Origin of the sequence: Arthrobacter sp. B2a2-09 (assembly GCF_027587375.1) — a bacterium.
Classification (GTDB): Bacteria; Actinomycetota; Actinomycetes; order Actinomycetales; family Micrococcaceae; genus Arthrobacter.
This window is the reverse complement of the sequence record NZ_JAMXIC010000003.1, coordinates 115,344-173,014: the sequence shown is the minus strand read 5'-3', so window position 1 is coordinate 173,014 and position 57,671 is coordinate 115,344. Positions and strand designations below refer to the sequence as shown.

General features: G+C 64.4%; 49 protein-coding genes, 2 tRNA genes and 1 riboswitch (2 of these 52 cut by a window edge). Of the genes, 35 read left to right on the top strand and 16 right to left on the bottom strand.

Translation table 11 applies throughout. The annotated features are described in order from the left end of the window. Positions 1–915: the 5' portion of an aminopeptidase P family protein gene (locus tag NFJ07_RS04780; protein WP_269992873.1), read on the bottom strand. It extends 669 nt beyond the left edge of the window; 915 of the gene's 1,584 nt are visible here — the first part of the coding sequence; its start codon is at positions 913–915; the stop codon falls past the left edge of the window. Positions 916–995: 80 nt separating this feature from the next. Here NFJ07_RS04780 and NFJ07_RS04775 point away from each other — a divergent pair, with 80 nt between their 5' ends. Continuing rightward, positions 996–1,841, top strand: coding sequence for a PHP domain-containing protein (locus tag NFJ07_RS04775; RefSeq protein WP_269992871.1), 846 nt, complete (start codon positions 996–998; stop codon positions 1,839–1,841). Positions 1,842–1,914: 73 nt separating this feature from the next. Here NFJ07_RS04775 and NFJ07_RS04770 read toward each other — a convergent pair whose 3' ends face one another. The 3 genes from NFJ07_RS04770 to NFJ07_RS04760 all read right to left on the bottom strand — a co-directional run bounded on the left by NFJ07_RS04770 (position 1,915) and on the right by NFJ07_RS04760 (position 6,288). After that, complete coding sequence (locus tag NFJ07_RS04770) at positions 1,915–2,778, bottom strand: DNA-methyltransferase (RefSeq protein WP_269992870.1); 864 nt, start codon at positions 2,776–2,778, stop codon at positions 1,915–1,917. Positions 2,779–2,786: 8 nt separating this feature from the next. Beyond that, positions 2,787–4,481 carry a DEAD/DEAH box helicase gene (locus tag NFJ07_RS04765; RefSeq protein WP_269992869.1) on the bottom strand — a complete coding sequence of 565 codons (1,695 nt, stop codon included), beginning with the start codon at positions 4,479–4,481 and terminating at the stop codon, positions 2,787–2,789. Positions 4,482–4,773: 292 nt separating this feature from the next. Then, positions 4,774–6,288 (bottom strand): RNB domain-containing ribonuclease, encoded by a 1,515-nt coding sequence (locus tag NFJ07_RS04760; protein ID WP_269992867.1) that lies wholly within the window; start codon positions 6,286–6,288, stop codon positions 4,774–4,776. A gap of 214 nt (positions 6,289–6,502) precedes the next feature. Between NFJ07_RS04760 and NFJ07_RS04755 the strand changes: the two genes are divergently transcribed. Next, positions 6,503–7,021, top strand: coding sequence for a DUF805 domain-containing protein (locus tag NFJ07_RS04755; RefSeq protein ID WP_269992866.1), 519 nt, complete (start codon positions 6,503–6,505; stop codon positions 7,019–7,021). Between the two features lie 104 nt (positions 7,022–7,125). Here NFJ07_RS04755 and thiE read toward each other — a convergent pair whose 3' ends face one another. Then, on the bottom strand, positions 7,126–7,812 hold the full coding sequence (thiE, locus tag NFJ07_RS04750) for a thiamine phosphate synthase (protein ID WP_269992864.1): 687 nt from the start codon (positions 7,810–7,812) through the stop codon (positions 7,126–7,128). Positions 7,813–7,838: 26 nt separating this feature from the next. Further along, positions 7,839–7,958: riboswitch (TPP riboswitch) on the top strand. Between thiE and thiO the strand changes: the two genes are divergently transcribed. The 4 genes from thiO to NFJ07_RS04730 all read left to right on the top strand — a co-directional run bounded on the left by thiO (position 7,950) and on the right by NFJ07_RS04730 (position 11,031). Beyond that, on the top strand, positions 7,950–9,269 hold the full coding sequence (gene thiO / locus NFJ07_RS04745) for a glycine oxidase ThiO (RefSeq protein ID WP_269992863.1): 1,320 nt from the start codon (positions 7,950–7,952) through the stop codon (positions 9,267–9,269). It overlaps the preceding riboswitch by 9 nt. Next, positions 9,266–9,502: a sulfur carrier protein ThiS gene (gene thiS / locus NFJ07_RS04740; RefSeq protein ID WP_269992862.1), complete on the top strand. Its 237-nt coding sequence runs from the start codon at positions 9,266–9,268 to the stop codon at positions 9,500–9,502. The genes thiO and thiS overlap by 4 nt, the downstream gene beginning before the upstream one ends. Before the next feature lie 3 nt (positions 9,503–9,505). Then, positions 9,506–10,312, top strand: coding sequence for a thiazole synthase (locus NFJ07_RS04735; protein WP_269992861.1), 807 nt, complete (start codon positions 9,506–9,508; stop codon positions 10,310–10,312). 53 nt (positions 10,313–10,365) lie between these two features. Beyond that, complete coding sequence (locus NFJ07_RS04730) at positions 10,366–11,031, top strand: 4a-hydroxytetrahydrobiopterin dehydratase (protein ID WP_269992860.1); 666 nt, start codon at positions 10,366–10,368, stop codon at positions 11,029–11,031. An 18-nt stretch (positions 11,032–11,049) separates the two neighbouring features. On the opposite strand, the gene NFJ07_RS04725 is transcribed toward NFJ07_RS04730, so the two are convergent. The 3 genes from NFJ07_RS04725 to NFJ07_RS04715 are packed head-to-tail and all read right to left on the bottom strand — an operon-like array spanning position 11,050 to position 12,321. After that, a complete protein-coding gene (locus tag NFJ07_RS04725) occupies positions 11,050–11,352 on the bottom strand; it encodes a hypothetical protein (protein ID WP_269992859.1) in 303 nt (100 codons plus the stop codon). Between the two features lie 37 nt (positions 11,353–11,389). Continuing rightward, the gene (locus NFJ07_RS04720; protein ID WP_268021085.1) at positions 11,390–11,614 is read right to left on the bottom strand and encodes a DUF3107 domain-containing protein; all 225 of its coding nucleotides are present in this window, start codon (positions 11,612–11,614) and stop codon (positions 11,390–11,392) included. 50 nt (positions 11,615–11,664) lie between these two features. Next, on the bottom strand, positions 11,665–12,321 hold the full coding sequence (locus tag NFJ07_RS04715) for a TetR/AcrR family transcriptional regulator (RefSeq protein WP_442865286.1): 657 nt from the start codon (positions 12,319–12,321) through the stop codon (positions 11,665–11,667). An 86-nt stretch (positions 12,322–12,407) separates the two neighbouring features. Between NFJ07_RS04715 and moeB the strand changes: the two genes are divergently transcribed. Then, positions 12,408–13,619 (top strand): molybdopterin-synthase adenylyltransferase MoeB, encoded by a 1,212-nt coding sequence (gene moeB, locus NFJ07_RS04710; RefSeq protein WP_269992858.1) that lies wholly within the window; start codon positions 12,408–12,410, stop codon positions 13,617–13,619. Between the two features lie 34 nt (positions 13,620–13,653). After that, on the top strand, positions 13,654–14,646 hold the full coding sequence (locus NFJ07_RS04705; RefSeq protein ID WP_269992856.1) for an SDR family NAD(P)-dependent oxidoreductase: 993 nt from the start codon (positions 13,654–13,656) through the stop codon (positions 14,644–14,646). Between the two features lie 63 nt (positions 14,647–14,709). Here the strand turns inward: NFJ07_RS04705 and NFJ07_RS04700 are convergent, their stop codons facing one another. Then, a complete protein-coding gene (locus NFJ07_RS04700; RefSeq protein WP_269992854.1) occupies positions 14,710–16,035 on the bottom strand; it encodes a glutamyl-tRNA reductase in 1,326 nt (441 codons plus the stop codon). A 148-nt stretch (positions 16,036–16,183) separates the two neighbouring features. On the opposite strand from NFJ07_RS04700, the gene hemE reads away from it, so the two are divergent. From hemE to NFJ07_RS04650, 10 genes are all read left to right on the top strand, one after another. Continuing rightward, complete coding sequence (gene hemE / locus NFJ07_RS04695; protein WP_269992852.1) at positions 16,184–17,311, top strand: uroporphyrinogen decarboxylase; 1,128 nt, start codon at positions 16,184–16,186, stop codon at positions 17,309–17,311. 5 nt (positions 17,312–17,316) lie between these two features. Further along, on the top strand, positions 17,317–18,831 hold the full coding sequence (hemG, locus tag NFJ07_RS04690) for a protoporphyrinogen oxidase (protein WP_269992851.1): 1,515 nt from the start codon (positions 17,317–17,319) through the stop codon (positions 18,829–18,831). Between the two features lie 72 nt (positions 18,832–18,903). Next, on the top strand, positions 18,904–19,605 hold the full coding sequence (gene hemQ / locus NFJ07_RS04685; RefSeq protein WP_269992849.1) for a hydrogen peroxide-dependent heme synthase: 702 nt from the start codon (positions 18,904–18,906) through the stop codon (positions 19,603–19,605). A 65-nt stretch (positions 19,606–19,670) separates the two neighbouring features. Continuing rightward, positions 19,671–20,846, top strand: a complete 1,176-nt coding sequence (locus NFJ07_RS04680; protein WP_269993089.1) for a ferrochelatase — start codon at positions 19,671–19,673, stop codon at positions 20,844–20,846. Beyond that, the gene (hemC, locus tag NFJ07_RS04675) at positions 20,843–21,829 is read left to right on the top strand and encodes a hydroxymethylbilane synthase (RefSeq protein WP_269992836.1); all 987 of its coding nucleotides are present in this window, start codon (positions 20,843–20,845) and stop codon (positions 21,827–21,829) included. The genes NFJ07_RS04680 and hemC overlap by 4 nt, the downstream gene beginning before the upstream one ends. 19 nt (positions 21,830–21,848) lie before the next feature. Continuing rightward, on the top strand, positions 21,849–22,742 hold the full coding sequence (locus NFJ07_RS04670) for a uroporphyrinogen-III synthase (protein WP_269992834.1): 894 nt from the start codon (positions 21,849–21,851) through the stop codon (positions 22,740–22,742). Continuing rightward, a complete protein-coding gene (gene hemB, locus NFJ07_RS04665) occupies positions 22,739–23,719 on the top strand; it encodes a porphobilinogen synthase (RefSeq protein WP_269992833.1) in 981 nt (326 codons plus the stop codon). Before NFJ07_RS04670 ends, hemB begins: the two co-directional genes overlap by 4 nt. Then, entirely contained in the window at positions 23,719–24,795 is a 1,077-nt protein-coding gene (locus tag NFJ07_RS04660; protein WP_269992832.1) for an LLM class flavin-dependent oxidoreductase, read from the top strand. Before hemB ends, NFJ07_RS04660 begins: the two co-directional genes overlap by 1 nt. 59 nt (positions 24,796–24,854) lie before the next feature. Continuing rightward, entirely contained in the window at positions 24,855–26,177 is a 1,323-nt protein-coding gene (gene hemL / locus NFJ07_RS04655) for a glutamate-1-semialdehyde 2,1-aminomutase (RefSeq protein WP_269992831.1), read from the top strand. A 62-nt stretch (positions 26,178–26,239) separates the two neighbouring features. Beyond that, the gene (locus tag NFJ07_RS04650) at positions 26,240–27,550 is read left to right on the top strand and encodes a glycoside hydrolase family 3 N-terminal domain-containing protein (RefSeq protein ID WP_269992829.1); all 1,311 of its coding nucleotides are present in this window, start codon (positions 26,240–26,242) and stop codon (positions 27,548–27,550) included. A 117-nt stretch (positions 27,551–27,667) separates the two neighbouring features. Here the strand turns inward: NFJ07_RS04650 and NFJ07_RS04645 are convergent, their stop codons facing one another. The 4 genes from NFJ07_RS04645 to NFJ07_RS04630 form a co-directional block, all read right to left on the bottom strand. Next, the gene (locus tag NFJ07_RS04645; RefSeq protein ID WP_269992828.1) at positions 27,668–28,405 is read right to left on the bottom strand and encodes an amino acid ABC transporter ATP-binding protein; all 738 of its coding nucleotides are present in this window, start codon (positions 28,403–28,405) and stop codon (positions 27,668–27,670) included. Further along, positions 28,402–29,178 (bottom strand): amino acid ABC transporter permease, encoded by a 777-nt coding sequence (locus NFJ07_RS04640; protein ID WP_269992827.1) that lies wholly within the window; start codon positions 29,176–29,178, stop codon positions 28,402–28,404. The genes NFJ07_RS04645 and NFJ07_RS04640 overlap by 4 nt, the downstream gene beginning before the upstream one ends. 18 nt (positions 29,179–29,196) lie before the next feature. After that, the gene (locus NFJ07_RS04635) at positions 29,197–30,153 is read right to left on the bottom strand and encodes an ABC transporter substrate-binding protein (RefSeq protein ID WP_269992826.1); all 957 of its coding nucleotides are present in this window, start codon (positions 30,151–30,153) and stop codon (positions 29,197–29,199) included. 342 nt (positions 30,154–30,495) lie between these two features. Next, a complete protein-coding gene (locus NFJ07_RS04630) occupies positions 30,496–31,206 on the bottom strand; it encodes a 3'-5' exonuclease (RefSeq protein ID WP_269992825.1) in 711 nt (236 codons plus the stop codon). Positions 31,207–31,294: 88 nt separating this feature from the next. Between NFJ07_RS04630 and NFJ07_RS04625 the strand changes: the two genes are divergently transcribed. From NFJ07_RS04625 to NFJ07_RS04615, 3 genes are all read left to right on the top strand, one after another. Next, entirely contained in the window at positions 31,295–31,711 is a 417-nt protein-coding gene (locus NFJ07_RS04625; protein WP_269992823.1) for an MGMT family protein, read from the top strand. 86 nt (positions 31,712–31,797) lie between these two features. Beyond that, complete coding sequence (locus tag NFJ07_RS04620) at positions 31,798–35,103, top strand: ATP-dependent helicase (protein ID WP_269993088.1); 3,306 nt, start codon at positions 31,798–31,800, stop codon at positions 35,101–35,103. Next, on the top strand, positions 35,100–38,630 hold the full coding sequence (locus tag NFJ07_RS04615; protein ID WP_269992822.1) for an ATP-dependent helicase: 3,531 nt from the start codon (positions 35,100–35,102) through the stop codon (positions 38,628–38,630). The genes NFJ07_RS04620 and NFJ07_RS04615 overlap by 4 nt, the downstream gene beginning before the upstream one ends. A 51-nt stretch (positions 38,631–38,681) precedes the next feature. Here NFJ07_RS04615 and NFJ07_RS04610 read toward each other — a convergent pair whose 3' ends face one another. Further along, the gene (locus NFJ07_RS04610; RefSeq protein ID WP_269992821.1) at positions 38,682–39,980 is read right to left on the bottom strand and encodes a macrolide 2'-phosphotransferase; all 1,299 of its coding nucleotides are present in this window, start codon (positions 39,978–39,980) and stop codon (positions 38,682–38,684) included. Between the two features lie 143 nt (positions 39,981–40,123). Between NFJ07_RS04610 and nudC the strand changes: the two genes are divergently transcribed. Genes nudC through NFJ07_RS04595 form a run of 3 tightly spaced genes read left to right on the top strand, consistent with a single transcriptional unit; the run spans position 40,124 to position 43,868 of the window. Further along, a complete protein-coding gene (nudC, locus tag NFJ07_RS04605; RefSeq protein WP_269992820.1) occupies positions 40,124–41,110 on the top strand; it encodes an NAD(+) diphosphatase in 987 nt (328 codons plus the stop codon). After that, positions 41,107–43,239, top strand: a complete 2,133-nt coding sequence (locus NFJ07_RS04600; protein ID WP_269992819.1) for an ATP-dependent DNA helicase UvrD2 — start codon at positions 41,107–41,109, stop codon at positions 43,237–43,239. The genes nudC and NFJ07_RS04600 overlap by 4 nt, the downstream gene beginning before the upstream one ends. Further along, positions 43,239–43,868 (top strand): M48 metallopeptidase family protein, encoded by a 630-nt coding sequence (locus NFJ07_RS04595; protein WP_269992818.1) that lies wholly within the window; start codon positions 43,239–43,241, stop codon positions 43,866–43,868. The genes NFJ07_RS04600 and NFJ07_RS04595 overlap by 1 nt, the downstream gene beginning before the upstream one ends. Before the next feature lie 20 nt (positions 43,869–43,888). On the opposite strand, the gene NFJ07_RS04590 is transcribed toward NFJ07_RS04595, so the two are convergent. Next, positions 43,889–45,334, bottom strand: a complete 1,446-nt coding sequence (locus NFJ07_RS04590; protein ID WP_269992817.1) for a zinc-dependent metalloprotease — start codon at positions 45,332–45,334, stop codon at positions 43,889–43,891. Between the two features lie 405 nt (positions 45,335–45,739). On the opposite strand from NFJ07_RS04590, the gene NFJ07_RS04585 reads away from it, so the two are divergent. The 11 genes from NFJ07_RS04585 to NFJ07_RS04535 all read left to right on the top strand — a co-directional run bounded on the left by NFJ07_RS04585 (position 45,740) and on the right by NFJ07_RS04535 (position 56,895). Then, entirely contained in the window at positions 45,740–46,768 is a 1,029-nt protein-coding gene (locus NFJ07_RS04585) for a YlbL family protein (RefSeq protein WP_269993087.1), read from the top strand. Between the two features lie 133 nt (positions 46,769–46,901). After that, positions 46,902–49,916, top strand: coding sequence for a UPF0182 family membrane protein (locus NFJ07_RS04580; protein WP_269992816.1), 3,015 nt, complete (start codon positions 46,902–46,904; stop codon positions 49,914–49,916). Positions 49,917–50,123: 207 nt separating this feature from the next. Beyond that, positions 50,124–50,197 (top strand) — tRNA-Met (locus tag NFJ07_RS04575). A gap of 358 nt (positions 50,198–50,555) precedes the next feature. After that, positions 50,556–50,632: transfer RNA gene (locus tag NFJ07_RS04570), tRNA-Met, on the top strand. Positions 50,633–51,230: 598 nt separating this feature from the next. Next, a complete protein-coding gene (locus tag NFJ07_RS04565) occupies positions 51,231–51,524 on the top strand; it encodes a hypothetical protein (protein WP_269992814.1) in 294 nt (97 codons plus the stop codon). A 69-nt stretch (positions 51,525–51,593) separates the two neighbouring features. Continuing rightward, a complete protein-coding gene (locus tag NFJ07_RS04560) occupies positions 51,594–51,959 on the top strand; it encodes a hypothetical protein (RefSeq protein WP_269992813.1) in 366 nt (121 codons plus the stop codon). Positions 51,960–52,382: 423 nt separating this feature from the next. Next, on the top strand, positions 52,383–52,754 hold the full coding sequence (locus tag NFJ07_RS04555; protein WP_269992812.1) for a VOC family protein: 372 nt from the start codon (positions 52,383–52,385) through the stop codon (positions 52,752–52,754). A 177-nt stretch (positions 52,755–52,931) separates the two neighbouring features. After that, entirely contained in the window at positions 52,932–53,699 is a 768-nt protein-coding gene (locus NFJ07_RS04550; RefSeq protein WP_269992811.1) for an electron transfer flavoprotein subunit beta/FixA family protein, read from the top strand. Positions 53,700–53,712: 13 nt separating this feature from the next. Next, the gene (locus NFJ07_RS04545; RefSeq protein WP_269992809.1) at positions 53,713–54,684 is read left to right on the top strand and encodes an electron transfer flavoprotein subunit alpha/FixB family protein; all 972 of its coding nucleotides are present in this window, start codon (positions 53,713–53,715) and stop codon (positions 54,682–54,684) included. A 90-nt stretch (positions 54,685–54,774) separates the two neighbouring features. Continuing rightward, entirely contained in the window at positions 54,775–55,707 is a 933-nt protein-coding gene (locus NFJ07_RS04540) for a cytochrome b/b6 domain-containing protein (protein WP_269992807.1), read from the top strand. Positions 55,708–55,758: 51 nt separating this feature from the next. Further along, positions 55,759–56,895 carry an acyl-CoA dehydrogenase family protein gene (locus NFJ07_RS04535; RefSeq protein ID WP_269992805.1) on the top strand — a complete coding sequence of 379 codons (1,137 nt, stop codon included), beginning with the start codon at positions 55,759–55,761 and terminating at the stop codon, positions 56,893–56,895. A 108-nt stretch (positions 56,896–57,003) separates the two neighbouring features. Here NFJ07_RS04535 and NFJ07_RS04530 read toward each other — a convergent pair whose 3' ends face one another. Continuing rightward, on the bottom strand, positions 57,004–57,671 hold the 3' portion of the coding sequence (locus NFJ07_RS04530; protein WP_269992803.1) for a PspA/IM30 family protein. 121 nt of this gene lie beyond the right edge of the window; only the last 668 of its 789 coding nucleotides appear in the window; its start codon lies beyond the right edge, outside the window; its stop codon occupies positions 57,004–57,006.

Sequence of the window (57,671 nt, the reverse complement as noted above, 5' to 3'; positions counted from 1 at the left end):
GAGCTCGTTCCCTTCCTCGCGGGCACGTGCGAAGAAGGCGCCTTCGATGACGCGTTCGCCGCGGTGGTGGGTCATGGCGCGGGGGAGGGCACGGACGACGTCCGCGAAACCCTCCACCGTGGCGGCCACGGCGATCTTCATCTGCTCGATTTCCCAGGCGTCCTTGAGCAAGCGCAACTCGGAGAGCGCCTCGCTGAGCAGTTCGTCCAAGGCGTCGAGTTCGCCGAGGTCCAGGTTCTCCGGATCCTTGGCTGTGTTGTAGCGGGCGGTGTCAACGAGGGCATCGATGTTCTCGTCGACTTTGCGGACCAGACGGATGGAGATGCCACCGATTTCCGGGGCACCGACGTTCTTGGTGACGGCCATCTCGAGTTCGTCGAGATGCGCCGTCCTGAGCCCGAGGCGCGCTTCGAATTCGGCGAGCGTCGGACGCGCGCCGATCCAGAATTCACCGGAGCGCGAGTCGGCGTAGAACTGTTCCGTGTCCCGGCCGGCCAGCGGACGGAAGTAGAGAGTCGCGAGGTGGTTGCCGCCGTCGTCGCCGGTTCCTTCCTCTACGGGTTCCAGGACCAGCACGGCATCGGGCTCGTGGTCCAGGCCCAGGCCCGTGAGGTGGGCAAAGCCGGAGTGCGGGCGGAAGCGGTAGTCGGTATCGTTCGAGCGGACCTTGGGCGGGCCGGCCGGTACGACGAGCCGTAGGCCCGCGAACTTGTCGGAGATGGCCCGACGACGCGTGGCGGCGTGGTCTGCGACGGCGTCACGCGCAGGGGTCACCTGCGGCGCGGGCGCCCAATTGCTGGCCATGAACGCCTTGAAGGCATCGGATGTGGGCCGCTGGGAGCGGTTGTTGACGCGCTCCTCCAGAGGCTGGGAGGCTGTGGTTTCACCGTTTTGGGTGTTTTCTGCATCGTTCACCGTCCCATCGTCCCATCAAGGCCGACACTAGGCCAACGCCGCAACGGTCCAAGCCGCCTCTAATCAAATACGCTTGGAAAGTGAAGATCGACCTGCACGCGCACTCCAACGTTTCCGACGGGACCGAGGCTCCCGCGGGAGTGATCGCTTCCGCATCTGCTGCGGGTCTGGATGTGGTGGCCCTGACCGACCACGACTCCACTCTCGGATGGGACCAGGCCTCTGTCGCAGCCCTCGAATTCGGGGTGGCTTTCGTGCCGGGGATAGAGATCTCGTGCCGCACCCGGGAGGGGATCAGCGTCCATCTGCTGAGCTACCTCCACGATCCCGAACACCCTGGCCTGCTCGAAGAAATCACCAAAGCGAAAGACGCGAGGCTCACCCGCGCCAAACGCATGGTCACGCTTTTGGCCGAGGATTACCCCTTGAGCTGGGACGATGTCATCCATCATGTGGCTCCGGGTGCCACTGTGGGCCGGCCCCACATCGCCGACGCCCTCGTGGCGGCCGGTGCGGTGGCGAGCCGCTCAGAGGCGTTCACCGCGATCTTGACTTCGCACTCGCGCTATTTCGTGCAGCACTACGCACCGGCCCCGGCGCTCGCCGTCGAACTCGTCCGGGCGGCGGGCGGTGTCCCCGTCTTCGCGCATCCGGTGGCCTCGGCCCGCGGCCGCGTGGTTGGGGAACGGACTTACCGGGAAATGATCGACGCCGGCCTCCTCGGCCTGGAAGTGGAGCATCGCGACAATCCGGAGGAGGGCCGCGTGTTCCTGCGACGCCTGGCTGCCGAACACGGGTTGTTCATGACGGGTTCGTCCGACTACCACGGAACCGGCAAGCCCAATCTGCTTGGGGAGAACCTGACGTCCCCCGATGTCCTGGCCCGCATCGAGGAGCTGGGCACGGGAAGTTCCGTGGTCCGCTGAGGGAAGTCCGGCGAAGCCCAACTAGCTCGCAGTTGTTGTCGTTTAGAGGCGTGTAAACGACATCTAGTGCGAGTCAGGTGGGGTAGAAAGTGGCCTTGCCGTCCAAGCGCTTCCGCATCACTTCGATAGCCGGGGCGTTCTGGTCCACGCACACGAATTTGCGCTCCAGTTTCGCCGCGACAGACCCGAGCGTGCCTGAGCCGGCAAAGAAGTCGAGGCACCAATCTCCTGGCCGGCTCGATGCAGTGACGATCCGCCGGACCAGGCCTTCCGGCTTTTGCGTTGGGTAGCCGGTTTTTTCCTTGCCCGTGGGGGAAACGATGGTGTGCCACCAAACGTCCGTGGGAAGCTTCCCAAGTTCGCGTTTGGCTGGCGTCACGAGGCCCGGCGCCATGTAAGGCTCACGGTCAACCTCGGCGTTGTCGAAGTGGTACTTGGCGGGGTTCTTGACGTACACGAGGATGTTGTCGTGTTTGGTAGGCCAGCGGTTCTTGGCGCGTGCGCCGTAGTCGTAGGCCCAGATGATCTCGTTCAGGAAACACTCCCGCCCGAAGATCGAGTCCAGCATGACCTTGGCGTAATGGACCTCGCGGTAGTCCAGATGCAGGTACAACGTGCCGTCGTCGGCGAGCAGGCGCCAGGCCTCCACGAGCCGGGGTTCCAGGAAGGACCAGTAGTCGCTGAAAGCGTCGTCGTAGCGGTGCAGAGCGCCCTTGATGGTGTCATAGGAGCGGCCCTTGAACCCGACGCGGTCGCCGTCGCCGTCGGCATTGCGGACCATGCGCGTTTCCTGGCGGCTCTGGACGCGGCCCGTATTGAAGGGCGGGTCCACGTATATCAGTGTGAAGGCGCCGTCCGGCAGCGTCGGGAGGAAATCCGCGTTGTCCGCGTGAACCACCAAATTGCTGCCGTCCGGCGCCCAAACAATGTCAGTCATTGAGGCCGTTAAGCCTCGGTGCTCTCGCCGGATGCACCGGAAGCGGCCACCACTTCGCCGTTGCGGCGGCGGGTGCGGGACCGGCGTGCGCGGGCAGGCTTGTCCGCGCCCTCTCCGGACTGCGGCTCGGCAGACTGGGCCGAGGCTTCGGCGGGGGCTGCTTCGCCTTCGGAAGTACGACGGCGGCGGGTGCGGTTGCGTCCGCCCTCACCGTCGCCTTCTCGCGAGGGAGCATCGCTGGACTTGGTACCGCGGCGTGCACCTTCACGGCCGGAGTCGCGGCCGGAGCGTCCACGCCCGGAATCGCCGCCGGAACGGGAGTTCTTCTTGCCGGTCTCGCCCAGGTCTTCCAGGACCTCGGCGTCGACGCCCGCAAGGGTGCGCTGGTTGCGGGGCAGGCGGCCCTTGGTGCCTTCCGGAATATCCAGGTCGGCGAACAGGTGCGGGGAAGAAGAGTACGTCTCCACGGGCTCCGGAGAGCTCAAGCCCAGGGCCTTGTTGATGAGGGCCCAACGGGGGACGTCGTCCCAATCGACGAACGTGACCGCGGTGCCTTTATTGCCGGCACGGCCGGTGCGGCCAACGCGGTGCAGGTAGATCTTTTCGTCTTCGACACACTGGTAGTTGATGACGTGGGTGACGTCGTCGACGTCGATACCGCGGGCGGCGACGTCCGTGGCCACCAGGACATCAACCTTGTTGTTGCGGAAGGCGCGCAGGGCCTGCTCGCGGGCACCCTGGCCGAGGTCGCCGTGGATGGCCGCGGCAGCGAAGCCACGATCCACCAGTTCCTCGGCAACTTTGGCGGCGGTGCGCTTGGTCTTGGTGAAGATGATGGTCCGGCCGCGGCCGCGGGACTGCAGAATGCGTGCCACGACCTCGATCTTGTCCATGCTGTGGGCACGGTAGATCAGCTGGCGGATGTCGCGCTTGGTCAGGCCTTCGTCGTTCGGGTCTGCGGCACGGATGTGCGTGGGCTGCGTCATGTAGCGGCGGGCCATGGCAATGACCGGGCCGGGCATGGTGGCTGAGAAGAGAAGAGTCTGGCGGACGGCGGGTGTGCCGGCAATCAGGGTCTCGACGTCCGGAAGGAAGCCGAGGTCAAGCATCTCGTCTGCTTCGTCCAGAATCACCATGCGGACGTTCTTGAGGTTCAGGTGCTTCTGCTTGTAAAGGTCGATCAAACGGCCGGGCGTGCCGACAACAACCTCGACGCCTTTCTGCAGGGCTTCGATCTGGGGCTCGTAAGCGCGGCCGCCATAAATGGTGGCGATGCGGGCGTTGCGCTTCCGGGACGCCGTCTGGAGGTCGTTCGCCACCTGAACGGCGAGTTCACGGGTAGGAACGATCACCAGGGCCTGCGGTGCGCCCGGGACAGCGAGCTTGTCATGGCCGGCGTCGCCCGGTCCGACGACGCGCTGCAGCGCCGGAATGCCGAAGCCGAGGGTCTTTCCGGTACCGGTCTTGGCCTGGCCGATGATGTCGTGACCGCCCAGGGCTACCGGGAGGGTCATGGCCTGGATGGGGAAGGGGTGGGTGATTCCGGCGTCGGCGAGGGATTCAACGATGTCGGCGCGGACGTTGTAGTCGGCGAAGGACTTTTCTGCGATCTCGTGGGGTGTTTCATCCGAGGAAATGGTTTCCTCGGGTTCGATCGTTTCGGTTCCGTCTGTCAGAACTTCATGGGTGTGCAATTCACTCACAGTGGAGTTTTCCTTATTCATTTGGGCTCTGCGCTGCGTGCTCAACGGTTGTGGCAGGGCCGTTCCGGAGCACGAATGGGCGCGCAAGCAAATCCAGTGGAAGCCGATCGCGGGCTATCTAAATACTGGCACTGGGGACCAGCTGGTGTATCTCAAGATCGCGTAGGGGCGGGCTTGTTGATGTCAAAAAATTAACTGAATCAACGACCGGGCATCCATTACTACTCACACAGTCTAGCGTCTGCGGGCAACAAACCCCGGATCGCGGTCCCGGGACCGCGAACGGACTGCGCTACGGGAGCAGTTCGAGGGTGATTTCGCGCGTAGCGATGTCTGCGTGGAGCAACTTCACCCGGACCTTCGTCCCGGACTCCATTTCGCCGTCGCAGCGAGCGGTGACGGCCGGCTCGGCGATCTGGACCATGCCGTAGGGACCGTGCGGGGCCCCGTTCCCATTGCCATTGCCATTGTTGCCGTTGGTGCTGTTCCCGTTGCCGTTTCCGTTGTTCTTTGCAGGCTTCGATCCGGAAATCACTACGGCGTCGAATTCCTGTCCGATGTGGTTCACCAGGAGCGCTGCCTCCACGGTGTCCAAGGCCAGGTGCTCCATTTTGGCGGCAAGCTGGTCGGACGACGCCATGATCTCCGGCAGGCTCCGCAAAGCATCCCGGGCCCATGCTGGGATCTCTGTTCCGTTGCTCAGTGCTTCGCAGATGACCAGCACAAAACGATCGACCAGCCGGCGCAATGGCGCGGTGGCGTGGGCATACGGCGCGCCGATGGCGGACTGCATCACGCTGCCCGGTACCTCGCCGTCGAAAGGCGTGTAGCCGGCACCACGGAAAAGCAGCCCCGCGGAATGGAGGATGGCCAGTTGCCGGGGGTCCTTGGCATCGAGGGTCCGCAGGTACTCGCCATAGCTGGTCCCCTCGGTCCAGGGCTTGCCGAGTGCCCCCGTTTGCCTCTTGAAATGGAGCAGCGAGCGCTCGTCGGGGGCGGGCATGGTGCGCAGGATTCCCACTTTGCCGTCGAGCATCAGCTGGGCGGCGGCCATCCCGGTCATGAGCGAAATCTGGGCGTTCCAGTCCTCCACCGGCAGTGAGGGAGCCGCGACGATCCTGTACCCCTCACCGTCGGGCAGTTGGACGATTTCCTGCTCAGGCATGTTCAGGCTTGCTCCGCCGCGGCGGCGTTCGAGTTCCACCCGTTTGAGCCCGACTTCCTTGAGGAGCTTGAGGATGGGATCAGCCGTCCCGGAATCGATCTCTGCCTGGACGCCCTTGTAGTTGAGCTTGGCGCGGCTGCGTACGCTTGCCCGACGCACGGAGACGGTGCGGAACTCCGCCTCGGCATCGAGTTCGAAGTCCCACACGAACGCGCCGCAGGTCTGGCCGGCCAGCAGGCTTCCGGCTTGCTCGCTGATGATCTCGGGGTGCAGCGGAATGCGGCCGTCCGGGGCATAGTACGTTTGCCCGCGGTGGCGGGTCTCGGCGTCGAGCGCTCCTCCCGGGGGTACAAAGGAGGGCACATCGGAGATGGCGTAGAGAACCCTGTAACCATCGCCGGAGCGGTCAATGAAGAGGGCCTGGTCGAGATCCGTGGAAGAGGCCGGGTCGATCGTGATGAACGGTACGTCCGTGAAGTCGTGCGCTGGCAGGGTGTGTCCGGAAACCGCGGCTTCGGCGTCGCGCAGCGCTTCAGCGGGATAGCCTGCGGGCAGCTCGAGTTCAGTCCGAAGCGCCGCCAGCGCTTCCGCGAGCTGGTTCGACGTTTCACTGACATTCGGGGCTATCCGCTGATGTGACACGAAAGTCAGGGTAACTCCAAAATCTTCCGGCGTCTCGCTAGGCATTGGCGGCTGGATTTTGGCTACGGCGGGCAGGCCGTGAAACCAACCCAAGGTGTTTCGTTAATGGGGAGTGAAGGCTATTCTCCTCTGTTGCTGGTGGGCCTAATGTTGCCGATGGGGGAAAAGTACGCTCCCTCGCCAACATCACGTCCACATCAGAGGGAGTTCCTCCATGAGTTACGAGAACCAGGCGGGCCAGCCTTACGCAGGCCCGACTCCGCCGTCCTATTACGCCGCGCCGCAGGCATTCAGTCCCCGGCCTCGAGTCGGCTTCGTTGATGCCATCAAGCAGTTCTACAGCCGTTACGCCACTTTCACCGGCCGCTCGAACCGGAGCGAATATTGGTGGGTGGTGCTGTTCATCGCCATCGTGAATGCCATTCTGGTGATTCCGTACGCCATTGCCGTTGGTAGTTACGCCGCCTCGATTAGCGCGGCAGACACGTTGGAAGCGCAGCAGGCTGCCGCTGCGAACTACCCGGTCGCTGCTGGTCTCTTCGGCATTTTGTTGCTCGTATGGGGACTCGCCAACATTGTGCCCGGCTTGGCGGTGTCGGTTCGACGCCTGCACGACGGGGGGTTCAGCGGCTGGTTCATTCTGCTCGGTCTTATTCCGGCGGTGGGTGGGATCATCCTGATTTTCCTCTACGTGATGGAGTCAAAGCCGGATGGCGAGCGTTACGGCGCCTAGGCGCCGCGCGCTGAGAAGCTGACAATCAACGACGGCGGTCGTTGCCTGGGTGCCGCAAGCGCCCCGGCAACAGGCCGCCGTCGTCGTTCTCCCGGGAAGTGTTACTAAGCCGCTGCGTCGAGGGCAGCCAGGAGCGATTGGGCTGCCGCCGTCGGATCCTCCGCCTCGGTGATGGCCCGCACCACCACGATGCGGCTGGCACCCGCCCGTACTACCTCTTCCACGTTGCTGAGGTCGATGCCGCCGATCGCAAACCAGGGGAGTACAACGCCGCCAACTGTCTCTTCGTCTGCTTGCTTCACCGCGTTGGCGGCGTACTTCACCAGATCGAGTCCGACGGCGGAGCGTCCCGGCTTGGTGGGGGTGGCCCACACCGGCCCGACGCAGAAGTAGTCCAGGCCGCTGCGGCCAGGCGAAGCGGCGATGGCTGCGTCAATCTGTTCCGGTGTGTGCGTGGAGAGGCCGATGATGGTGGGGTCGTGGAGCAGCTTCCGGGCCGAGCGCAGCGGAATGTCCTTTTGGCCGATATGGAACACGGGTGCGCCGGAGAGGGATGCTACGTCCGCGCGGTCGTTGACTGCCCAGAGACGGCCGTGACGGTGCGCCACGGATTGCAGGATCTCCAGGAGCTCCAGTTCCTCGGCCGCTTCAATCGTCTTGTCACGCAGCTGGATGATGTCCACGCCGCCCTCGAATGCGGCATCGACAAACTGCTCAAAGTCACCCTGTTGCTTGCGGGCGTCGGTGCAGAGGTACAGGCGGGCGGTGGTGTGGACAGCGTGCTGGGTCATGGAAACAGAGTAGTTCCTCTAAACTGGGCTGGTACCGCGGGAGCCGCGGCGGCAGTCACAATCGCCGTGCGGCTGAGAGGGCTTCAGCGCCGACCGCTTGACCTGATCCGGCTAGTACCGGCGTAGGGAAGGACTCCATGGACGAAGTAAACACCCAGCACGAACCCCTGCAGGCGTCTCTGCTCGCGTCTCTCCACGCGGATGTGGCGGTGATCGGGGGCGGCGTCATTGGCCTAGGCATCGCGTGGGAAGCGCGCAGGTCCGGCCGCTCGGTTGCACTGATCGATCCCGCACCGGCCAGCGGCGCAACCTTCGCAGCGGCGGGCATGTTGGCGCCCGTCAGCGAACTGCACTACCAGGAAGAGGACCTCCTGGAACTCATGCTCGAATCGTCGGCATTGTGGCCGGACTTCGAACACAATGTGACCGGCTCAAGTACCGGACGCAGCACGGGTTACCGCACGACGCCGACCCTCGCCGTCGGCGCGGACGCTGCGGACCGCAGGGCGCTCGCCGACCTCCGGGACGTCCAGCTCGCCAATGGCCTGGTGGTGGAATCCGTGCCGTTGCGCGAGGCACGGGAGCGTGAGCCGCTGTTGAGCCCGCAAATTTCCTGTGCCTTCGACATCCCGGGCGACCACCAAGTGGATCCGCGCCGGCTTTCGGCCGCGGTTCTAGGCGCGCTGGCGGACCACCGGTCCGGCGATTCCAGCTGGATTGCGGGGGCCGAGGACGGTTTTGCGGTCCGCGACAGTGCGGCGAGCCTCCTGTGGGAGGACGGGCGCGTCGTCGGGGCGGTGCTCGGCTCAGGCATCAGAGTGCTTGCCACGGAAACCGTGGTTGCCAACGGACTGGGTGCCGCCCGCTTGAACGGCCTGCCGGATGGATTGTCGCTCCCATTGCGTCCCGTGTACGGCGACATACTGCGCCTGCGCGTTCCGGACCACCTGCAACCCCTGGTCACCGCCACGGTCCGGGGAATGGTGCGAGGAGTGCCCGTGTACATCGTCCCCCGCGACGACGGGACCGTGGTGATCGGCGCAACGCAACGTGAGGACGGTTTGTCGGCGTCCGGGGGAGCTGCCAACCCGGTGTCAGCCGGCGGCGTGTACCAGTTGCTCCGCGACGCCCAGGTACTGGTCCCGGCCGTGGCTGAACTGGAACTCCTGGAAGCAACTGCCCGCGCACGTCCGGGCACTCCGGACAATGCACCGCTGCTCGGCCGTGTGGAAGAAAGCGAAGGAACGGTGCCCGGCCTCATCGTAGCCAGCGGTTTCTTCCGCCACGGCGTGCTCCTCACCCCGGCAGCGGCGAAAATCTGCGTCGGACTCATGGATGGCACCGCCGACCCACGGTGGAACAAATTCCGCCCGGACCGCTTCTCCCGCCCGCTTTCAGCATCTGCCGTCGCCACCCAGGCTGATACCCCGAATCCCCTTCCGAAGGACCACGCATGAACATCAAATTGAACGGCGCAGACCACACACTGAGCGACGACGCCTCTGTCACCACCCTTGTCAGCCACATCACCGGACGGGTTGTGGACTCCAGCGGGCAGGCGGCCGATGGACGCAAGATCGGCGTCGCCGTCGCACGCAATTCCGAAGTGGTGCCGCGCAGTCAGTGGGCTGCCACCGCGCTCGCAGAGGGCGACGAACTCGAAATCGTTACCGCAGTACAGGGAGGCTGAACCATGACCACAGCAAGCACTCAAACAGCAAGCACCCAAACCGACGCCCTGGTGATCGACGGTGTCGAGTTCGGCTCGCGCCTCATCATGGGGACCGGCGGAGCCCCGAGCCTGGACGGCCTGGGGGCGGCCCTGCTGGCCTCCGGCACCGAACTCACCACCGTTGCCATGCGGAGGTACTCACCGACGGAAACAGGTTCGCTGTTCCAGTTGCTCGTGGACCATGGCATCCGCGTCTTGCCCAACACAGCCGGCTGTTTCACCTCCAAGGATGCTGTCATGACAGCCGAGCTTGCCCGGGAGGCCTTGGAAACGGATTGGGTAAAGCTCGAGGTCATCGCCGACGAACACACGCTGCTGCCTGACGCCGTGGAGTTGGTCGATGCAACGGAGAAACTCGTGGACCGGGGCTTTAAGGTCTTCGCCTATACCAACGACGACCCCGTGCTGGCGCTTCGCCTGGAAAACCTCGGAGCCACTGCCGTGATGCCCCTGGGCGCGCCCATCGGCACCGGTCTGGGCATCCTGAATCCCCACAACATCGAACTGATTGTGTCCCGCGCTTCGGTGCCGGTAGTGCTCGACGCCGGCATCGGCACCGCGTCCGACGCCGCACTGGCCATGGAGCTCGGCTGCGACGCTGTGCTGCTGGCCACCGCGGTGACCCGTGCGCAGAACCCGGTGCAAATGGGCGAGGCCTTCAAACACGCTGTCATCGCCGGTAGGCTGGCGAAGCAGGCGGGCCGCATCCCGCGCCGGGAACACGCCCTCGCCTCCTCGGCCATGGAAGGCCGGGCCGAGTTCCTCTAGCGGCTCCCGCTGGCCGCTGCGGGGATTCCTGCACGTCAGCGAAGGAGCCCCCCATGGCCGGCAAGGATGACATTCTCACCAGGTCCGCGATCGACGACGCCTTGGCGGAGCTGCCGGACTGGCGGTACCGCCTGGGCGGCCTCGTCACTGTCTACAAATGCCCGACGTCGGCTGCCGCACTGGAGCTGGTCGCCGCCGTCGGGCGCATCGCCGAACAGCAGAACCACCACCCGGACCTGGACTGGCGGTACAACCGGGTGTTCATCCGCTACACCTCCCACGACGCCGGGAGCGAGGTGACCCGGCGCGACGTTCGTGCGGCAATTGACGCCAGCCAGGCAGCCGCGGAAGCCGGGGCCGTGGCCGAACCCGGACTCTACCGGACGGTTGAAGTCGGAATCGACACCCCGGATCCGGCGGAAATCTCGGAAGTGTGGAGGGTGGCGCTTGGCTACCGCAAAGGCCGCTTCGGAGACCTCGAAGATCCGTACGGGCGCGGGCCCAACGTGTGGTTCCAAGCAACGGAAACACCCAACCCGAACCGAATCCACCTGGATGTGCACAGAAGCCAGGCTGAATCGGGACCCGCCATGGAGAAAACGGCGGCGACCGGCGCGTTAATGGACCGTGACCACGCACCCAAATGGGTGGTGGTCACGGATTCGCAAGGAAACAGACTGTGCCTCTGCACCGAAGCAGGCCACGAGCCGGATCTGTAGCTAGAGACGCAGCGGCAGCTAGAGCCTCAGCGCCGCGGTCATCTGGGCGGTGTCGTGCCGGGTCCGATGGCGGCCCAGGAAGTACGAAACCGCCGCGGCCGCCAAGGTACCCAGAACGATGGGCAGGACCCACGGGATCCACGTCACGCCAGGTTGGTAGCCAAAGCCAAGTTGGATGAAGATCATCCAACTCAGCATGGCGACGGCCACGGAAACGCCGGCGGGGAGGGTGATTCCGTACGTGCCACGGTGTTTGTCATTTCCCCAGACAATGAAGCCTGAAGCGATGGTGGCTAGCGCCACGATGACAAGTGAAAGCATGCGGACTCCTGGCTCGCTGGTGTTCTGACGTAAAAGCTTAGAGCGCGCCGAAGCCGACCCGGCGTACTTCCTCGGCTCCGATCTCCACGTATCCGAGGACGTTGCCGGGAACGATGACCTGGCGGCCCTTTTCGTCGGTCAGGCGCAGGTCCGTGCCATTGGCAATGGCGTCGCCCACGATCTTGGCAACAGCCTCGGCATCCAGAGCGGACTCCAGCACGATCTCACGGCCAACGTTCTGAATGCCGATCTTTACTTCCACAGCAGGGCCTCCCAGCCAATCAAGAATTTACTCAGTCCTCTATTTGTAGCCTAGGACTCTTTCGGGAAGCGACTGATTCCGCGCCAAGCTAAACGGTAGATCAGATCGCTGGCAACATCGAGGTCCAAATCGCCGTCGGTTTCGAGCCAATACCGGGCGCTGACCTGCGCCATTCCGGCCAGGCCCCGGCCCAGCAGCTGGGCCTCCAACGGGGGCAACTTGGTGTCTTCGGCGATGACCTTGGCGACGGCGTCGGCGAAGGTGCGGTTGAAAGTCTCCAGCCGGGAGCTGACGTCCGGGTCATTGATGAGGTCGGATTCGAAAACGAGCCGGTGCGCTTGGTCGTCGCTCGCGATGAAACGGTAGTAGGCGCGCATGACGGCCTGGACGCGTTCCTTGTTGTCCGACGTCGAATTCAGTGCCGTGAGCATCTGGTCCGTGAGCATCGCCAGGTGGCTGTCGAGGAGGGCCATGTAGAGCTCCCGCTTGGACGGGAAGTGTTGGTACAGCACCGGCTTGCTGACGTGGGCGGTCTCGGCGATTTCGTCCATCGCAGCACCGTGGAAGCCGTTGGCAACGAACACTTCCAAGGCGGCGTTCAGGAGCTGTGCCCGGCGCTCATCGCGCGGCAGCCTCGCCGAACGCGGCGAACCGGTCCGATCTTGCCTAACCTGCGCCTCTTGTTTGATACGTGCACTCTCGGCCACTTGTCTGCCGCCTTTCCCCTTGCAGTTATGACCACAATACTGCGCAGTAATATGACCGGGCGGCACCTGCGGGGATACTTTGAAGTATGGCCACTACTTTTGCTGCCCAAACGTTGCCGCCCTCTCCTTCTTCAACACTGCCGCCACTCGTGGAACCGGCCGCGGAACTGACCACCGAAGAGGTGGAACGCTACTCGCGCCACCTCATTATTCCCGAAATCGGAACGGCCGGTCAGCGTCGCCTCAAGAATGCAAAAGTCCTGGTGATCGGCGCTGGCGGACTAGGCTCCCCGGCGTTGCTTTACCTCGCCGCCGCCGGGGTGGGGACGCTCGGAATTGTGGACGACGACGACGTCGACCTCAGCAACCTGCAACGCCAGATCATCCACGGGGTGGGTGACGTGGGCCGGCCGAAGATCGAATCGGCACGGGATGCCATCAAGGAACTCAATCCGCTGGTCAACGTGCAACTGCACAACGTGCGCCTGGACTCCTCCAACGCTTTGGAGATGTTCTCCGGCTACGACCTCATCCTGGATGGCGCAGACAATTTCGCCACCCGATACCTGGTCAATGATGCTGCCGCGATTCTCGGCAAACCCTACGTCTGGGGATCCATTTTCCGCTTCGACGGCCAGGTCAGCGTGTTCTGGGAGAAGCACGGCCCCAGCTACCGCGATCTCTATCCGGAAGCCCCTCCTGCGGGCTCGGTCCCATCCTGCGGCGAAGGCGGCGTATTCGGCATGCTGTGCGCCGCTGTCGGCTCGCTCATGGTGACGGAGGCAGTGAAGCTGATCACCGGCGTCGGGCGCTCCATGCTGGGACGCGTGGCGCTCTTTGACGCGCTCGGCGGCAGCTGGCGCGAAATAAAGGTTTCGAAAGACCCGGAGGCCGAACCGATCACCGAATTGACCGACTACGAAGCTTTCTGTGGCATCACCCCGGCGCCCGCAGGGGACTCGGTCCGGATCGTCACGGCCACAGAACTTTCCGGGATGCTCGAAGCCCGCGCGGCAGGGGAACGCGACTTTGAACTGGTGGATGTCCGCGAGATTGGTGAACACGAGATTGTGAGCATCGACGGTTCGGTACTCATCCCGCAGGGACGCATCCTGGCGGGGGAGGCCTGGACTGAGCTACCGCAGGACAAAGAGATTGTGTTCCACTGCAAGGGCGGCACCCGTTCCGCTGCCGTGCTCGCGGCGGCACAGCGCGCCGGCTACACGCGCGTCAGCCACCTCGACGGCGGGATCCTGGCGTGGGTGCGCGACGTCGAGCCGGGCAAACCGGTTTACTGAACCCATAACGCTGGTGAATACGAAAGGTCCTGATATGAGCGAGGAATCCATGACCACACCGCAACACCCCATCGGATCGGGTTTCGGCCACGGCTCCACTGCATCGGACGTTGTGGCGGGAGTGGACCTCCGCGGCAAGACAGCAATTGTCACGGGTGGCTATTCCGGGCTCGGCCTGGAAACGGTGCGGGCCTTGTCCTCCGCTGGAGCCCGGGTCACGGTTCCCGCCCGGCGTCCCGAGCACGCCAAGGAAGTCCTCGCCTCGGCCGGCCTGGCACCGGAGCAAGTGACCGTGGAAGCCTTGGACCTGGCCGATCAGGAAGCAGTGAAGGATTTCGCGGCACGCTTCCTGGCGTCGAACCCTACCCTGGACATCCTGGTCAACAACGCCGCCATCATGGCTAGCCCGGAACAACGCGTGGGACCGGGCTGGGAATCCCAATTCGCCACCAACCATCTGGGCCACTTCACGCTTCTCAACTCTTTGTGGCCCGCGCTGGCAGCTGCCGGTTCGGCCCGCGTCGTGTCTTTGTCCTCCACAGGGCACAAACTCTCGCCCATCCGTTTCGAGGACATCAATTTCGGGAACGGCTACGACAAATGGAAGGCCTACGGCCAGGCGAAGACGGCCAACGCGCTGTTCGCCGTGGAGCTGGACCGCCTGGGCCGGTCCTCCGGGGTGCGGGCCTTTGCGGTCCACCCCGGCGGCATCATGACCGAACTCCAGCGCCACCTGCCCCGCGAAGAGATGGTCGCGGCGGGCTGGATGGACGCCGCAGGCAACGTCAGGGAGGGTTTCAAGACTCCGGAGCAGGGAGCCGCCACGTCCACGTGGGCAGCGACGTCGCCGGCCTTGGCAGGCATGGGCGGGGTGTATTGCGAAGACTGCGACATCGCCAAGCCCACGGACCCGGCCTCGCCACTCGCCCGGTACCAGGGAGTGGATGCGCACGCAGTAGATCCGGAGGCCGCAGCAAGGCTGTGGGCCGTGTCCGCGGAAATGACAGGGGTCAACGCCTTCGCATAGGACCCCTGGAGTAGCGGCCCGGAAATCACGAACCGCCACCAGGGGCGGGCGGGGTCGCGCTGGCTAGGCGCTTTCAGCCTGCTGGGGTGCCTGTTGGTGGTCGACAGGGCACTCGGCTACCGGTGACGCAGCCGGCTGCTCCACCTGGATGCCGTACAAGGCCTCGAGGGCGGCCACGTAATCGTCTTGCTGGCCGTTGGCGGCAAGTTCGCGTGCGCGGACCGTGGGGATGTGGAGCAATTGCTTGACCATGCGGCGGAGGGCGAACTCGACCTCTTCGGCCGCCGCGGTGCAGCCGTGCCGGGCCCGGACTTTCTCCATCTCGGCGTCAAGCACGTTCATGGTGTGGCGGCGGAGCGCCACAATGGCCGAATCGACGGACCGGGCTTCGCGCTCTTGCTCGAAGGCCTCTGCCGCACCGGAAACAATAGTGCTCGCTTGCACCAGCGACTCTGCTTGTTCCTGGGGCGCTGCGAGCCGTACGGATTCGAGCGTCAGGAGCTCGACGCCGTCGAGCTCGCCCACCGCGGGGTCGAAGTCGTGGGTGAGCGCGAGGTCGATCGCGATGAGCGTCTGGGTGGACAGGGCGCGGACCTTGGCAAGCTCGGCGGCCTCCACCCGGGTGTCCGACCCGCTGCAACCGATCATGACATCGGCGGCAGCGACGGCGGCAGGAAGGGTCTCGGCGTCGAGGGCGGTTCCGCCGCGGGTCGCCACGAAAGTCTCGGCCCGGCCGGAGGACGAGTAAACCGAGACGTCGGTGCAGCCGCGATCGCGAAGCAGCGACATGGTGGCTCCGGCGTAGGCCCCGGTCCCGAAGACAACTACCTTCTTGGTGCTCCAGTCGGCGTTCTCAGAGAGGTCCGTGGCGAGGTCCAAGGCAACTGAAACGATGGACAGGCCCCGGGAACCGAGGGCTGTCTGGGCCCCGACGTCCTTGGCCGTCTTGGAGGCGGCCTGGAACAAGCGGACCAGACCGGAACTCGCGGTTCCTTCGTGCTGTGCAGTGATGAGGGCGCGGCGCACTTGGCCGGCGATTTCGCGTTCGCCGACGACGGCGGAGTCCAGCCCGGCGCTGACGGCGAAGAGGTGCCTGCTGACCTCAGGGCCGGTGCGGGTGCTGAAGGCGCGCGAGACGAGTTGCTCGTTGAGTCCGCTCAAGCCACTGATCTGAGTGACGAGCGCTGAACGGGCGGCTTCAAGGTTCTCGACATGCGGCGTTTCGCCGTAGATTTCGTAGCGGTTGCAGGTGGCCAGGACCACGGCGCCGGAGACAAGTTGGGAATCGGCCAAGGCGGACGAGGCAACCTCGGATGAACCGTTGCTCAACTGAGCGACGGTCTCAAGATCGATGTCGGCGTGTGTAGCCACCAATGAGAAAAGAACCACAGCAAAGCAATCATAGCTTTTTCGGCGCGATGTAGAACAACGCAGGCCAGTGGTTCTGCGCACTGCCCGGAGTGACGCCCGTCACCTCGCACTGTCCGGGACAGGCTGTCGTTATCTTTTGACCCCGATCTTCGGCACAATCGAAGGCATGACTTCCAGTTCCGCACTGCCTCATTCTGTGTCGGCCAACGGCGTTTCCGGCACCGCCGCCCCTAGCCTTGATGCAAGCCATCCGCTCATGGATGGCCGCACCGCAGACTCCCCGCTGATTCAGGCTTACCGCGGAGGCAAGCCGTCCCGCCGTCCGGTGTGGTTCATGCGACAGGCCGGCCGATCGTTGCCGGAATACCTCAAAGTCCGTGAAGGCGTGGCCATGCTGGACTCCTGCCTGCGTCCCGAACTCGCCTCCGAGATCACTTTGCAGCCGGTTCGCCGCCACGACGTTGATGCAGCAATCTTCTTCTCCGACATCGTCATCCCCCTCAAGCTGGCAGGTGTCGGCGTTGACATCGTCCCCGGCGTCGGGCCCGTCCTGGACAAGCCCGTCCGCACCGCCGCTGACGTAGCCGCCCTGCCGCAGCTGACGTGGGAGGCCCTCGAGCCGATCCGCGAGGCCGTGCGCCTGACGGTCGCGGAACTTGGGACCACACCCCTGATCGGCTTCGCCGGTGCGCCGTTCACGCTCGCCGCGTACATGGTGGAAGGCAAGCCTTCACGCGACCACCTCGGTCCGCGCACCATGATGCACGCCGATCCGGAAACCTGGACCGCCCTGGCCAACTGGGCAGCCGACGCCTCCGGCATGTTCCTGCGGGCCCAACTGGAAGCGGGCGCCTCTGCAGGGCAACTGTTCGACTCCTGGGCCGGCTCCCTCGGCCTGGCCGACTACGCCAAGTACGTTGCTCCCGCCTCGACCCGCGCCCTTGACCACGTCCGCCACCTCGGCGCGCCGCTGGTCCACTTCGGTACCGGAACGTCCGAGCTGCTCGTCGCGATGCGCGACGTTGGAGTGGATGTCGTCGGCGTGGACTACCGGCTGCCGCTTGACGAGGCAAACCGACGGCTGGGTGGCACCGTGCCGTTGCAGGGCAACATTGACCCCGCGCTGCTTTCCGCGCCGTGGGAGGTCCTGGAGGCCCACGTGCGCGAGGTGATCGCCGCCGGTTCCGCGGCCCCGGGCCACGTCCTTAACCTTGGCCACGGCGTGCCCCCGGAGACGGACCCCGCGGTCCTGACCCGGGTAGTGGAACTCATCCACTCGATCCCGGCAGGATAGCGAGCATGAGCCGAGGGCGCGCACAGTCCGACCATGCACGGCCCGAACACGCACTTCCCGGAGATTCACCAGCTGGCCTGACGGCCGTCGTCGTGGGCGGCGGCATTTCCGGCCTGCTTGCCGCCCGCGGGCTGGCCAAGTCCGGGATCACGGTCACCCTGCTCGAAGCGGGCGACGCATGGGGCGGTTGCGTGGGAAGCCACACTGTTGGCGGCCTTGAGCTGGACAGCGGAGCGGAGTCCTTCGCCACGCGCTCCACCGCCGTGGCCGATCTCGCCCGCGATCTCGGGCTCGGCGGCAACATCGTGGCGCCCCGACTGGGCGGGGCATGGGTGCAGTTGCCCGACGGCCCGCAGGAACTGCCCAAGACCGGCGTACTCGGAATTCCGGCGAATCCCTGGGACCCCGAGGTCCGGCGTTCCTTGGGCTTCGCCGGCTCCCTGCGGGCCTCGCTCGACCGCTACTTGCCTTCGTCGCTGGGCACCTCGGCTGAGGTCACCAGCGTCTCCTCGTTGGTCCGGGCGCGGATGGGCAAGCGGGTGCTCGAACGGCTTGTGGCACCCGTGGTCGGGGGAGTGCACTCTGCCGATCCCGGACTGCTCGACGTCGACATGGTTGCTCCCGGACTGCGTGCAGCATTGCGCAAGCACGGTTCGTTGGCCGCGGCGGTGGCCAGCCAGCGCAAGGCCGCTTCGGGCGAGGCTGCTTCAGGTCAACCTTCTTCAAGGCAAAACGGAAGCGGGACGTCTAAGGCCGGATCCGCCGTCGGCGGCTTGAAAGGTGGAATGAACACCCTGGTCTCCGCCCTCGTGGCGGAGCTGCGTTCGCAGGGCGTCGCCCTCGTTTCCGGCGCCCGGGTGGATTCGATTTTCCGCACCGAAAGCGGTTGGCGAGCTACTGCTGCGGGCGCAACGTACGACGCCGGGCGGCTGGTGGTGGCGCTCGACGGTCCGGCCGCCGTCGGGCTGCTGGAGGGGGCGCTTCCGGAGCTGTCCGGGCTGCGTCCCGCCGCGGGCCCCTTGGTGAGCCTGGTGACCTTGGTGGTGGACGTGCCCGAACTGGACCGTCGTCCCCGCGGCACCGGCATTCTCGTTGCTCCGCAAACCGCAGGGATCGAGGCGAAAGCGCTCACGCATGCCACGGCGAAGTGGGACTGGCTGGCGGAAGAAGCCGGCCCCGGCACGCATGTGCTGCGCCTGTCCTATGGGCGGGGCGAAGGGGCGGACGCCCCTGAATCGGCGGCCGCACTGGATGACGATGCCCTGTTTGAGGCTGCGCTCCGCGACGCCTCGACTTTGTTGACCGTGCCGATTGTCCGCGAAGACGTGCTCGATTGGGACGTTGTCCGTTGGGCGGGCGCCTTGCCGTTCGCCGCAGTCGGTCACAAACAGCGAGTTGCCGAGGTGCGCCGAATCTGCGCCGAAGCCGACGGTTTGTCGGTTGTGGGCGGCTGGCTCGCCGGAAACGGCCTGGCTGCCGTGGTTGCGGACACTTCTGCGCAAATTGACGCAATCTTGTGAAATGCACCACTTCTACGTCTTGTAGAAGTGGTGCATTTCGACTTAGCGGCATCCACGGGGCAGACTTGTACCATGAGCCACACTTCTGCCGAATCTGTCACTAAAACTGCCGAATCCGAAGAGCAGTTCTTTACGCTGTGGACCGTGTTCAAGCGGTCGGGCGATGTCCTGCGCAGCGCCGATGCTGTCCAGGATTTCGAGCAGCTGGCTGCCAAGCTCGCCGAGGACGGCGTCGTCCTTCGCGGAAGCTACGATGTCTCCGCCATGCGCTCCGACGCCGACATCATGGTGTGGCTCCACGGGGCCAAGGCCGAGGCCCTGCAGCAGGCCGTCCGCGACATCCGCCGCAGCGCCCTTTTTGCGGGCACCGAGATTGTCTGGTCCGCCATGGGCGTCCACCGCGAAGCCGAATTCGCCAAGAACCATGTCCCTGCCTATGCCCGCGGCGTCGAGCCCAGCACCTGGCTGTGCGTTTACCCGTTCGTCCGCTCCTACGAGTGGTACATCCTTCCGGCCGACGAGCGTGGAAAGATGCTGCGCGATCACGGCATGCTGGGCCGCGACTTCCCGCAGGTCATCTCCAACACCGTGTCCTCGTTCGCTTTGGGCGACTGGGAGTGGATCCTCGGCCTGGAGGCACCCGAACTCGTTGACCTGGTTGACCTCATGCGCCACCTGCGGGCCACTGATGCCCGCAACCACGTCCGCGAGGAAATCCCGTTCTACACCGGCCGCCGCATCACCGCCGCCGAGATCGCCGAGGTCCTTGCGTGAGCGGCCGACACTCCACCGGCCCGGCCAGCCTCACCGAGGTCAATGACGTCACCGAGGCCGGACGGATGGCTCCCAAAGAGTACGACGCCGTCCTCCTCGCCTCTTTCGGCGGACCCGAAGGCCAGGACGACGTCATTCCCTTCCTGCGCAATGTGACCCGTGGCCGTGGCATCCCGGACGAGCGCCTCGAAGAGGTGTCCCACCACTACCGCGCCTTTGGCGGGATCAGCCCCATCAACCAGCAAAACCGGAACCTCAAGTCCGCCCTCGAGGCAGAACTCGCATCGCGGGGCATCAGCCTGCCCGTGCTGTGGGGCAACCGCAACTGGGATCCTTACATCCCGCAAACGCTCCAGGAAGCCTACGACGCCGGCCACCGCAAGCTGCTGATGGTCACCACCAGCGCCTACTCCTGCTATTCCAGCTGCCGCCAATACCGCGAGGACATCGGCATTGCGCTGACGGAGACCGGCCTTGACGGCAAACTAGAGGTGGACAAGGTCCGCCAGTACTTCGACCACCCCGGCTTCGTGGAACCCTTCGTGGAAGGAACGGCTGCAGGACTTGCGGAGGTCAAGGAGAAACTGGCCGCGTCCGGCCTCCAGGACGCTCCGGTCCACATCCTGTTTGCAACGCACTCCATTCCAACCCGTGACGCCGAGGCCGCCGGGCGTTCGGACGCCGAGCCCCGCGAGTTCGAGCAGGACTCGGCTTATGTTGCCCAACACTTGGCCGCCGGCGCCGAGGTTGTTCGGCGTGTTGAAGCCGAATCCGGGCTCACCGCGCCGTGGTCCTTGGTGTACCAGTCCCGCTCGGGCGCCCCGCATGTTCCGTGGCTTGAGCCGGACATAAACGAGGCAATCGAGGAACTGGCCGGCCAGGGGATCAAGGGCGTCGTGATCGTCCCCCTCGGCTTCGTCTCCGACCACATGGAAGTGGCCTGGGACCTGGACACCGAGGCCTTGGAAACGTGCAAGAACCTCGGGCTCGCCGCGACCCGCGTTCCCACCCCGGGAACCCACCGCAAGTTCGTTTCCGGCTTGGCGGACCTCATTTGCGAGCGGACGGTAGCCGACAACATCGCCGATCGCCCCGCCATGACCGGGCTTGGGCCGTGGTACGACATCTGCCGTCCGGGCTGCTGCGCCAACTTCCGGGGAGAGAAGCCCACGATTGCTGGCGCGGACACCACAGTCGGCACCGGACACGATGCCTACCCCGCAGGAGAAAGCGCGAAATGACCGTTCGGATTGGTACCCGCGCGAGCAAACTCGCGCTCACACAGAGCCAGCAGGCCGCGGACCAGTTGGCCGCCGTCGGTGGCTTTCCCGTTGAACTGGTGCGCATCAAGACCGAAGGCGATGTCCGGACAGGCTCCCTGTCCCAGATGGGCGGCACCGGAGTGTTCGTCGCCGCCCTTCGCGACGCGCTCTTGGAGAACGCGTGCGACGTCGCAGTGCACTCCCTGAAGGATCTCCCGACGGGTGCGGCACCGGGACTCACCATTGCCGCAACGCCCAAGCGCGTCGACGTCCGCGACGCCTTGTGCGCCCGTGACGGGCTCAAGCTGGCGGATCTTCCGGTGGGCGCAAGGGTCGGCACCGGATCGCCGCGCCGCGCGGCCCAACTGCGCGCCGCCCGCCCGGATCTCGACGTCGTGGACATCCGCGGCAACGTGGACACCCGCCTGGGCCGCGTTCCGGGGCTCGCCGGCAACGCGGAAGATGCACCCGGTGACCTCGACGCCGTCGTTCTCGCCGCGGCGGGCCTGGAACGGATCAGCAGGCTCGACGTCGTGACAGAGTTCTTTGGGACCGACGTCATGCTTCCTGCCCCCGGACAGGGCTCGCTTGCGATCGAGTGCCGCACGGCGGATGCTCCCGGACAGGCTGGCTCCGCCGAAGGTTCCCAGGGCGCACTCGCCCAGGCCCTGGCCGCACTCAATGATGAAGACACCCGGCTGGCCGTGACCGCAGAGCGGGCCGTCTTGGCCCGCCTCGAAGCCGGCTGTGCTGCGCCCGTGGGCGCCTACGCTTACCGCAAGGGCAGCATGCTGTACCTGGAAGCGGTTGTCTGCGCCGTGGATGGGAGCGCGTCCGTACGCGAGAAAAAGGCCACTGACGGGCTCACTGAAGTGGGTGCCACGTTGCTGGGCATCGAGGTCGCAGAGCTCCTGCTTGCCGCCGGTGCTGCGGACATCACGGATCTTGCAGCTTCCCGATAACCGAAGCCAACAGGAGACCATGGGACGGCACAGCGCGGCGAAGTCGGGGGAGACCCGGGTCCTTGAAGGCGCCCGGGTTCTTGTGACGCGCAGCCCGGATCGTGCAGCCCCACTCGTCGCCGCCCTGCGCGACGCCGGTGCGGAGCCGCTCCTGTTGCCCTTGATCGACTTCGAGCGTGCCCGCGACCAGCACTCCCTCGAGGTCGCCTTGGACGCCCTCCGCGCGGGAGCATACGGCTGGTTGGTGGTCAGCAGCATCACCACGGTGCGCGCCCTGAAGGAAAAGGCAACCGAGCGTCGCTTGGAGTTGAAGGACCTCATTCCGGATTCGGTCCGGATCGCGACGATTGGCCCGTCGAGCCGGAGAGTCCTCGAAGCGGAGGGCATTCCCGTGGACCTGGCGCCTGAGGACGTCCAGTCGGCCGCAGGACTCGTCTCCGTCTGGCCGACAGGCCCGGCCAATGTGCTGTTGCCGCAAGCGGACATCGCCGACGCCGTGTTGGCGGCGGGGATCGAAGCCAAGGGGGCCGTGGTCCAAGCAGTGACGGCCTACCACACCGTGGAGTACCCGGCGGCCCCCGGGAGCAGGCTGACTGCTGCCCTGGTGGCGGCGAACGGCTGGCAGACGGGGGTGGGGTCCGGGGCGCCGGAGCTCACTCCGGCAGCCGCCAAAGCCGAACTTTCCGGCGGCCGGCTCCACGCCGTCGTCGCCGCTTCACCCAGTGCGGCACGCCGCATACACGCCTCGCTGGCACCGCTGCGGGACTGTCGCTTCATTGCGATCGGACGCTCGACGGCGGCAGAGGCTGCCGCTCTCGGCATTCCGGTTGCTGCAACCGCCAAAGAACCCACACCCGCCGGCATCGTAGCCGCCCTACGCACCGTATTCGACACCGAAGGGAACGAAAGTTGAGCTTTCCAAACCACCGGCCCCGCCGGCTCCGCACCACCCCCGCCATGCGCCGGATGACAGCCGAACACCGGCTGGCTCCCGCGGACCTCATCTTGCCGGCCTTTATCCGCGAAGGACTCAGCGAACCGGCCCCGATCAGCTCCATGCCCGGTGTTGTGCAGCACACCACGGACTCCCTCAAGCGTGCTGCCGCCGAAGCCGTGGAACTGGGTGTCAGCGGCATCATGCTGTTCGGTGTTCCTGCTGTCCGCGATGCCAGCGGCACAGCTTCCCTGGATCCCGACGGCGTGTTGAACAAGGCCATCCGCGACGTCCGTGCGGAAGTGGGCGATGACCTGGTGGTCATGGGCGACGTGTGCCTGGACGAATTCACGGACCACGGCCACTGCGGGGTCCTGGATGCCAACGGCTACGTGGACAACGACGCCACCCTCGAAATCTACGCTCAGATGGCCGTAGCGCAGGCCGACGCCGGTGCCCACGTCCTGGGGCCGTCCGGGATGATGGATGGCCAGATCGCCGTGATTCGCCAGGCACTTGAAGAGGCCGGACACCAGAACACCGCGCTCCTGGCCTACGCGGCGAAGTACGCCTCCGCCTTCTACGGACCCTTCCGCGAAGCCGTCGACTCGCAACTCAAGGGTGATCGCCGCACGTACCAGATGGATGCCGCCAACCGCCGGGAAGCCATCATCGAGGTGGAACTCGACCTCGAAGAGGGCGCTGACATGGTGATGGTCAAGCCGGCCATGAGCTACCTCGACATCCTCGCCGACGTTGCCGCCATGAGCCCGGTTCCCGTGGCGGCCTACCAAATCTCCGGTGAATACGCCATGATCGAAGCGGCTGCCGCGAACGGCTGGATCGATCGCCGCGGCGCCATCACAGAATCCGTGCTCGGCATCAAGCGGGCCGGCGCCGACATGGTGCTGACGTACTGGGCCTCCGAGCTTGCCGGCTGGCTTAAGGAGTCCTGATGACAGATACCGCTTCCACTCCCACGGCCCCCGTCGGAGCTACGGAGATCCTCCTCGGACTGAATACTTTCGGTGACGCCGGGGTGGACGCCGACGGCAACCCGAAACCGCACGCCCGGGTTTTGCGGGAGCTGCTGGCGGAAGCGGAACTGGCGGACGCCGTCGGGCTTCACGCCTTTGGGGTGGGGGAGCACCACCGCCGCGACTTCGCTGTCTCGGCGCCCGAAGTGTTCCTCGCGGCCGCAGCAGCCCGGACATCACAGATCAAGCTCGGCTCGGCCGTCACTGTGCTCAGCTCTGACGACCCCATCAGGGTCTTCCAGCGCTTCTCCACGGTTGACGCGCTCTCCAATGGTCGTGCGGAAGTGATGCTTGGCCGCGGCTCCTTCGTGGAGTCCTTCCCGCTGTTCGGCCTGGACCTGGCAGACTACGAAGTCCTGTTCGAGGAGAAGCTGGAACTCTTCGACAAGGTCCGGGCGCAAACGCCGGTGCATTGGGAAGGCCGCACCCGGCCGAACGTGCACGGGATGAGCGTCTTTCCACCGCTGGAACATCACTTGCTGCCAACGTGGATCGGTGTGGGTGGAACCCCAGAATCGGTGCTGCGCTGCGCCCAATACGGCTATCCGATCATCTTCGCCATCATCGGTGGCGAACCGCGACGCTTTGCCCCGCTCGTGGAGCTCTACCGCGAGGCAATGGAAAAATATGGCCACCCCATGCAGCAGATCGCCACGCACTCGCCCGGCTATGTCGCTCCCACCGACGAGCAGGCCCGCGAGGAACTGTTCCCGCATTGGCTGGCCCAGCGCAACCGCATCGGCGCAGAACGCGGCTGGGGTCCGGCGAGCAGGGGCGAGTTCGACGCCATGTGCGGCCCGGAAGGTGCCCTCTACGTCGGTTCTCCGGAGACCGTTGCCCGGAAGATCGTCTTGCTGAAGCAGAACCTCGGCGTTGACCGTTTCGACCTCAAATACAGCAACGGAACGCTGCCCCACGAATCCATGATGCGCTGCATCGAACTCTTCGGCACCGTGGTGGCCCCACTGGTAGCCGAGCAGCTTGCCGGCGCCTGAACGCGCCTGCCGCCCTTGCCGGCGCCTGAACCGCCCAGATCCCTGAAAGAATGGACACCATGACTTCAAACACCCCTGTCTCCGACCAGCTGTTCGACCGCGCCCGTTCCCTGATGCCCGGCGGCGTCAACTCTCCGGTGCGCGCCTTCGGTTCCGTCGGCGGCACCCCGAAGTTCATGGTTTCCGCAAAGGGGCCGTACCTGACTGATGCGGATGGCCGCGAATACGTTGACCTCGTGTGCTCATGGGGCCCGGCGCTGCTGGGTCACGCGCACCCGGCCGTCCTCGACGCCGTCCACGCCGCCGTCGACCGCGGTTTGTCCTTTGGCGCCTCCACGCCCGATGAGGCAAACCTCGCCGCGATCGTCAAGGAACGCGTCTCCGCCGTCGAACGCATCCGCATGGTGTCCACGGGCACCGAGGCCACTATGACCGCCGTACGTTTGGCCCGCGGGTTCACTGGCCGCAACCTGATCGTGAAGTTCGCCGGCTGCTACCACGGCCACCTCGATGGACTGCTCGCCGCGGCTGGTTCGGGCCTTGCAACCATGGCGCTGCCCGGTTCCGCCGGTGTCACTGAAGCCGCCGCGGCCGAAACCCTCGTCCTGCCATACAACGACCTCGGCGCGGTGGAAGCCGCTTTCGCCGCGCACGGCAACAACATCGCGGCCGTCATCACCGAAGCCGCTCCTGCCAACATGGGCGTCGTCACGCCGAACGAAGGCTTCAACGCAGGGCTGTCCCGGATCACCCGCGAGCACGGCGCGTTGTTGATCCTGGACGAGGTGCTCACCGGCTTCCGCACCGGCTACTCGGGCTACTGGGGCCTCACCGGCCGCCAGGACGGCTGGACGCCGGACCTGCTGACCTTCGGCAAAGTCATCGGCGGCGGCATGCCGACGGCGGCGCTCGGCGGGCGTGCCGACGTCATGGACTACCTTGCGCCCCTTGGCCCGGTGTATCAGGCAGGTACCTTGTCCGGGAACCCGGTGGCGATGGCCGCCGGCGTCGCCACCCTGACGCTCGCGACCCCGGAGGTCTACAGCTTCGTGGACGCCCGCTCGTTGGAACTCTCGGCCGCACTCTCGTCGGCGCTGGACACCGCCGGCGTGGATCACTCCATCCAGCGCGCCGGGAACCTCTTCTCCGTGGCCTTCGGGACTTCGGCCAATGGAGTCCACAACTACGCCGACGCCCAGGCCCAAGACGTCTTCCGCTACGCGCCGTTCTTCCACTCCATGCTGGATTCCGGCGTCTACCTGCCGCCGTCGGTCTTCGAGGCGTGGTTCCTGTCCGCTGCCCACGACGACGCCGCCATGAACCGGATCTTCGACGCGCTCCCTGCGGCAGCCAAGGCAGCCGCGGAGGCCACCGCCTTGTAACGGCGCTTTTCCGATGTTTTGCAGCCTGCTCCTTGCACGCACCGCTGGGCCGGGAGCAGGCTGTGGGCAACGATCGAATCGACAAGGCGATGATTCATCTGCTCAAGCCGTCCAGAATTTCACTGCTCATTCTCTTCGCCCTGATGGCCGGGGCATTTGCCGGGATTGCGCATGCCGACACCCCTGACCCAGGGGTCAGGGCGGTCGCAGACCCGCCCCCGGCGCCAGGTACTCCACAGGCCGCTCCAACGCCTGGGTTTTCCAACTCTCCGCCCGGGGGATCGCCGGCCGCGTCTGCTACGCCGGCCGGGCCCACTGAGCTGCCTCCGCCTCCGCACCCGACGCCGGAACAGCGGCTCGCAGGCTTGACCCTGGAACAAAGGGTGGGGCAGCTGTTCATGGTGGCAGCCAAGGCCGACGGAAGCGACGCGAGCACGGTGGCTGATCTCCTGAACAACCACGTGGGCAACATGTATTTGGCCGGGCGCAGCCAGGCAGGCCTTGCCGCGACGGCATCAGTTGTGGCAAAGCTGAGGGCGGCCATTTCGCCGGCCTCAAGCCGCGGGTTGCCGCTATCCGTCGCGACGGACCAGGAAGGCGGCTCCGTTCAAGTCCTCAGGGGACCCGGTTTCCTGCCTATTCCCGCGGCCTTGGACCAGGGCAGTTCGAGCCCGGAACAACTACGCGCCGATGCCCGGAACTGGGGGTCCGAGCTCTTGCAGGCCGGAGTGAACGTTGATCTGGCGCCGGTACTGGATACGGTTCCCAGCCCCGAATTTGCGCCCTCGAATAAGCCCATCGGTGCGTACAAGCGCGAATACGGCTTCACCCCGGCTGCGGTGTCCGAGCATGGGAACGCGATGGCGGCCGGACTGCGGGACGCCGGGGTGGCGCCGGTGGTCAAGCACTTTCCGGGAATGGGGCGCGTAAGCCTGAATACCGACGTCAGCGCGAACGTCCACGACACCGAAACCACCCGGACGGATCCCTACCTGATTCCGTTCAAGGCTGCGATCGACGGCGGACTCCGGTGGGTCATGATTTCGAACGCCTACTACGACAAGATTGATCCCGACCATGTGGCGCCGTTTTCATCCGTGATCATGCGCACCATGCTGCGGACGGACGCTGGGTTCACCGGAATCATCGTGTCCGATGATCTTTGCAACGCCGTGCAGCTGTCGCCTTGGAGCATGGGGGACAGGGCAACGAATTTCATCGGCGCGGGCGGCACCATGGTTCTGTGCGCAGATACTGCTTCAGTTCCGGCGATGTATGCCCAGGTCCTGCAACGGGCGGAGACCGATCCTGATTTCCGCAAATCGGTCGATGCCGCGGCCTTGACTGTTCTTCAAGTGAAGGCAGGGAAGTAGCTCCGGCTGCGGGCCGACCCCGGCCGACCCCGGCCGGACGCGAAAAATCCCCGGTTTCCGGACGATTCACCCATGCGGGTGTTGCATCCGGAAACCGGGGATTCTCGTTGCCAAGGCCTAGAGCACGTCCGAAAGGAAGCCCTTCAGGCGCTCGGTCCGCGGCTCGGTGAAGAGTTGATCAGGCGAGCCGGACTCCACCACGACGCCTGCATCCATGAACGTGACGGTATCCGACACGTTCTTCGAGAAGCCCATCTCGTGGGTTACCACCACCATGGTCATGCCGCCTTTGGCCAGATCGGTCATGAGTGCGAGAACGCCCTTGACCAGTTCAGGGTCCAGGGCCGATGTTGCCTCGTCGAAGAACATGACCTCAGGCTTCATGGCCAGAGCGCGGGCAATGGCAACGCGCTGCTGCTGCCCGCCCGAAAGCGTCGCGGGACGCACATCCGCCTTGTGTCTGAGGCCGACGAGATCGAGCTGGGCCAGGGCCTCCTCGCGCGCCTGCTCCTTCGGGAGCTTGCGGAGCTTGCGCAAGGCAAAGGCCACGTTCTCGCCGACGCTCTTGTGCGGGAAGAGGTTGAACTGCTGGAACACCATGCCGATGCGTCGCCGCAGCTCGTCAGGACTGTCCTTGAGAACGGACCGCCCGTCGAGGAGGAGGTCGCCCTGATCCGGCTCGATGAGTCGGTTCATGACGCGGAGAAGCGTCGATTTGCCTGAACCCGAGGGGCCGATCACCGACGTGGTGGTCCCAGCACGGACGTGCAGGTCGATGCCGCGAAGCACCTTGTTGGCACCGAAGGCTAGGTGGATCCCCTTGGCTTCGAGGGACCCGGGCGTCAGCTGAGTCATGAGTGGGCTCCCTTCCCGACGACGGCGACCGCGGCGTCCGGCTCTTGTTTCTCCCCGCGGTTCTTGGCGCGGCCCGTGCGGAGGCGGGAGTCGATGAGGTTGACGACGTGCGTGAGCGGGATCGTCATCGCGAGATAGAAGATCCCCGCTGCGACATAGCCGGACAGGTTTCCGCTGCGGGAAGCCTCGTCTTGGCCAATCTGGAACAGTTCGCGCTCTGAAGCCATCAGCCCAAGTGTGAAGACGAGCGAGGAGTCCTTGATGAGCGCGATGAACTGGTTCACGAGTGCCGGAAGCACCCGACGGACCCCCTGCGGGACCACGATGAGCCGCATCGCCGGCCCGTAACCGAAGCCAAGCGCGCGCGATGCCTCGAGCTGGCCCTTGTCCACGCTCTGGATGCCCGAGCGGAAAATCTCGCCGATATACGCGGCCGAGATAAGCGAGAGCGCCGCGACACCCATGGGATATGGACTCGCGATGCCAGTGAGATCGCGGACGCCCGGGCCGAAGCCGAGGCTGATCACCAGGATGGTGAGGATCGCCGGGAGTCCACGGAACACGTCCGTGTAGACCCGGGCGATCCACCGCGCCACAAGATTACGCGAGATGCCCATGAGGGCGAGCAGCATGCCCAGCGCGGTGCCGATGATCCCGGACGAAACCGCGAGCACGAGAGTGTTCGGCAGGCCGACCGCAAAGAGCGACGGCAGCACCTCGCCGATGACCTTCCAATCGAGGAAGGTCGACGCGAGATTGTTCAAGTAATCCATGTGGCGCCTATCAGTTGACTACTTGGCCGCAGAGACCTGGACGGTCTTGCTGCCCGGCTTCCAGCCTTCGGGGGTCTGCTCCTTGAGCGTGGGGCGGTCCGTGTACCACTGTGCCGAGAGCTTGGACCAGGTCCCGTCCGCGATGACGGCGTCGAGGGCAGAGTTGAGCGCGTCGGTGAGGGCCTGGTTGTCCTTCGCTACCGCGTACGCCGTGAAGTTCTGCGTGTTGACCTTCTTCTGGGCAATGACGGTGCCGTCGCCCTGCTTGACCTGGCCTTCGGCCTGCTGTGAGGGAGCAACCCAGGCGTCGATCTGCCCGCTCTTGACGTTGGCGTAAACCGTGTTGTAGTCCGGGAAGCGAACAGGCTCCAGGCCGAGTGTGTTGGTCACGAAGTCGTCCTGGACGGTGCCCTGGACGACGCCGATGCGGACGCCCTGCTTGAGGTCGTCGAAGGTCTTAACCTTCGCGCCGTCCTTGGTGACGATCGCCATGTAGCCGAAATCGTAGCCGTTCGTGAATGCCACGGTCCCGCGGCGTGCGTCCGTCGTCGAGATCGAGGACGAGCCCATGTCGAACTGCTTCGTCTTGACCTGGGCGAGGAGGCTCTGGAACTTCGTCGAGACGAACTCGACCTTGAGGCCGAGCTTGGCTGCCATTGCCTTCAGGAGCTCGTTGTCGTAACCCGTGAAGTTGCCGTTCTTGTCGATGAAGATATTCGGCGGCGCATCGGAGAGCGTGCCGACCTTGATCGTGCCCTCGGTGATCAGGCCGAGCTTGGACTTGTCGATCTTGTCCAGCGGAGTGACGTCCTTGGTGGTGTACTTGTCCAGCGCCTGCTGGTTGCTACCGGCCAGGGCATCGCTCGACGAGGCGCTGCTGGTGCTACCTGTTCCGCCGCCGCAGGCGGCCAGGGAAACAACCAGTGCTGCGGCCACGGGGACAGCAGGGAACCACTTCAAGGCTTTGATTTTCATCAAGCAAATCACTTTCATCGGGGAACACACGTTCGTATCGAGACGGGCGGGGAACGCAGCCAAAGCAGGTTTGGGCCGCAATATCAGAACTCGACCCGCCAAACTTAATTATGTCATCCGCCTATTCGGTGGTGAATTGGCGGCGATAAGACGCGTGATTTCCGTAAGTTCCGAATTAAATTCACCAATGAATGCGAATTGCCCCTGAAGTGCCGTGCCCTCCGGCATTGAGGGGGAATTCGTGACTGACGTCCAGCTGGCATTCAGACAGCAAGGTGCAATGTGACGTGCATCCCATCATTCGGACACCGGGGAAAACGTCCAGCCTGTGGACGCGGGCGTTTAGAAGTCTCCGCGGCTGGCATCTTCCGGGGGGAGAACCGGCCAATTGCCTTCAATGACGGCTGTTGGTTTGGTCTTGCGCAGGTAGCTCTGGAAATCGGCTGCTTGGGCAGCCGCCCAATCAACCTGGAGGTGGTGCAGCTTGGAAGCGGGCATCTGCAGCTTCGGGAACTTGCCGGCCATGGCATCAAGGACGCGCAGGGTGGCGAGGGCGTCTGCAGCGGAGGTGTGGGCGTTATCGAGGTTCACACCGTACTCCTCGCACAGCGCGGTCAGGGTCCGCTTGCCCTTGCGGTACCGGTCAACCTGCTTGTTCATGACGTAGGGGTCAAGTACGGGGAAACGGCTCAGTTGGGGCACGCCGTAGCGGGCGGATTCGGCGGCCAGGACCGTGAAGTCATAGCTGGCATTGAACGCAATGACCGGCACGCCGTCGTCGAACAGCTCCTGGAGTGCGGCCGCAACTTCGCGCGTCACTTCTGCCGCTGGACGGCCCTCGGCCCTCGCCTTTTCCGTGCTGATGCCGTGGATCTCGCTGGCCTCCAAGGGAATCTCAACGCCAGGATCCGCCAACCATTCGAGTTCCTTGATGATGCCGCCGTCGTCGTCCACCACTGTGACGGAAGCGGTGACGATCCTGGCGGAACGGGAGTTCCGTCCCGTGGTCTCAAGGTCGAACGCGGCGCGGGGGAGGGTGTTCCAGGAGCTCATGCTTCAACGCTACCGGCGCCCTACGACAAGAACCGGACCGACACTCCTTCTGCGCCGATCTGGCGGCCTATGCCGATAGGCTGATGGCATGCGGATGGAGTTTGTGACGGCGGTGCTGGCCGTCGTGGATCTCATGCCGCCCGGCGTTGCCGTGTCCTATGGGGATGTTGCCGAGCTTCTGGGCTCGGGCGGTCCCCGGCAGATCGGCTCCGTCATGAGCCACCATGGGAGCACTGTGGCTTGGTGGCGCGTACTGCGTGCAAGCGGCGAGGCTCCCCCAGGTCTTGAGTCGGAAGCGCTGAACCACTACTTGGACGAGGGAACGGCGCTGCACGGCGCCTACGCGGAATATCTGCGGACCGGCGAAGGCCGCTGGCGCGTTGACCTGGCCCTGGCACGGTGGGCTCCGACGGACCGGGATTTCGACAGCATCGATGCGATCTCGGAGCAACTCGAGCGTCGGCTCCATAAATTGTCGGTGCCCGATGATGAAATGACCGTGTGAGTCCAACACCGACGCCTCAAGCAACAACGCAGGAAGCCACCACACCGCCGCCGCGGCAGGTACAGTCACGGCAAGCGCCCGCCCGGTTGCGCCTGCTTCCGCCGCGCGAGGTCCACTACGCAGCCCCGGAGTTGTCCGCCGACCAAGCTGCCGTCGTCGGGCTTCCGTACGGATCCGGGCCGGTCCTGGTGCCGGGGGCGCCGGGCACCGGGAAGTCGACCGTACTGGTGGAAGCTGCCGTCCGGCGCGTTGAGCGTGACGGCGTGGATCCAGAACGGATCCTGATCCTGGCACCCGGCCGGCATGCGGCGTCGGCGTTGCGGGACACCTTTACGGGGCGGCTGGACCGCAGTTTGAGTACGACGCCGGCCCGCACCTGGGCGTCATACGCTTTCGACCTGATCCGGCGAGCCAAAGCCGAGGGCGTGCTGCCGCTGCAGCGGCCGCCCAAGTTGCTCTCGGGGCCCGAGCAGGACCTCATCATCAAGGAATTGCTGGAGGGACACGCCCGGCCGGGCTTTGAACTTCCTTGGCCGCAGGATTTGTCCGCCGCGTTGCCCACGCGGGGCTTCCGGCAGGAGATCCGGCAGCTCTTCGACCGGATCATCGAATCCGGCCGGACGGCGGAAGATCTCACGGCGCTTGCCTACGAATGCGGCCGGCCGGACTGGATTGCTGCCGCGGACCTTTATTCGGAGTACCGCGACGTCCTGGATCTTCGCATGCCGGAGGCCTTCGACCCGGCCGGAATCATCACGGCGGCGCGCCAGATCTTCCAGGACTCGCCCGGATTCCTGGCGGCAGAGCGCGAGCGCCTGCAGTTGATCCTGGTGGACGACATCCAAGAAGCGAATCCCGCCGTGTTTGAACTGCTCGCGGACATCGCAGAAGGGAAGGACGTTTTGGTGGCGTCTTCCCCGGACACCGTGGTCCAAGGGTTCCGCGGTGCCCGTCCCGATCTTGTCGCCGAACTGCCCCGGCTGCTCGGAGGCACAGCCCCCGGAGGCCTTGAGGGCACCGTGCGGGAGCTTCCTCTATGGCACACCCACCGGCACCTCCCCGACGTCGCGAAAGCGTGGACCGGCGTGGCTGCGCGTATTTCGCAGCGTGCGGGAGGCCAGCTTGCCCGGCGCCTGGACCCACTTCCTGCATCGGCGGAGGAGCCGCATTCCGGAGGCACACAGGCCGCGGGCCGGGTGGAAGCGCATGTCCTTCCCTCCGCCGTGCACGAATTGCGCTACGTGGCGCAACGCATCCTTGAAGCACAGCTGCGGGAGAACCACGAGTTCGGTGACATCGCAGTGATTGTTCGCAACGGTGGGCAATTGGCGCAATTGCAGCGCTATCTGAGCGGTCAAGGAATCCCCGTCCGCGTCCCTGTCGCGGATTCCGCTGTCCGCGACGAAGTGGCGGTTCGTCCCCTTCTTGAGGTGTACGGCGTCGTGCTGGATGCCGCCAAGCTGACGCCTGAGTCCGCGGTTTCGCTTCTCACGTCGAGGATCGGCGGGGCTACCGCCATCGAGTTGCGCCGCCTGCGGCAATCCCTGCGCCGGGAGGAGCTGTTGGGCGGTGGCGGACGGTCCAGTGATGCGTTGCTCGTTGAAGCGTTGCTGGAGCCCGGGGCGCTGGGTTCTTTGGGTATCGAAGGTAGCTCGGCACGTCGCTTGGCCCGCATGATCGCGGCAGGACGCTTGGCGGCCGCCGAACCCGGAGCCAACGCGGAGACGGTGTTGTGGGCGTTGTGGCAGTCCACCGGGCTGGCTTCGCGCTGGACGGAAATGGCGCTTGACGGCGGCGCGGCCGGCGCGCGCGCAGACCGGGACCTTGACGCAATGATGGCCCTGTTCCACACCGCCGAGCGCTATGTCGACCAGCTCCCCGGCTCCGGACCCGAACAGTTCCTGGAGTATCTGCTCAGCCAGGAACTGCCCATGGACACCCTTGCCGCCAGGGCCCAGTTGGAGGAAGCGGTGGAGCTCATGACGCCGGCCAGCGCGGCCGGGCGGGAATGGGCCGTGGTCATCGTCGCGGGCCTGCAGGAGGGCGTCTGGCCCAACACCAGGCTCCGGGGTGAACTCCTCGGCAGTACGTTGTTTGCCGATGCTGTGGAGCATGGAGTTGAACACGCCTTGCAACGCGGGCCCCTCAGCAGGCTGCGGGATATCCGCTATGACGAGCTGCGCAGCTTCTCCACAGCCGTTTCGCGTGCCCGGGAAGTCCTTATCTGCACAGCAGTCTCTTCCGAAGACGAGCAGCAGTCCGCCTTTCTCGACTACGTGGCGCCTCTGGAACCGGGACAGTACCGGCGCGAGTACACGGCAGTTGACCGGCCCATGACCCTGCGGGCCTTGGTGGCCGAGCTGAGGCAGCGCGTTCAGCCGGACGACGCCGCGTTTGCCCGCCCAGGCGTGGCCGAGGATGCCGCCGAAGCTGCGCGCGTACTGGCACACCTCGCCACCGCACAGCCGGCAGTGCCGGGCGCACATCCGGATTCCTGGTGGGGATTGGCACCACTCAGCAGCGAGGAACCGGTGGTCCCGCAGGAGGGCACTGTGTTCGTTTCTCCCTCGAAGGTGGAAACTGTGCACAAATCGCCGTTGGATTGGTTTGTCCAGGCGGCCGGCGGCGAAGCCGCTACCGACTTTGCCCGCAGCCTGGGCACCTTGGTCCATGCGATTGCCCAGGAACTGCCCGATGCATCCGGCGCCGAGTATGTCGCGGAGCTCGTGCGTCGGTGGCCGACACTGGGCATGAAGGACAACTGGGAGGGCAGGCTGGACTTCCAACGGGCAGAGCAGATGGTCCGGAAACTTGCCCAATACGTCCTTGTCATGCGGAGTGAAGGCCGAAGCCTGGCCGGGGTCGAAGCGGACTTCGAGGTTCCCCTGCCGGAGGTGCGCCTGGGCCACGTTGCAGAAGATTCCGATGCTGTCCGGAATGCTGTGCTTCGGGGACAAGTGGATCGTTTGGAGATAGACGCAGAGGGCAGGCTGGTGATTGTCGACCTCAAGACGGGCAAACGCCAGCCGGGCAAAGCCGAACTCGCCAGGCACCCCCAGCTCGGTGCGTATCAGGCGGCGGTGCTGCACGGGGCATTCCAGGATCTGCCTGTTCCGGGGCTGGTTCCAGGGCCTGTTCCGGGGCTTGTTCCGGGAGGTGCCGTGCTGGCACAGCTGGGCACCAAGACGAAGACGCCGGTGGTCCAAGTGCAGGAGCCCCTGGACCCGGGAGATAACTGGGCACAGGACCTTGTCAGCGAGGCCGCCGTGCTCATGGCCGGAGCCAGCTTCGAGGCGCGTCACGATCCCTCAAAAGGCAGCCATGGAGGCCACGGCTGCCGACTGCCCGATATTTGCCCATTGTGCGCCAGGGGAAAGCAGGTCACCGAATGACCGTCCAGACACTCGCCGGAATCGAGATCGGAGAGGCCGCCGACGATGCCGCGGTATTGCCGGAACCTCGATTTTCGCCAGGCGAATTGGCCGATATCCTCGGCGAACGGAACCGTCCCACGGAAGAGCAATCCGCCATTATCGCGTCACCGTTGACCCCCCGGCTGGTCATCGCCGGCGCCGGATCCGGGAAAACCGCAACCATGGCGGACCGTGTGGTGTGGCTCGTGGCGAACGGATGGGTTCGCCCCGAAGAGGTCCTTGGCGTCACCTTCACCCGTAAAGCGGCAGGGGAGCTGGCCAGCCGTATCCGCGCCAAATTGGCCACCCTGCAGCGCATCGCGTCATCGGACAACGGGCAGTACGGCTTCCCGGAGGGAGTTGCGGGCTCCGACGAGCTTGAACCCAAAGTTTCCACCTACCACTCCTACGCCAGCGGGATCGTGTCCGACTACGGCCTGCGCCTGGGCATCGAGCGCGATGTGGTGCTGCTCGGCGGCGCACAGGCCTGGCAGCTTGCGAGTGAAGTGGTCGAGGCGTACGACGGCGACTATGAGCACTTCACCGCTGCCAAGTCCACGTTGGTCAACGCCGTGATGCAGTTGGCCGGCGAGTGTGCCGAACACTTGCGCGAACCCGCAGAGGTTCAGCGTTGGTTGATGGACCGCGTGTCGGAATTCGCGCAATTGCCTTATGTGTCCGCGGCGAAAAAGAACCCGAGCCAAGCTGCCGGCGATCTCGGCGCCATGTTGCGGACCAGGGCCAGCGTCGCGGACATGGTGGGGCGTTACCAAGAGGCCAAGAGAAATCGCGGCGTCCTCGACTTCGGCGACCTCGTTGCGCTCGCTGCGAAGATTGCCCAAGACATACCCTTGGCGGCTGCCACCGAGCGGGCCCGCTACAGGGTCGTGTTGTTGGATGAATTCCAGGACACCTCGCACGCGCAACTGGTCCTGTTCTCCCGCCTGTTCGGGGGAGGGCACGCCGTGACGGCGGTGGGGGATCCCAACCAATCCATCTACGGGTTCAGGGGTGCTTCGGCCGGCCAACTGTTCCACTTTGTCCAGGAATTTCCCGTCCGGGTGGAAGACAGCGTCGGAACGGCTTCCCTTGCCACCGCACCCACCTCGTACCTGACCACTGCCTGGCGGAATGGGCGCAACATCCTGGCCGCCGCCAATGTCATTTCCGCCCCCCTCAACAGGGCAGCCGCGAATGAGGGAGCCCCGGGTTCCAGGGCCGAAGACAGTGCCGTGGCAGTGCCTCCGCTGCAGCCGAGCCCGGCAGCCGTAGACGGCAACGTCGTTCTCGGACGATTTGCCACCGACGAAGACGAAGCCGCAGCGATTGGGCGGGACGTCCGCCGCTACCGGCGCACAGTCTTCGAAACCGCGGCCGACGGTACGCCGGTTTCTCCCACCATGGCAGTCCTCTGCCGCCGTCGGGCCCAGATGGAGTGCTTGCGGCGTGAATTCGAGGTTCAAGGGATCCCGTACGAAATAGTCGGACTCGGCGGCCTCCTCGATACCCCTGAAGTAGTGGATCTCGTGGCTGCGCTCCGGGTCCTCGCCGATCCCGGCCGTTCCGATGCCCTGATGCGTTTGCTGGCAGGCGCCCGGTGGAGGATCGGAACTGCTGACCTGATGGCATTCCGGGACTGGTCCCAGTTCCTGGCCAGGCGGCGATCCCACGGCGGTGGGGGAGACAGCGGTGCGGGAGGCGATGCGTCAACTGCGGACGAAAGCCCGATGGAGACGGTCGTGGAGAGCGACATTACCGATGCGGCCAGCCTCGTGGAAGCGCTGGACTTCCTGCCACGCCCAGGGTGGACCTCCGGCCACGGACGCTCACTCAGTACGGCGGCTTTGGACCGTCTTGGCCGCTTGTCTGCAGAGCTTCGGAACCTGCGGGGGTTCATCGGAGACGATCTGACCACGCTGATTGGCGAGGTGGAACGTGCCATGCTGCTGGACATTGAGGTCGCCGCGAAGCCCGGGACGAGTATCCACCAGGCCCGCCGGAACCTGGACGCATTCCATGACGCCGCGGCGGGGTTCCTGCAGACCTCGCAGCGCGTTGATCTGCTGGCTTTCCTGGGTTGGCTTGAAGCGGCCGCATCAGAAGAAGGCGGGCTGGACATGGCCGACGCCGAGGTGAACCACGAAGCCGTGCAATTGCTGACAGTCCACGCCTCGAAAGGCTTGGAATGGGACGTTGTCTTTGTCCCCGGCCTCAATGCTGGGGCCTTCCCGAGCAACCGGGACTCCCGGTGGAGCAGCGGTACCGCTGCCCTGCCATGGCCCCTCCGTGGCGACCGGGCGGACCTCCCTCAATGGGATCTGGACCAACCGGACCAGAAGGGCTGGCTGGACGCCGAAAAGGACTTCAAATCGGAGGTCCAGCACCACGGCGAGGCTGAAGAGCGGCGGCTCGCCTACGTTGCTTACACCCGCGCAAAGTTCGTCCTGTGGGCATCGAGCGCGGCGTGGAATGGTTCCCGGGCAGGCATCGCCGAGACATCACCTTTCCTTGCCGAGCTGGCAAGCCTTGCAGGTGAAGCAGGCAACGACGCCGGCGGAGCACCGGCCGCTGCCATTCACCCCCAGTCCCTCAGCGAAGACGCGCTGCCCACTGAGAGTCCCCTGACCGTCGGCATGGAGGTGGCGATCTTCCCCTATGATCCGCTCGAGGGTCCCAGCGACCCTCGTACGGGGGAACGGCTCCGGTTGGTACCTGGCCGGCGGGATGCCATGGAGGCGGCAGCAACCCGGGTCAGGGCCGCCGTCGAGGGACTGCGTGCGGATTCGCCGCTGGTCATCGATGCCCCGCTGACGTCCCTCCGCGGGGCGGCAGCCGGCTGGGCCGCCGAAGCGGAGCTGTTGTTGGAACGGCAGTTGCGGCGGAGACCCGTGCAGGACGTCCATTTGCCCGGACACATCTCGGCATCCATGTTCGTCGACCTGGGAGACGATCCCACCGCGGTCCTGGCCCAGCTCCGGCGTCCGGTGCCCCGGCAACCCGGGATCTCGGCCCGCAAAGGCACCGCTTTCCATTCCTGGGTGGAAGAGTACTTCGGAACCACGGGCATGCTGGACCTCGACGAAGCACCCGGCTCCGACTCGCACATCGACGAAGCCTACGGACTTGAGGACATGGTGGCGACGTTCAGCAATTCAGAATGGGCACACCGGTCCCCGGCCTTCGTCGAAGTTCCCGTGGAGACAAGGATCGGGGACGTCGTGGTGCGCGGACGGATTGACGCAGTCTTCCGCGGCGCGGACGGCACGTGGGAACTGGTGGACTGGAAAACGGGCAAGCGCCCGGCCGGCAGGCAACTCAAGACCCGTGCCGTGCAATTGGCCGTTTACCGGCTGGCATGGGCGCGCCTCAAGGGTGTGCCGTTGGAGCAAGTCAGCGCAGCGTTCTACTACGTTGCCGATGACGCTGTAGTGAGGCCCCACGACCTGGGCACGGCCGAAGAACTGGAGAACATTATCGCTTCCGCGCTGGGCAGCCGGGACCGATAGGCACCCGAAACGGTTAGGCAGCCGAAACCACGGCAGCCAAGCGGAAACGGACTAATGGTCCTTGGCGTCCTGTAGCGGCGCGGGCTCCACTACCTGGAGGGCCGTCGTCGACGTGTCGTCTGATTCGGACGGCACCTCCGGCGTCGAGTCGATCCCGTTACCTGAATCTGCTGCACGCTCCACGACGGCTTCGCCTGAGGCAGCTTCCTCCAACGGTTCAACCGTGACCGACGGCGTTGCGGCGTCCGTTTCCGGGCGGGCTTTGGGAACATCCTCATGAACAGGCTCCGGGATGGCCGTTACGCTCACCGTGGGCTTCGCCGAGTCGCCCTCCGAGGCCTTGGCCTCCGAAGCCATAACAACTGCCGGCGCTGCCAGCGCGTCCGCAGCGGCAAGCTCCGCAGCGGCGGCATCGGCCTCCTCGGCTGCCAACGCGTTTTGCTCCTCGATGTCGTCGGCGAGGGATTTGAGCATCGCCTCGGCTTCTGCCGTCATGTCACTGTGACCGGCAGCCAAGGCCTTGACGAGATATTGGGCCAGGGCGAATTCGGCAAGAAGCGCCGAGCGTCGCAGCAGGTGGCCGTCGGGCGTGTCCCGCCGGGCTTCGGTGTAGTGCCGCAGTACGGACTCCACGAAGCTCTGTTCGTTTGACGCCACGAGCCAGGCGAAGTCATCGGCAGGATCGCCGATGCGCAGATCGGTCCACCCCGTCACAGCCGTCACGTTGTCGCCGTCGATCAGCAAATTGTCCTCATGGAGATCGCCGTGGACCACGCACGGATTGAAGCGCCACAGCGCCACGTCCTCAAGTGCGTGCTCCCAGCGACGTAGCAGGGCGGGCGGAATCTTGCCCGTGGTGGCGGCCTGGTCCAGTTCGTTCAACTTGCGTTGACGGAATTCGTTGGCCGTGTAGCTGGGAAGATCGGCGTTGTTGACGAGGGATTGGGGGAGGTCGTGCACGGCGGCCAGCGCCGCACCTATCTCCTTGGCCAAGGCGTCACTGCAGGTCGACAACTCTTCGATGCTGCGCTTGGCTCCGGCCAAGTGGGCGTAGACGAATGTGCTCAGCGCACCTTGGCGCACCGTTCCGGCCACAGTGGGCATCAGGAAAGGCAGCTCGGCCCGGATCGCCGGCGCGAAAGCCCGCAGAATCATGAATTCGGTTTCCAGCCGGGCGCTGGCTTCCGGATGGCGTGGCGAACGGACGCGCCAACGCTTGCCCTCCGAATCCAGCAGAAGCGCCGAATCGAAATCCGCAGCATCATCCGGGGCGGAGGCGGCAGCCGTCGGCGTCAGGCCGGGCACCGCCGCAGTAGCTACAGCGGCCAATTCGAACGGGGTTCTTCTCACGTCTTCCACGGTAGATTGACAAGCGCCTCTGGCAGCGATGCAGTGCGGCGAGTCTTGAGATCCGCTGGAAAACAGCATTCAGGGGCGTGCATCGCTGAGGGATCCAAATGTTATTTGTCGGTGCGAGTCAGTACGGTAGGTACATGAGTTTCACCGAGTTCCAGGCGCCGGCAAACCACCTTATCGATACCGTTCTTCCGGTGCGCCCTGCCATGGTTGACCGCGGATCTGCTGAACGCCTGAAGCCAGGCATGCTTGACGAAGTGATCTCATCAGGCGCGGCCAAGGCCATGGTGTTGTCGCAGCGCCAAGCCCTCGTAGTGGGGGACAAGCTGTGGTTCGGTGACGCCGCGCCGCTCTTCGAAACCCTTCAAGCGGCCGGCGGACCGCTCACTGCCATCTATCTCGGCCGGACTCTCGCGGCTTCGTCTGTCCCGGAGCAAACACCAATCGTCCTCTTTTTGCCCTCCGAGCCGGTTTCGCCTGGAGCTGCGGGCCTTCCGGCCGACGGCTCCTGGGTGGGATTCCGGGAGGTCGCTGCCCGCCTCGGTGCCCTGGACACTGCCTTGTTTGTTGAGGCCAGCGCCATTTCCAATTGGCATGCCACCCATACCCACTGCCCGCAGTGTGGAACTCCCACCGGAATCGAAGCCGGCGGCTGGGTGCGTCGGTGCCCAAGGGACAAATCGGAGCACTATCCGAGGACCGATCCGGCCATCATCGTCACCGTGGTCGGTTCCGACGGCAGGCTGCTCCTGGGTGGCGGAGGGCCGCTTGACGCCAAGAACTACTCCACGCTGGCTGGCTTCGTTGAACCGGGGGAATCGCTTGAGCAGGCCGTGGTTCGCGAAATCGGGGAAGAAGTAGGCGTGCGGGTGACCGCTTGCCAGTACCTTGGCTCGCAGTCGTGGCCGTTTCCGGCCTCCCTTATGCTCGGGTTTACCGCAACAACGGACGACGTCGAGGCCCGGCCCGACGGCGTCGAGGTCACCCGGGCGCGCTGGTTTAGCCGTGCGGAACTCCAGGCAGCCGTGCTCAGCGGCGAGATCACGATCTCCACGAGGCTCTCTATAGCGCGTTCCCTGATCGAGCACTGGTACGGCGGCGTCATCGAGGACCTCCAGCCGTGACGGACGGTATCTTCAGCGACACCGTTTCACTCGAAGACCGTATCCTCGGCGGCCTTGATGCCGAGCAGCGGGAAGTCGCCAGCAACCTCAATGGCCCAATGTGCGTCCTCGCCGGAGCGGGTACGGGAAAAACCCGGGCCATTACGCACCGCATCGCCTACGGTGTCCACTCCGGTGTCTACAGCCCCCAGCGCCTCTTGGCTGTCACCTTCACCTCCCGAGCCGCAGCCGAGATGCGAAGCCGGCTGCGGGATCTCGGCGTCGGAAACGTCCAAGCGCGCACCTTTCACGCCGCTGCGCTCAGGCAACTCCAGTTCTTCTGGCCGCAGGCGATCGGTGGCGTCCTGCCGAACTTGCTGGACCACAAGGCGAACATGATCGCCGAAGCCGCCCGGCGGCTCCGGCTCAGTACCGATCGGGCTTCCATCCGTGACCTTGCGGCGGAGATCGAGTGGGCCAAAGTTTCCATGCTGACGCCGGCCAACTACCTTGAGAACGCCCACGGCCGCGGCACTCCCGGCGGCTTCGACCTCACAGCCGTCGCGCGGGTTTTCCAGTCTTACGAGGACGTGAAGACGGACCGCAACGTGATCGATTTCGAGGACGTCCTTTTGATTACCGTGGGCATCCTTCAGGAAGACCCGAAAGTCGCAGCTACTGTCCGTGAGCAGTACCGGCACTTCGTGGTGGACGAGTACCAGGACGTTTCCCCGCTGCAACAGCGGCTCTTGGAGCTGTGGCTTGGCGGTCGTGACGAACTCTGCGTGGTGGGCGACGCCAGCCAGACCATCTACTCCTTCACGGGAGCCTCTCCTAAGCATCTCCTTGGATTCAAGGGCCACTACCCTTCGGCGACGGTCGTCAAACTGGTTCGCGACTACCGTTCCACGCCTCAAGTGGTGAAGCTGGCCAATGATCTCCTGGGGTCCCGCCGCAGTGGTGGAACGGTTGCCGACGCCGCCTGGGCCAAACCCCTGCAGTTGGTGGCCCAGCGTCCAGCCGGACCGGAGCCGCGGTTCATGGAATGCCCCGACGACGAAGCCGAGGCGGCCGTGGTCGCGGGCCGGATCCGGGAATTGATCGATGCCGGCACCAAGGCGAGCGAGATTGCCGTGCTCTTCCGCACCAACGGCCAATCGGAAGCGTACGAACAAGCTCTTGCTTCGGCGGGTATCGGCTACCAGCTGCGAGGCGGTGAGCGGTTCTTCGCGCGCAAGGAAGTCCGGGATGCCATCCTGCAGCTGCGCGCCGCCACCCGTGCGGTAGCCGAGGATTCCGCCAAGGAGCCGCTCGGCCAACTGGTCCGGGACATCGTGGCTTCGCTCGGTTATACGGATACCGCCCCACATAGCGGTGGTGCCCTCCGCGAACGTTGGGAGTCGCTGGCAGCGCTTGTGGCGCTCGCGGACGAACTCGCCGTTAGTCGCGGGCCGGAATTCACGTTGATGGAATTCGTCAACGAACTCCAGGAACGTTCGGTGGCCCAGCACGCCCCAACGGTACAGGGCGTGACGCTCGCATCGCTGCACGCTGCGAAGGGCCTGGAATGGGATGCCGTGTTCCTGGTGGGCTTGAGCGAGGGACTTATGCCCATCTCCTTCGCCGACACTCCCGAGAGCGTGGACGAGGAACGCCGCCTGCTCTACGTCGGGATCACACGGGCACGCGAGCACCTGACCCTGTCCTGGTCCACGGCCCGCACGCCCGGTGGCCGTGCCAACCGCAAGCCTTCGCGCTTCCTCGACGGGCTGCGCCCCGATTCCGTGCTCGGAGCCAGCGCGCGCAGCCGCGCAGTGCCACGGCGCAAGGCGGCAGCACCGGCGTCGTGCAGGGTCTGCGGCACTATGCTCGCCACTGGCGCCGAACGCAAAGTGGGCCGCTGCAGCCAGTGCCCGCCCACGTACGAGGAACAGACCTTTGAGGCTTTGCGGCAATGGCGCAAGGAAGAGGCATTGAGTAACGAGGTTCCCGCCTATGTGGTCTTCACGGACGCGACGTTGACTGCCATCGCCGAGGCCCGGCCTGCTTCGCTTGAGGAACTGGCAAAGCTCGCTGGTGTGGGACCTTCGAAGCTGGAAAAGTACGGCGAAGCCGTGCTGGCAGTTTTGGTCGAGAACGGGTCTGCGTAGTGCCCCGGGGCGCGGGCCAGCCCGCTTTGCCGCTGACCACCGACGACGGCGCGCCCGTCGTCGTTCGCCGCTCGGCCCGCCGCCGTCGCACTGTGGCGGCTTTCTGGGAGGACGGGAACGCCGTTGTTGCGATCCCTGCCCACTTCACGAAGGCACAAGAGATCGAATGGGTCCGGCGGATGCTCGACAAGCTCAAGCGCCAGGGGGAGAGGGGCGCCCAGGGCGCTGGCAGGAGGAGACCGGCGAGCGACGCATCCCTCGCCGGTCATGCCGCGATCTTATCGTCAAGGTACCTGGGCGGGCGTGCCACCCCGACGTCGGTCCGCTGGGTCAGCAACCAGAAGTCACGGTGGGGTTCAGCAACTCCGGCGGACGGGACCATCCGGCTTTCGGACAAGCTCCAGGCCATGCCGCAGTGGGTGATCGACTACGTGTTGCTCCATGAACTCGCGCATCTGCTGGTGGCCGGGCACAACGCCGCGTTTTGGCGCTTGCTGGAGGCGTACCCCGAGACGCAGCGGGCCAAGGCCTTCCTGGAGGGCGTCGCCTTTGCGACGTCGCGGGGGATTGGACCGGATGAAGAAGGCGCCGACGCTCCAGCCGAGGGCTGGGACGCCGACGCCGACTAGGCGCTTAAGGAGCGGCGCGGCTAGGCCTTGGGCTCTCCGGATCCCGTGTTGTCAGGGGAGTCTCCGTCTTCGGGCTTCGGAGCCTCCGGGTTGCCTTCATCCGAGTTGGCCTCATCCGGGGTGTCGTAGCCTCCTTCAAGGAGTTTCTGCAGCGCGTCGTCCACTTCGGTGTCGCTGGCTTCAGCCAGGCGGCGCCGTTCGGTGAAGCCCGCCGGGTCGTCGAGGTCATGCGCCGTGGGGAGCAGGTCGGGGTGGTGCCAGATGGCATCGCGGCCGGCGATTCCACGTTCGTCCTTCAGCGCAGCCCACAGCGTGGCGGCTTCGCGCAGGCGCCGTGGGCGCAGTTCGAGTCCCACCAGGGAGGAGAACGCGTGTTCAGCGGGTCCTCCTGTGGCGCGGCGCCTGCGCACCGTCTCGCGGAGTGCGACGGCGGATGGCAGCACGTTCTCGGTGGCAGCGGCCGTAAGTTCGTCCACCCAGCCCTCAACCAGCGCCAGGGCCGTCTCGAGTTTCTCCAAGGCAGCTGATTGTTCGGGAGTGCGCTCGGGCGTGAACACCCCTTGGGAGAGGGCTTCTTGAATGCCCTCGGGGTTGCCGGGATCCAGATCCCGGGCGAGGTCCTCGACGCGGGACATGTCGATGTGGATGCCCCGCGCATAGGCTTCGATCGCTCCGAGGAGATGGCCCCGCAGCCATGGGACTTGCACGAAGAGCCGGGCATGCGCGGCTTCGCGGACGGCGAGGAACAGCCGGACGTCATTCTCAGGGACGCTCAGGCCTTCGCCGAATTTCGCCACATTGGCCGGCAGCAATGCCATTTCGAGATCAGCGAGTGGAACGCCGATGTCGGTGGAGCTGACCACCTCGGCGGACAGGGCCCCGATGGCCTGCCCCAGCTGCATGCCGAAGATGGCTCCGCCCATGTTCTGCAACATGGACGAGGTGCCGCCCATCATGGCCTTCATTTCTTCCGGCATCTGCTGGGTCAGCGCGTCCGACAGGGCATTGGCGATGCTGTTGGCCACAGGCTCTGTGAGTCGTTTCCACGTAGCGAGGGTGGCTTCCACCCATTCAGCGCGGGACCAAGCGCGGCCGATCAAGCCCGTCGCCTGAAGATCGGTGACCGGATCCAACCAGAGTTCCGCGAGCCGGAGCGCCTCGTCGACCTCGCGGGCCTGCAGGGCATTCACCGATGGATCTGCGCCGGCAGCGGCAACACGGCGGGCATTCTCGTGGGCGAGCTGCCAATTGACAGGGCCCTCGGACGTGGAGCTCATCATGGCCTGCACTTGGGCGAACATTTGCTGCAGCATGTTGGGATCGTTCGGCAGCCCCGCGGCCTTTGCCAATTCGGCGGGGTCGATGTTGCCCATGCCTTGCCCGCCCATCAGGTTCTTCAGCATTTCTGCCAAGGGATCCACAGGTGAATCGTCTCCGTTGGAGGGGGTATTGGGGTTGGAGGTCATGGTGCCGCCGATCGTCGGTGTGACTGGTGATCACTTTCAAGGTACCGCGATGCCCGGGGGCTGTCTGCCTCAAGAACGCGTCGTTCGCTCTAGGCAAAGCACGCCTTGCAGGCACAGCAAGTAGGGTGGATCGTTGGTATGTTTACTGGCCTCCACCCTGAGGGGGTCGAAACGGTAGCGTTGGGCGCACAGTTCCCGCCGCGGAGAGGTCTTTCATTGACTAGTTTGCCGAGCCCCGGAGCTGCCGGGGAACCCGGACAGCCTCTCGGCCCCTCCAACCCCCAGGACGACCCGACGTCGCACGCCAATTCCCCGGCGCAGGACGCCGCACCATCGCAGGAACCAGGGCAGGAACCGCCCCACGCGCCCCAACCGGCACGGCGCCGCGACGGACGGTACGTCGCGATGCTGATCTCTGGCGCCCTCACGATTGTGTTGGGAATCGCTGCGGCTGTTCTCCCTGTTCCCTACGTCGTGGAATCTCCCGGGCCCACGTTCAACACCTTGGGCACGGACCACAACAAACCGGTCATTAGCATCACTGGGCACGCGACGTATCCCGCCAAGGGAAATCTGGACCTGACCACCGTCTACATCAACGGCGGCCCCAATGGACCCGTCAACATCTTCGAGGCATTCCAAGCCTGGCTGGACGGTTCCAAGGCCGTCTACCCCGAAGAACTTCTCTATCCCAAGGGCGTCACCAAGCAGCAATCCGAACAGGAAAGCGCGCTTGCCATGACTACCTCCCAAGAGAACGCTGTTGCTTCGGCCCTCCAGGAAGAGAACATTCCGTACGGGCAGAAGCTTGAGGTCGCAGGGTTGTCCGACGGCTCGGCTTCCGCGGGCAAACTCCAAACCGGAGATGTCTTTACGTCGATCAACGGCAAGGCGATCACGTCCCTGAACGTCGTCCAGACTGCACTGGCCGACGGCGCGGGCGCGCCTGCCGCCGTCGTCGTCGATCGGAACGGCAAGCCCGTGACGGTGAGCATTACCCCGGGCAAGGGCTCGAACGGCAAGTACATCCTGGGCGTGCTGCTGCAGTACAAGTTCACGTTCCCGTTCGACGTCAAGATCTCCCTGGACCAGGTGGGCGGACCGAGCGCCGGCATGATGTTCGCGCTGGGCATCATCGACAGCATCACTCCCGGCGACCTCACGGGGGGCAAGCATGTGGCCGGTACCGGAACCATTTCGCCAGATGGCACCGTGGGACCTATTGGTGGAATCGCCCAGAAAATGCGCGGAGCCCGCAACGGCGGCGCCACGCTTTTCCTGGCGCCCGCCGCCAATTGCGACGAGGTCGTAGGGCACGTTCCCGACGGGCTGCAGGTAGTCAAAGTGGACACTCTGGCGGACGCAAAATCAGCTGTGGAACGACTCGCCTCAGGCCAGGATATGTCCCGCCTCCCGACATGCTCCAACAACTAGACTGATGATGGAACTTAGCTCCACTGCCACTCGTGGCACTAATGACGGCCTCCGCCATTAGCACCAGGCACCGGGGCCGACGAACACACGCACTGATGACCGTTAACTGACGACCAGCGATGAGGTATCGAGTTTGTCCCGTCCAGCCAGCACCAGCCCGCCCGGAAGACCGCAGCGGAGACGGGGTGCCCTCACTCCAACTTTGATCATCGTCGCCGTCGCGGTGGTGGGATTCATTTTCTTCGCCAATGTGTGGACAGACGTCCTCTGGTACCAGCAGTTGGGCTTCTTCGAAGTCTATTTCAGGGAGAATCTTGCCCGGATCCTGATCTTCCTCGCGGGCTTCGTCCTGATGTTCGTACCGATCTTCTACGCAATCCGCGTCGCCTACCACGCACGGCCCGTCTATGCTCCGGACGCCGAGGTCAGGGACAACCTCAACCGGTACCAGGCTCAGCTTGAACCCGTACGCCGAGTGGTCATGATCGGCATCCCCGTGCTGTTCGGCCTCTTCGCCGGCAGCGCTGCCGCGAGCCAGTGGCAAGCGGTGCTCTTGTTCTTCAACCAGGTACCGTTCGGCCAGACCGATCCCCAGTTTGGCCTGGACATCAGCTTCTATCTCATGACTTTGCCGTTCCTTGGCTTTGTCACGGGCTTCCTCATGAGCGTTGTGGTGATTGCCGGAATCGCAGGGATCCTCACCCACTATCTTTATGGCAGTATCCGGCTCATGGAGCGGGGCATCTTCACCAGCCGTGCCGCCCAAATCCACCTGGCCGTGACGGGGGCCGTTTTCCTGCTGCTCCTTGGGGTCAACTTCTGGCTTAACGTTTACGGCACCGTCCAAAACCAAGGCGGGCATTGGGCAGGCGCCCTCTACACCGACGTCAACGCCGTAGTCCCCACGCAGACCATCCTGGCTGTTGCTGCTGGCTTGGTAGCCATCCTCTTCATTGTGGCCGCCGTGATCGGGCGTTGGCGCCTGCCCGTCATCGGCACGGCAATGCTGATCATCACGTCCATCCTCGCGGGCGGCGTCTACCCATGGGTCATCCAGCAGTTCCAGGTCCGGCCTTCGGAGCAGACGCTGGAAAACAAGTACATCGATCGCAATATCTCGATGACACGGTCTGCCTACGGCTTGGACAAGATCCAGGTATCCCCCTACAACGCCACTACGGACGCCAAGACCGGGGCGCTTGCCAAGGACGCGCAGACCACCGCAAATATCAGGCTGTTGGACCCGAACCTTGTCTCCTCTGCGTTCTCCCAGTTGGAGCAGTACCGTCCGTACTACCAGTTTCCCAAGGCCCTGAACGTCGACCGTTACACCGTGGACGGCAAGACCCAGGACACCGTGATCGCTGTCCGTGAGTTGAACCAGGACGGGCTGAACGCCAGCCAGCAGACCTGGGTCAACCGGCATATCGTCTACACGCACGGTTACGGCGTCGTGGCTGCCAAGGGCAACACGGTCACCGTTGACGGCAAGCCGGACTTCCTGTTGTCCGGGATTCCGTCCATGGGTACCCTCGGCAGCGATGCGAGCTACCAACCCCGCATCTACTTCGGCGAAGATTCGCCCGACTACTCCGTTGTCGGCGCCCCGGACGGTGCTCCGCAGCGCGAGCAGGACCGTCCTGCCGCCACGGACAGCACCACCGAGACGCAGTACACTTTCACGGGCAATGGTGGCCCCAGCGTGGGCAACTGGTTCAACCGCCTTCTGTACTCCATCAAGTTCCAGTCTTCGGATCTGCTTTTGTCTGACGGCGTCAATGTGAAGTCCCAGATCCTCTACGACCGTTCCCCGCGCGATCGAGTTCAAAAGGTCGCTCCGTACCTGACCGTGGATGGCAGCGCTTATCCCGCGGTTATTGACGGCCGGGTGAAGTGGATTGTGGACGGTTACACCACCAGCCAGTACTTCCCTTACTCCCAGCAGCAGCAACTGCAAACCGCCACGGCTGACTCGCAGACGACCTCCGGACGGACGGTGGCCTTGCCGAACAGCAGCGTCAATTACATCAGGAACTCGGTCAAGGCCACTGTTGACGCCTATGACGGCTCAGTGACGCTGTACGCCTGGGATGACCAGGACCCCATCCTGAAGTCCTGGCAGAAGATTTTCCCGAGCACCATCAAACCGATCTCGGAGATGTCCGGACAGCTGATGAGCCACGTGCGGTATCCGGAGGATCTCTTCAAGGTCCAGCAGGAGCTGCTTGGCCGTTACCACGTGACCAACGCGGACAGCTTCTACCAGAACAACGACGCGTGGAGCGTCCCGAACGACCCCACTGTCACTGATCCTGTCCGGCAGCCTCCGTACTACCTGTCCCTGCAGATGCCTGGCCAGAGCAAGCCGGCGTTTCAGCTGACCTCCTCGTTCATTCCGCAGGTAGTCAACGGTAACGCTCGGAACATCCTGTATGGCTTCCTGGCTGCCGACTCCGACGCCGGTAACCAGAAGGGGGTGAAGGCAGACTCGTATGGCCAGTTGCGATTACTCCAGTTGCCCACGGATACCCAGGTTCCAGGCCCGGGCCAGGCCCAGAACAAGTTCAACTCTGATCCTGATGTGTCGCAGCAACTTAACCTGCTCAGGCAAGGAGCCTCGGATGTGCTCAACGGCAACCTTCTGACGCTTCCTGTGGGTGGCGGCCTGTTGTACGTGCAGCCGGTATACGTGAAGTCAACGGGTGAAACGTCCTATCCAACGCTTCAGCGAGTGCTCGTAGCATTCGGCGACAAGGTCGGATTCGCCTCCACCTTGGATGCCGCGCTGAAGGTGTTGTTCGGCGGCGATTCCGGGGCCGCGGCAGGAGACTCGGCCAATAACGGCCAGACTCCCACTCCGCCCGGGACTACCACGCCACCGGCCACAGCGGATGCCCAGGCCCAGCTGAAGGCTGCGCTGGCTCAGGCCAACAAGGCCATCCAGGACGGCCAGGCTGCGCTGGCCAAGGGCGATTTCGCCGGATACGGTGCCCAGCAGACCATTCTGTCAGCGGCAATACAGAAAGCGCTCGACGCCGAGTCCCGGCTTGGTGTCACCCCGGCTCCGTCGGCAAGTGCCAGCCCTTCGGCAAGCCCGTTGCCCACGCCCTCGTCGTCACCCTCGTCGACGCCGTCGCCGAGCAAGTAGGCAATTCTTCAGCTGGCTGATTTCGGCTTAGCTGGGGGTTTTGCAGGACCGGGCCAGCCCAGACCAGGGTTGGCCCGGTCTTTCTTTTGATCTGGCGGCCTGGGCTGGGTGCCCTGCGGGTTGCCCTGGCCTGGTGGCCGGGGAGACGGAGGTCACGTCGTTTGGATTTGGCCTGACATTCACCTGCAGGTAAAGTAGTTCTTGCGACGCGGGGTGGAGCAGTTCGGTAGCTCGCTGGGCTCATAACCCAGAGGTCACAGGTTCAAATCCTGTCCCCGCAACTCGAAAAAAGATCCGACACAATGGAAACATTGTGCCGGATCTTTTTGTTTTCCACCGATTTGCGGGTGGGGGAGTCGTCACTGGGTTGAACGTAGGCCCGGCACGGCTGTGCCGGCTCCGTCCTGACCTTCTTTGAGCTGCCTCGGCGCCGAAATGACGCGACTCGCCGTGTCGCAAGCGCTTTCCCAAAGCAAAGAAGGTCAGGACGGCGCCGAGTGCCGGCGAGAATAGCCCCGCGTCTCGGGGGCTGCTACTTCGGCTCAAAGCCTCCTGTGGATCCTCAGTTCCCAGCGTGCCGCAGCTCACATCCGAGTGGTCAGAGGCGCCCCTGAATGTGCGGTAGAGTTGATTCTGCGACGCGGGGTGGAGCAGTTCGGTAGCTCGCTGGGCTCATAACCCAGAGGTCACAGGTTCAAATCCTGTCCCCGCAACCAAATAAACGAAAGAGTCCGCCCGGCTGGGCGGACTCTTTCGTTTAACCCTATTTTCGCAGCCTTCTCGATCCGGAAGTAGACGCACAAAACGAGTGTCGCTCCCGGGCGGGTCATGTGCGTCCCGGGATCGTCTTCGCTCGGATGTCGGATTCTGCTCAATCGTTCGAATGGACAAATTCCTGGCCCGCGTAATCATGGGACCGGCAACTTCCGGGAAGAGAATGATCTAGCAGAATCCGACGGTGTACCCAGGTCGTCGATCAGGGTTTACCACGAACCGCCGTAGACCCCCGTCGCCTGGATCTTTCGCAGCCTTCTCGATCGTGACGTAGGCACAGTGGAGACACTCGCTCCTACTTCCCCGGGGAGCTCTTGGACACGGTCTTGGAGGGCTATGCCGACCCATCAGGGTGAAACGTTCCCTCACACGTAGAAGTGCCGAGATCCACACTGAGATTGGCAGAAAATCTGCACGGATTTTGACCACTTCGACCACTGAAAGGCTAAATATCGCGCTAGTTTCTTGAGCGGGGGAACAAAGCTTCATCACTGGATTTCAGGCTGCGCTCGGCGTCGACCGACTTGAGGAGGAGCTTCGATGAACAAGACATCGAAAATTATTGGTGCGGCCCTAGGCGGAATCGCCGGGGGATTGGCACTGTCGTTCATTCTGTGCGTGGCAACTAGCGTGGTCGCCATTTCGACCGACTCCCGGGCGACGCTGCCGGGTCTTTTTACCGCGACTGCCGGAACCGAAAACGGGGCACTGGCCTTGGAATTCCAGCCCAACTTCGCCGGAATCCTTGTGGTCATAGCGTTGTCGGTGCTTGTGCGCGTGTTGATGGTCGTGCGAAGCAACGATGCGGCCCCTGAACCCTCAGGACATAACTAGTGGGCGGTAACGGATCTCAAGCGCGCGGGATGTAGCTTAATCGCATGATCTCGACAACGGAGTGAAACAATGGAAGCAAACCTCAAGCAGGATATCGTGTACGCCCTCAGGAAAAAGGGCGTAGCAGAAACCGAGATACCGCGCCTCCTCGAGGAAGCGATGGAACAACGCCGGACAGCAGGTGATCGATTCAGCGTTGCCGATTTTTTGGCTAGTGCCCCACGCGGGACTAGCATCTCCAGGGGCACCCGGATCGGTTACATCGCCGCAGTGTTTTTGGTGCTTTGCATTGGCGTGCAGCTGCTCCTTAGCGGGATGTTTAGCGTTCACTTGGGCATTCCTGGCCTCCTGTTCTACTACGGTGCAGCTTTCCTTGGACTGGTGGCCCTCGTGTGCTCCGCCTACTATGTCGACCGCCGGGTTCCCGTCAAATAGCGTGAAGCTGATCGCCTTACCTCAATCTTTTGCGAGGGGCAGCTTCTACCGGGTCAAGACTTTCCCGTTGTCTGATGTCGGCAGCGTCAAGTTGGGCTCGCCCCACCCATCCCTGACTTCCAAGCCACTCAATCCACCGTGAGCCTTCAGTCATTTCGGCCATTTCACTCCCCAATGCGGAAGAGCCAGACTACGTTCTTGGGTACACGTTTGGGGAGGCGCGCTGGCCTTGGAAGCCCGGCCCACGTTTGCTGGAATCGTCGTCGTTGTTGTCTTGACGGTGCTGGCCAGTGTGCTTCAGTTTGTGCGACGCGGCGACGCTGAAGATCCTGCTCCGCGTTGACAGTCCAGCTCCTGGAGGACGACACTTGGGCCGAATGGCCCGTCACGTTGGCAGGGTCGGCCGGCCTGAGGAGGTCCGTGATGATCAGTGCAACGATGGTCGTGGCGACAATTCCGGTAACGGATCTGGAGCGGGCGAAGGAATTCTATGGGGGCATCCTGGGGTTGACCCTCCTCTGGGAAACTCCGGTAGGCGTCCGGTACAGGTGTGGACCAGTCAGTGAGATCTCAGTCTTCAAGCGTCCGCCTACTGCTACCGAGCACACCCTTGCCCACTTCGAAGTGGGCGACATCGAGGCTGTGGTCCATGACCTGGCCGCCAAGGGCGTTGAGTTCCTGGACTACACAGAGGGTCCCCTTGCCACGACAGGGCACATCGCCCAGCTCGGCCCCGCCCGTGGCGCTTGGTTCCGTGATCCCGACGGGAACACCCTCGGCATTCGCCAAGGCTAGAACGATCCCACGAGGCCCGTATAGCCAAGGCGGGACGTCCCAAACACCGTTAATCCCGGCTCCCAGGAAAAATAGTAGGAGTTCCAAGCATTCCTTCCTTCGCTCCATGGTAAATACTAGGAGTTCCTAGTATTCTCGATTCCAAGCGTCAGCCATTTGCATCGAGGGAGCTGTTGAATGAAGATCGTCGTGCTCGTCAAACAAGTGCCGGACACGGCCGAGGAACGGAAACTCGGCCTGGCAACCGGCCAGCTCGACCGTGCGTCCACCGACAACGTTGTCGATGAAATCAACGAGCGCGCCCTCGAGGCCGCGTTGCGCATCAAGGATGCCAACAAGGGCACCGAAGTAGTGGCAATGACCATGGGTCCTGATGACGCCACCCAGTCCTTGCGCAAGGCTCTCTCCATGGGAGCCGATTCAGGGGTGCACATCGTGGATGATTCCCTCAACGGCGCCGACGCCGGCCGAACGGCCGCAACGCTGGCGGCCGCGTTGAGGTCTACCGGATTTGACGTGGTGATGGCCGGCAACGAATCGACGGATGGCCGCGCCGGCGTCGTGCCCGCCATGGTTGCCGAACATCTCCAGCTGCCACTGTTGGGATCATTGATCTCCGCGGAAATCACGGGCGACGGAGTACACGGCGTTCGCCAAGGCGAGGGTGGAACCCTCAATGTCCGTGCCGGACTGCCCGCCATCCTCACCGTGACCGAACGTTTCCCGGAGGCCCGGTTTCCCAACTTCAAGGGGATCCTGACGGCCAAGCGCAAACCCGTCACCACGTTGTCCGTCGGCGAGCTCGACGTCCAGGCAGGCGCCAGCCGCAGCGTAGTGGTCTCGACCGTTGAACGGCCACCGCGCGCAGCCGGACGGAAACTCATCGACGACGGCACCGCGGCCAATGAGCTGGCTGAGTTCCTCGTTGCTAATCGCCTGGTCTGAGGGAGGAAAAGAAATGTCGAACGTCTTGGCACTTATCGAAATTTCACACCGCGGCGGGATTGCCGCTTCCGCCCGCGGGCTGCTGGCTGCCGCAGCCACGCTGGGCTCGCCGGTCGCCGTCGTCGTCTCGTCTGCACCCCTGGCGGACGACGACGTCGCGCGCCTTGGTGAGCTGGGCGCGGCAAGGATCTACTCGGCTGTGACAGCTGCCGCCGGCACTGTTTTGGTGGCACCGGCAGTGGATGCCCTGAGCGGGGCCGTCGACGCCTATGAGCCGGTTGCCGTCCTCACCGCGAACTCGGTGGACGGCCGCGAAGCTGCCGCCCGGCTTGCTGTGCGGGTCGGCGGGAGCGTGCTCGCCGACGTCGTGCAGGTGCGTAGCGACAACGGAACCGTTGTTGCCCAGCATTCGGTGTTTGGCGGGGCCTACACGGTCGAGTCAGTGGTGGAAGGCGGGCTGCCCGTCCTCACCATCCGGCAGGGAGCGATCGAAGGCCAGGCTCCCGCAGCCACGGCAGACCTGGAGACAGTGTCCTTGGAAGCCAGAGCAGAAGGTGCCGCAGTCATTGACCAGTTCAACGACGATGTCGCCGTCTCCGTCCGGCCCGAGCTTCGGACTGCCGCCACGGTGGTCTCCGGCGGACGGGGTTTGGGTTCGTCCGAGAACTTCGTACTGGTTGAACAGCTCGCCGACACCTTGGGGGCGGCGATCGGTGCGTCACGCGCCGCCGTCGACGCCGGGTACATTGCCCAGACGGCCCAAGTAGGCCAGACCGGTGTGAGCGTGTCCCCGCAGCTGTACATCGCATTGGGAATATCCGGTGCCATCCAGCACCGCGCAGGCATGCAGACCGCCAAGACCATTGTGGCCATCAACAAGGACGAGGACGCGCCCATTTTTGACGTGGCCGACTTCGGAATCGTGGGCGATATTTTCACGGTGGTTCCGAAACTCATCGAAGCCGTCAAAGCCCGATCCAACTGACGGCGTAACAGGCTTTGGCCGCTTCGGCCCAAAGCCTGTTAGCTTGATGCGTCCCTGATTGCAAAGTTCTTCCGAGAGGTGTCTGAGAAGATGTCCACCCCCGCGAAAAAGTCGACAGCAACCAAGAGCAAATGGTCCCAACCCGTCTGGGTGGTTCCAGGCGTGCTGATCGTGCTTTTGCTCATCGTCTTGTTGGCCAAATGGTTGACGGGCCTGTCGGGTGTGCAGTCGTTCTTGCACGACTTCCCAGGCGCATCCCGCCTCCCGGAGAACGCTCCTGTGGGTTTCCCGGCCTGGCTCGGATGGCAGCACTTCCTGAACGTGTTCTTCATGGTGCTCATTGTCCGATCCGGTTGGCAGGTCCGCACGGCCAAGCGGCCGCCGGCCCAATGGACCCGCAACAACAAAGGATTCATCCGGACCAAGAATGCGCCAACCAAGATCAGCCTGGACCTGTGGTTCCATCTGACCCTGGATGCCCTGTGGGTGCTGAACGGCATCGTCTTTATCATCGTGATCTTTGCCACCGGGCAATGGATGCGGATCATCCCCACCAGCTGGGATGTCTTCCCGAACGCCATTTCCGCTGCCCTCCAGTACGCATCCTTGAACTGGCCCACTGAGGACGGCTGGGTGAACTACAACGCCCTGCAATTGCTGACCTACTTCGTCACGGTCTTCATCGCAGCCCCTCTTGCCATCATCACTGGCTTGCGTACGTCCTCGGCATGGCCGAAGAAGGCCGGCACGGTGAACAAGGTCTATCCCATCGAACTGGCCCGGGCAGTGCATTTCCCGGTGATGGTGTACTTCGTGCTCTTCACCATCGTGCACGTCACCTTGGTCCTCGCTACCGGGGCGCTGCGCAACCTGAACCACATGTATGGCGGCAGTGACGATATCAACTGGGTTGGTTTCGGCATTTTCGCCGTATCCCTCCTGGTGATTGTGGGCGCGTGGTTCCTCGCGAGGCCGCTGTTCCTTCGCCCTGTCGCTTCGCTGATGGGCAAAGTCAGCAAGTAAACGCATCGAATAGCTAGAAAAACACCGGACAACCCGGGAAAAGGAGTGCCAATGTTTGAGCTCACAGAGGACCAGCAAGCGGTGGTGGAGATGGTGCGCGACTTCGCCACAACGGCCATTGCGCCGCACGCCGCAGAATGGGACGAGACCAAGCATTTCCCTGTGGATGTCCTGCGTGAAGCGGGCACCCTCGGCATGGGAGGCATCTACGTCCGGGAAGAGTTCGGCGGCTCGGGGCTGTCCCGCACGGACGCGGCGCTGATCTTTGAAGAGCTGTCCAAGGCAGACCCCACCATCGCGGCCTACATCTCGATCCACAACATGGTGGTGTGGATGATCGACGCTTTCGGCAACGATGAGCAGAGGGCCCAATGGGTGCCGCAGCTTGCGTCCATGGAGGCACTGGGCAGTTATTGCCTCACGGAGCCGGGAGCCGGCTCGGACGCCGCAGCACTGAGCACCAAAGCAGTGCTCGACGGCGACAGCTACGTTCTTAACGGCACCAAGCAGTTCATCTCGGGCGCAGGAGTTTCCAGTGTCTATGTGGTCATGGCACGGACTGCGGACACGGGCAGCCAGGGGATCACCGCAATCGTTGTCCCTGCGGACGCGCCGGGCCTGTCCTTCGGCCCGAATGAAAAGAAGATGGGATGGAACGCCCAGCCCACCCGGCAGGTCATCTTCGAGGACGTACGGGTCCCGGTGGCGAATCGCCTTGGCGAGGAAGGCAGCGGATTCGGCATCGCCATGAAGGGCCTCAACGGAGGCCGGGTCAATATGGGCGCTTGTTCCCTGGGCGGTGGCCAGGCGGCCCTGGAGAAGTCCATCGCCTACCTCAAGTCACGCTCGGCTTTTGGTGGCCCGCTCATCAACCAGCAGTCCCTGCTGTTTGATATCGCCGATATGGATACGGAACTCGAAACTGCCAGGACCTTGATCCTCCGGGCCGCTGACGCCTTGGATCGCGGCGCCCCGGACGCCGTGAGGTTGTGCGCAATGGCGAAGCGCGTCGCCACAGACGCCGGTTTCAACGTGGCAAACAAGGCCATCCAACTGCACGGCGGCTACGGCTACCTGTCGGAATACGGCCTCGAGAAGATTGCCAGGGACCTGCGCGTCCACCAGATCCTGGAGGGCAGCAACGAAATCATGCGACTCATCGTTGGACGGCTCGCCGTAGGGGCATAAAGCACGCAGCACAAGAATGGCCGGGCCTCTCTGGAGGTCCGGCCATTCGTTTGGCGGGTCAATCGTTCCGGGCGGATACGGCCCGGCAGGGTCTTAGAGCTTGTCGTCTTAGAGCTTGTCGAAGTCGGCTTCGTCCACGGTGTCATCTGCCGGAGCGGTGGCGCCTGCACCGATCGCGGCCTTCGAGCCGCCGGACTTCAAGGCCGCCAGGCGAGCCTCGATTTCCGTCTGCTCGCCGAGGTCCTCAAGCTGGTTGAACTGTGCGTCCAGGCTGGAGGCTGCAAGCTCCTGCTGGCCGAGGACCTTGGCCTCTTCGCGGCGGATCTTCTCTTCGAAGCGGCCCACCTCGCTGGTGGGGTCCATGATGTCGATGCTCTTGAGGGCGTCGTGCACCTGGGTCTGGGCAGCAACCGTCTTGGAGCGGGCAACCAGCTCATTGCGCTTGCTGGTGAGCTCGTTGAGCTTGCCCTTCATCTGGTCGAGACCGCTCTTGAGCTTGTCCACGACCTCCGACTGGGAGGAGATGTTGGGCTCGGCAGCCTTGGCCTCGTTCTCGGCTGACATCTGGCGCTGGATGGCCACCTTGGCAAGGTTGTCGAACTTCACGGCGTCGGCCGCGTTACCTGCAGCACGGTACTCGTCCGCCTTACGGGAAGCCGCGAGGGCCTTGTTGCCCCAGTCCTGGGAGTTCTTGATGTCCTCGTTGTAGTCGGCCTGGAGCATGCGGAGGTTGCCGATGGTCTGCGCCACGGCGGACTCGGCCTCGGCGATGTTGT

Excerpts from the sequence above, each read along its gene's own strand:
- NFJ07_RS04770 (WP_269992870.1), bottom strand. The coding sequence starts at position 2,778 with ATGACTGACATTGTTTGGGCGCCGGACGGCAGCAATTTGGTGGTTCAC.
- NFJ07_RS04755 (WP_269992866.1), top strand. The coding sequence starts at position 6,503 with ATGAGTTACGAGAACCAGGCGGGCCAGCCTTACGCAGGCCCGACTCCG.
- thiE (WP_269992864.1), bottom strand. The coding sequence starts at position 7,812 with ATGACCCAGCACGCTGTCCACACCACCGCCCGCCTGTACCTCTGCACC.
- thiO (WP_269992863.1), top strand. The coding sequence starts at position 7,950 with ATGGACGAAGTAAACACCCAGCACGAACCCCTGCAGGCGTCTCTGCTC.
- thiS (WP_269992862.1), top strand. The coding sequence starts at position 9,266 with ATGAACATCAAATTGAACGGCGCAGACCACACACTGAGCGACGACGCC.
- NFJ07_RS04735 (WP_269992861.1), top strand. The coding sequence starts at position 9,506 with ATGACCACAGCAAGCACTCAAACAGCAAGCACCCAAACCGACGCCCTG.
- NFJ07_RS04730 (WP_269992860.1), top strand. The coding sequence starts at position 10,366 with ATGGCCGGCAAGGATGACATTCTCACCAGGTCCGCGATCGACGACGCC.
- NFJ07_RS04725 (WP_269992859.1), bottom strand. The coding sequence starts at position 11,352 with ATGCTTTCACTTGTCATCGTGGCGCTAGCCACCATCGCTTCAGGCTTC.
- moeB (WP_269992858.1), top strand. The coding sequence starts at position 12,408 with ATGGCCACTACTTTTGCTGCCCAAACGTTGCCGCCCTCTCCTTCTTCA.
- NFJ07_RS04705 (WP_269992856.1), top strand. The coding sequence starts at position 13,654 with ATGAGCGAGGAATCCATGACCACACCGCAACACCCCATCGGATCGGGT.
- hemE (WP_269992852.1), top strand. The coding sequence starts at position 16,184 with ATGACTTCCAGTTCCGCACTGCCTCATTCTGTGTCGGCCAACGGCGTT.
- hemG (WP_269992851.1), top strand. The coding sequence starts at position 17,317 with ATGAGCCGAGGGCGCGCACAGTCCGACCATGCACGGCCCGAACACGCA.
- hemQ (WP_269992849.1), top strand. The coding sequence starts at position 18,904 with ATGAGCCACACTTCTGCCGAATCTGTCACTAAAACTGCCGAATCCGAA.
- NFJ07_RS04680 (WP_269993089.1), top strand. The coding sequence starts at position 19,671 with ATGGCTCCCAAAGAGTACGACGCCGTCCTCCTCGCCTCTTTCGGCGGA.
- hemC (WP_269992836.1), top strand. The coding sequence starts at position 20,843 with ATGACCGTTCGGATTGGTACCCGCGCGAGCAAACTCGCGCTCACACAG.
- NFJ07_RS04670 (WP_269992834.1), top strand. The coding sequence starts at position 21,849 with ATGGGACGGCACAGCGCGGCGAAGTCGGGGGAGACCCGGGTCCTTGAA.
- NFJ07_RS04660 (WP_269992832.1), top strand. The coding sequence starts at position 23,719 with ATGACAGATACCGCTTCCACTCCCACGGCCCCCGTCGGAGCTACGGAG.
- hemL (WP_269992831.1), top strand. The coding sequence starts at position 24,855 with ATGACTTCAAACACCCCTGTCTCCGACCAGCTGTTCGACCGCGCCCGT.
- NFJ07_RS04645 (WP_269992828.1), bottom strand. The coding sequence starts at position 28,405 with ATGACTCAGCTGACGCCCGGGTCCCTCGAAGCCAAGGGGATCCACCTA.
- NFJ07_RS04640 (WP_269992827.1), bottom strand. The coding sequence starts at position 29,178 with ATGGATTACTTGAACAATCTCGCGTCGACCTTCCTCGATTGGAAGGTC.
- NFJ07_RS04635 (WP_269992826.1), bottom strand. The coding sequence starts at position 30,153 with ATGAAAATCAAAGCCTTGAAGTGGTTCCCTGCTGTCCCCGTGGCCGCA.
- NFJ07_RS04630 (WP_269992825.1), bottom strand. The coding sequence starts at position 31,206 with ATGAGCTCCTGGAACACCCTCCCCCGCGCCGCGTTCGACCTTGAGACC.
- NFJ07_RS04625 (WP_269992823.1), top strand. The coding sequence starts at position 31,295 with ATGCGGATGGAGTTTGTGACGGCGGTGCTGGCCGTCGTGGATCTCATG.
- NFJ07_RS04615 (WP_269992822.1), top strand. The coding sequence starts at position 35,100 with ATGACCGTCCAGACACTCGCCGGAATCGAGATCGGAGAGGCCGCCGAC.
- nudC (WP_269992820.1), top strand. The coding sequence starts at position 40,124 with ATGAGTTTCACCGAGTTCCAGGCGCCGGCAAACCACCTTATCGATACC.
- NFJ07_RS04590 (WP_269992817.1), bottom strand. The coding sequence starts at position 45,334 with ATGACCTCCAACCCCAATACCCCCTCCAACGGAGACGATTCACCTGTG.
- NFJ07_RS04585 (WP_269993087.1), top strand. The coding sequence starts at position 45,740 with ATGCTGATCTCTGGCGCCCTCACGATTGTGTTGGGAATCGCTGCGGCT.
- NFJ07_RS04565 (WP_269992814.1), top strand. The coding sequence starts at position 51,231 with ATGAACAAGACATCGAAAATTATTGGTGCGGCCCTAGGCGGAATCGCC.
- NFJ07_RS04560 (WP_269992813.1), top strand. The coding sequence starts at position 51,594 with ATGGAAGCAAACCTCAAGCAGGATATCGTGTACGCCCTCAGGAAAAAG.
- NFJ07_RS04555 (WP_269992812.1), top strand. The coding sequence starts at position 52,383 with ATGATCAGTGCAACGATGGTCGTGGCGACAATTCCGGTAACGGATCTG.
- NFJ07_RS04550 (WP_269992811.1), top strand. The coding sequence starts at position 52,932 with ATGAAGATCGTCGTGCTCGTCAAACAAGTGCCGGACACGGCCGAGGAA.
- NFJ07_RS04545 (WP_269992809.1), top strand. The coding sequence starts at position 53,713 with ATGTCGAACGTCTTGGCACTTATCGAAATTTCACACCGCGGCGGGATT.
- NFJ07_RS04540 (WP_269992807.1), top strand. The coding sequence starts at position 54,775 with ATGTCCACCCCCGCGAAAAAGTCGACAGCAACCAAGAGCAAATGGTCC.
- NFJ07_RS04535 (WP_269992805.1), top strand. The coding sequence starts at position 55,759 with ATGTTTGAGCTCACAGAGGACCAGCAAGCGGTGGTGGAGATGGTGCGC.